Raw genomic sequence first — 56084 nt, forward strand, 5'->3', positions numbered from 1 at the left:
GCCGCCGCCGCGCTCGCCGAGGACCTGCAGCGCGTGCGCGACGCCGCGCACGCCGAAGGCCATGCGGCCGGCCACGTCGAAGGCCAGGCGCTCGGCTACCAGGCCGGTTTCGAGCAGGGCCGCGCACAGGGGTTCGAAGCCGGCCAGGCCGACGCGCGCGAACAGGCCGCGCAGCTCGCGGCGCTCGCCGCGTCGTTCCGCGAGGCCGTATCGAGCGTCGAGCACGATCTGGCCGCCGACATCGCGCAGCTCGCGCTCGACATCGCGCAACAGGTCGTGCGCCAGCACGTGAAGCACGACCCGGCCGCGCTCGTCGCGGCCGTGCGCGACGTGCTCGCGGCCGAACCAGCGCTGTCCGGCGCGCCGCATCTCGCGGTGAATCCGGCCGACCTGCCCGTCGTCGAAGCCTATCTGCAGGACGATCTCGATGCGCTCGGCTGGAACGTGCGCACCGACGCGTCGATCGAGCGCGGCGGCTGCCGCGCGCACGCCGCGACCGGCGAGGTCGACGCGACGCTGCCCACGCGCTGGCAGCGCGTCGCCGCCGCGATCGGCAAGGTGAGCACGTGGTGACGCGGCCGCCCGAAGCGCTCGCGCACGACGGCCTGACGCCGCTCGAACGCGAGCTCGCGCTCGCGTCGTTCGGCCCCGACGCCGCACACGACACTCATGACGCACACCCGCACGGCGCCGCCGCAGCGGCCGACGCTTCCGGCGCCACGCCGCCCGCCGGGCACGCGCCGCGCGCGCCGCACAACCCGCATCTCGCGCACTGGCGCACGCACCTGAACGGCCTCGCCGCGCGCAGCCACCGCGCGCTGCCGCTGCGCCCGTGCGGTCGCCTGACGCGCGCGGCCGGCCTCGTGCTCGAGGCGATCGGGCTGCGCCTGTCGGTCGGCGCCGAATGCACGATCGAACTGCCGCCCGGCAGCACGCTGCCGCACGCGGAAGCGGAAGTCGTCGGCTTCGCCGGCGACCGCCTGTTCCTGATGCCGACCACCGACGTCGCCGGCGTGCTGCCCGGTGCGCGCGTCTGGCCCCGCGAAACCGCGCCGGTGGCCGATCCGCTCGCGGGCGCGAAGCGTTTGCCGGTCGGCTGGGAGATGCTCGGGCGCGTCGTCGACGCGTCGGGCCGCCCGCTCGACGGCCTCGGCCCGCTCGCGTCGAAGGTCGACGCGCCGCTGTCGGCGCCGTCGATCAACCCGCTCGAGCGCGAACCGATCCACCACGTGCTCGACGTCGGCGTGCGTGCGATCAACGCGCTGCTCACCGTCGGCCGCGGCCAGCGGATGGGCCTGTTCGCCGGCTCCGGCGTCGGCAAGTCGGTGCTGCTCGGCACGATGGCGCGCTACACGAGCGCGGAAGTGATCGTGATCGGGCTGATCGGCGAACGCGGCCGCGAAGTGAAGGAGTTCATCGAACAGATCCTCGGCGAGGACGGGCTCGCACGCTCGGTCGTCGTCGCGGCGCCGGCCGACGTATCGCCGCTGCTGCGGATGCAGGGCGCGGCCTATGCGACGTCGCTCGCCGAGTATTTCCGCGACCAGGGCAAGCACGTGCTGCTGCTGATGGATTCGCTGACGCGCTACGCGATGGCGCAGCGCGAGATCGCGCTCGCGATCGGCGAGCCGCCCGCGACCAAGGGTTACCCGCCGTCGGTGTTCGCGAAGCTGCCGGCGCTCGTCGAGCGCACCGGCAACGGGCCGGAGGGCGGCGGCTCGATCACCGCGTTCTACACGGTGCTGACCGAAGGCGACGACCAGCAGGACCCGATCGCCGATTCGGCGCGCGCGATCCTCGACGGCCACGTCGTGCTGTCGCGTGCGCTTGCCGAGGCCGGCCACTATCCGGCGATCGACATCGAGGCGTCGATCAGCCGCGCGATGACCGCGCTGATCGACGAAACGCATCTCGACCACGTCCGGCAGTTCAAGCAGATGCTGTCGCGCTACCAGCGCAATCGCGACCTGATCGCGGTCGGCGCGTACGCGCCCGGCCGCGACGCGCAGCTCGACCGCGCGATCGCGCTCTATCCGCGCATCGAGGCGTTCCTGCAGCAGGGCTTTCGCGAATGCGCGCCGTTCGCGTCGAGCCTCGCCGGGCTCGATGCACTGTTCGACGCTTACGGAGGCTGATCCAGATGGCTCACGGCTTTCCCCTTCAGTTGCTGCTCGACCGCGCGCAGGACGACCTCGACTCGGCCGCGAAGCAGCTCGGCACCGCGCAGCGCGACCGCACCGCGGCCGCCGAGCAGCTCGACGCGCTGCTGCGCTACCGCGACGAATATCACGCGCGCTTCTCGCAATCCGCCCAGCACGGGATGCCGGCCGGCAACTGGCGCAATTTCCAGGCGTTCATCGACACGCTCGACGCCGCGATCGCGCAGCAGCGCAGCGTGCTGGCCGCGGCCGAAGTCCGTATCGACGAAGCACGCCCGAACTGGCAACAGAAGAAACGCACCGTCGGCTCGTATGAAATCCTGCAGGCGCGCGGCGTCGCGCAGGAAGCGAAGCGCGAAGCCCGGCGCGAGCAGCGCGATGCCGACGAACACGCCGCGAAGATCCTGCGCATGCGGGCCGACGCGGCCCGTTCGTCGTAACCGACCACCGCATTCGAACGAGAGAACGTCATGCCTCCCCTGCCCCTGCTCGGCGCGCTGCTCGACACCGCCGGCACCGCAATCCAGGCCGCCCGCGGCTCGGGCTCGTCCGGCACCGCCGCCGGCAACGATGCCACGGCCGCCGTGCCGTTCGCGCAGACGCTGAAGCAAAGCGTCGTCACGCGTCGCGATTCGTCGAATGCCGGCGTGCCGGATGCTTCGACGAAACAGGCTTCGTCGAAGCCGGCCGCCGGCACGAAGCCGTCCGCGACCGATGACGACGACGCAACCGACGATACGACCACGAACGCCGCCGCCAACCCCGACGCCGCCGCGCTCGCGGCCGCCGCGGCCGTGCAGGCGCAACTGCAGGCGCGCATGGACAACGCGGCGCCGGTCGATCCGGCTGCCGCCGCCGCCGCGGCACAAAAGGCGGCCGTGTCCGGCCAGCCCGACGCCACGGCCACGCTGGCGGATCACGCGGCCACGGACGCCGCCGCGGCCGCCCAGCCGGCCGCGACCGCGTCGGGCCGCGATGCGCTGCAGACCGCGCTCGACAGGCTGACGGGCGGCTCCGGCGCGATCGCGATACCCGCGGCCGGCGCAACCGCGTCGGCACAGGCATCGACCGCATCGGCCGGCGCCACCGCACCGCTGACACCGAAGGTCCCGACCTTCGACCGCACCCTCGCCGACGCGAAGGGGGCGCTCGCGACCCAGCAAACGCCGGCGCAGGCCACCGCGCAGGCGCTGCAGGCCAACGCGAACGCGCAGTCGGGCGAGCAACACGCGCTCGCGGCAGCCGGCGACGCGACGGATCCGGCCGCCAGCGCGACGCTCGCGGCCGGTGCAACGGCGGCCGCCGCGACACAGGCGAACCTGCAGTTGTCGCCGGCCGCGGGCGCGATCGCCGCGGCGAACGCGCACGTGCTCGCCCCGCACGTCGGCACCCCGGACTGGACGGACGCGCTGAGCCAGAAGGTCGTGTTCCTGTCGAATGCGCACCAGCAGAGCGCCGAGCTGACGCTCAACCCGCCCGATCTCGGGCCGCTGCAGGTCGTGCTGCGTGTCGCGGACAATCACGCGCACGCGCTGTTCGTGTCGCAGCACGCGCAGGTGCGCGACGCGGTCGAAGCCGCGCTGCCGAAGCTGCGCGAAGCGATGGAGTCGGGCGGGCTCGGCCTGGGCAGCGCGACCGTCAGCGACGGCGGCTTCGCTTCGCAGCAGCAGAACCCGCAATCGTCCTTCGCCGGCGGGCAGTCGTCGCGGCGCGGGAGCGGCGGATCGTCAGCCGTCGATGCACCGGTCGACGCTGCGCAATCCGCACCGGTCGCCGCGAGCGTGAGCCGCGCCGGCCTCGTCGATACGTTTGCCTGAGCATGACTGCCCGCGTGCGCGCGCCGCTCAGCGGCCGTGCACCGCGGCAGCCGCCTCGCCGCGCGACACACCGCCCTTGCGCGCCGCGACGATGAAGTCCGCCGCGCGTTCGCCGATCATCACCGACGGCGCATTCGTGTTCCCGCCGACCAGCGTCGGCATCACCGACGCGTCCACCACGCGCAATCCTTCGACGCCGCGCACGCGCAGTTGCGGATCGACGACCGCGTGCGCGTCCGACCCCATCCGGCAGGTGCCGACCGGGTGGTAGATCGTGTCGGCATGCTCGACGATCGTCTTGCGCAGCTCCGCTTCGCTCTGGTCCGCCCGCGTGTACAGCTCGCGCCCGCCCTGCGACGCGAGCGGCGCCTGCGACAGGATCCTGCGCATCGCCTGCGTGCCCCGCACGAGCAGGTCGAGATCGCGCGAATCGCTGAAGAAGCGCGGATCGATCAGCGGTGCGTCACGCGCATCGCCGGTCGCGAGCGTCACCGTGCCGCGGCTGAACGGCCGCAGCGCACACACGTGCAGCGAATAGCCGAAGCCCCAGTGCATCTTGCGGTTGTGGTCGTCCACGAGCGCCGTGCAGAAATGCAGCTGCAGGTCGGGGCGCTCGAGCGACGGATCGCTCTTGATGAAGCCGCCGGCCTCCGCGACGTTGCTCGTCATCATCCCGGTGCGGCTCGAGAAATAGCGCGCGAGCGCGGGCGTCATCTTCGCGATCCCGCGCAGGCACACGCCGACCAGTTCCGACGAATTCACGCGCGTGTTGATGATGAAGTCGATGTGGTCGATCAGGTTCGTGCCGACGTCCGGCGCATCCTGCACGACCGCGATTCCGTGCCGGCGCAGTTGCTCGGCCGGGCCGATTCCCGAGCACATCAGCAGTTGCGGCGAATTGAACGCGCCGGCCGACAGGATCACTTCCGCGCGCGCGTCGAGCGTCTCGACGCGCCCGTTGCGCGCGACCGCGACGCCGGCCGCGCGCTTGCCGTCGAACGTGACGCGCAGCACCGTCGCATCGGTGATCACGTGCAGGTTCGGCCGGTTGCGGCCGTAGATATACGCACGCGCGACGCTGCAGCGCGAGCCGTCGCGGTGCGTGACCTGATAGAAGCCGACGCCTTCCTGCGTCGCGCCGTTGAAGTCGTCGTTCAGCGGATAACCGGCCGCATGCGCGGCCTGGATGAATCGTTCGGAGAACGGATTGCGAAAGCGCAGATCCGACACCGACAGCGGGCCGTCCGCGCCGTGCCACGCATCGGCGCCACGTTCGTTGCCTTCCGCGCGCCGGAAATACGGCAGCACGTCCTGCCAGCCCCAGCCCGTCGCGCCGAGCTGCGCCCATTCGTCGTAGTCGCCCGGGTGGCCGCGCGTGTAGATCATCGCGTTGATCGCGCTCGAGCCGCCCATCCCGCGCCCGCGCGGCTGGTAGCCGCGCCGCCCGCCGAGGCCCGGCTGCGGCACCGTCTCGTAGCCGTAGTTCGTGCCGAGCTTGAACGGTACCAGCGCCGCGATGCCGACCGGCATGTTGACGAGCAGGTTGCGCTCCGTATGCGAGCCGGCCTCGATCAGCGCGATCGTCGCATCAGGGCAGGCATCGGCGAGACGGCCTGCCAGGCTCGACCCGCCCGACCCGCCGCCTACGATGATGTAGTCGTATTGCATGTCACGTCTCCGTCGTCTCATGGAAGGCGCCCGGCACCGCCGCGCGACCACGTCTTTGTAGTGTTCGGGCATTGTAGGAATCGCCACCGTGCGCGCGGCGCGCGGATTCAAGAGCGATTCCTCTAAACGCTCGCGTGAACTAAATTTAAGATGTATCGAATCGCTTTGCGCGACGCGCCGGCCACGAGAAGCCGATCCGTCGCGAAACGGGAGAGACGACGATGCAGCGCCAGGTTCTGCAGGCCGCGTGCCGACCGGGTTGTCCGGATGCGATGCGCGCAGCCCGCATTTCATTTCAAACGGCTGCCCGCGCGGAGATGCCCCGCGTCATGCGCGCAGTCGATCGAAATCGAACGGCACGCGTCGTCGCCGACCGTTTGGACGGTTTGTCGCCACGGCGGCCCGATGCGCCGCGGCATGGTTGGACGGCCCCGTCGCGCCGCCCCGCTTCGGTGTGCAGGCGGGCGGTCGGGCCGCGGCGTCGCGCGCCCGGCAACGGTTGCATCGCACTGCATGCCCACGCGCCGCAACACGGTTTCCGGATGCACATACCGTCGCGTGGATGCGACGCCCGCTGCACGCATGAACCGGTTTTCGAGCACACGTCGCATCCGGCCCCGCGCCGCGCGACACGCACCACCCCGATCCGCGTCGCCGCGCTCGCCGAGCGTGCGCGTGCGGCGTGACGGCCGGCCGACCAGCCAGGCCCAACTGGAGGAGACGACATGAAGAACGACCTGCCCGAACTGGCCCCGCAAGCGCTGCCGTCGGTCGATGCACTGACGTCGCTGCTGCGCGACCAGCGCGCGGCCTACCTGCGCGCACCGTACCCGGCTTGGGAAACGCGCGTGCAGCACTTGCGCGCGCTGCGCACGATGCTGATCGACCACGCGGACGCACTCGCCGAGGCAATCAGCGCCGATTTCGGTCATCGCGCGAAGCAGGAAGTGCTGCTGTCGGAAATCTGGATGGCGAAGGAAGAGATCGACGACGCGCTCAAGCACGGCAAGCGCTGGATGAAACCGATCCGCAAGCCGATGAACAAGTGGCTGCGCCCGGCGCGCGCGAAGGTGATTCCGCAGCCTCTCGGCGTGGTCGGCATCGTCGTACCGTGGAACTACCCGGTGCTGCTCGCGGCCGGCCCGCTGATCTGCGCGCTTGCGGCCGGCAACCGCGCGATCATCAAGATGTCCGAACTGACGCCGCGCACGTCGGCGCTGTTCGAGCAGCTCATTGCGAAGACCTTCACGCGCGACCACGTCGCGGTCGTGAACGGCGACGCTGAAGTGGGCGCCGCGTTCAGCGGCTTGCCGTTCGATCATCTGCTGTTCACCGGTTCGACGCACGTCGGCCGCCACGTGATGCGCGCGGCCGCCGACAACCTCACGCCCGTCACGCTCGAACTCGGCGGCAAGTCGCCGGCCATCGTCGGGCCGAACGCGCGCTTCGATGCGGCGGTCGACGCGATCGTCGCGGGCAAGACGCTGAACGCGGGCCAAACCTGCATCGCGCCCGACTACGTGCTGCTGCCGCGCGGGATGGAAGCCGCGTTCATCGAGCGCGCGCGGGCACGGTTCGCGAAGATGTACCCCGACCTGTCGGCCAACGGCGACTACACGACGATCGTGTCGCCGCGCCACTACGCCCGGCTGCAGCAGCTCGCCAGCGACGCGCAGGCGGCCGGCGCGCAGCTGCATCCGCTGTCCGACGCGCCATCCGATCCTGCATCGCGCCGCTTCGTGCCGTGCGCGATCACGCAGGTGCCGGCCGCGTCGCAGCTGATGCAGGAGGAAATCTTCGGGCCGCTGCTGCCGCTCGTGCCGTACGAGCGGCTCGACGAAGCGATCGCATACGTGAATGCGCGCCCGCGTCCGCTCGCGCTCTACCTGTTCGACGAGGACGGCGGCACGATCGACCGCGTGATGCGCGAAACGATCTCGGGCGGCGTGTCGATCAACGAAACGCTGATGCACATCGCGTGCGGCAGCCTGCCGTTCGGCGGGGTCGGTGCGAGCGGCATGGGCGCGTATCACGGCTACGACGGCTTCGTGACGTTCTCGAAGATGAAGCCGGTACTCACGCAGGCGCGCCTGAACGCGCGCAACCTGCTCGCGCCGCCTTACGGCAAGCGCTTCGCCGCGCTGATCAAGCTGATGATGAAGTTCTGAACGGAAGGGATCGAACGGGCCGCGCGCATCGCGCCGCGGGCCGCCCCGACAGGCCGCGCGGCGCCGGTGCCGCGCGTGCCGTCATACGGGCCAGAGCGGCCCTTCCTGCATCGCGCCGATCTGCTCGCGCAACTCGAGCACGCGAGCTTCCCAGTAGCGGTGCGTGTTGAACCACGGGAACGCGGCGGGAAAGGCGGGATCGTCCCAGCGCCGCGCGAGCCATGCCGCGTAGTGGATCAGCCGCAACGTGCGCAGCGCTTCGACGAGATGCAACTCGCGCGGCTCGAATTCGCAGAAATCCTCGTAGCCGGCCAGCAGGTCCGCGAGCGCACGCGACGCGCCTTCGCGATCGCCCGGCAACAGCAGCCACAGATCCTGGATCGCGGGCGCCATCCGGCTGTCGTCGAAGTCGACGAAGTGCGGGCCGGCATCGGTCCACAGCACGTTGCTCGGATGACAGTCGCCGTGCGTGCGCAGCAGGCGGATCTCGCCCGCCCGCTCGAACGCGGCCTCGACGCCTTCGAGCGCGAGCGTCACGGCGGTCTCGTACGCGGGCCGCACATCGTCCGGAATGAAATCGTGCGCGAGCAGGTAGTCGCGGGGCTCATAGCCGAACGTACCGATATCGAGCACGGGACGCGCGACATACGGCTGCGTCGCGCCGACCGCATGGATCCGGCCGATGAAGCGGCCGAGCCATTCGAGCGTGTCGCTGCGGTCGAGGTCAGGCGCGCGTCCGCCGCGTCGCTCGAAGATCGAGAAGCGGAAACCGTCGAACGCGTGCAGCGTGCGGCCGTCGAATGCGCGCGCGGGCACCGCCGGAATCTCGCGCGCGGCGAGCTCGGCGACGAACGCGTGCTCTTCGAGGATCGCTTCGTCCGACCAGCGGGCCGGACGGTAGAACTTCGCGACGACCGGCGGACCGTCTTCGATGCCCACCTGATACACGCGGTTTTCGTAGCTGTTGAGCGCGAGCAGGCGCCCGTCGGTGCGCAGGCCGGCCGGCATCAGCACGCTGTCGAGCGCGTCGAGCACGCACTCGGGCGTGAGTCCGGCGAACGGCGGGCCGGCAGGAGAAGCGGGAGCGGAAGTGACGTCTTTCATGCCCCGCATTGTGCCGCCAGCCGGGCCGAAAGACGAGCGCCCGGTGCGGCGTATGCGCTCAGTGAAGCGCCGCGCCGGCCGGCAGCACGGATTCGCCGGTGTCGATCAGGTCCTCGAGAAAGAACGGCTCGGTGTTGAGTTCCTTCGACTCGCCCGGTACGCCCGCGTACCAGGTCACCATGGCCATGTCGCCCAGGATGCGCTGGACGATGCCGCGTGCGCCCTTCGGCACAGCGATATGGGTAGTGCAGACAATCGACCCGACATGCATGATGGTTCCCCACTCTTGACTCTTGAAACCCGGCTCGGTGACGAGCCGGCAAATGCACGATCCGCGCGCTCTCGTCGGAGCGTTGCGCGTAATCCCATTGTTCACGGTTTATCGAAGCGCGAAAAGAAGAAGAAGCAGGCGAAGTGCCGCGAATTCGTCGAATGTCTCCAATCAACCACTGCGCCGGACAGGCGCTTGCCCGCCCGGTTACCCCCATCATACCCTGTCGAATGTGACTGCCCGCCGAATCCGCGTCGGCACCGCGACGCGCCCGTGACGCATGCCGCGCGCGCATCGCGGGCCGGTGCCGCATCACCGGGAAGTTTCGCGCGAACGCCGTGGCCGAACGACGCCGCGCCGTCATCGCCTTCCCCGTACCTCGAACGCAACCGGCACGACGACGGTTGCGCACGCACCGCCCGCATTGCCGCGTGCTTCACCGCGCGCCGTGCTGCGTCATGCGATGCCGCCGACAGTGGTTGCGTCCGATGCCGGCCTTGCGGTACCTTTGATGCTCATTCGCGTTCCAGCGCATTCCAATCCGATGCATCCGCTCACGTCCGCCCTTGCAAAATCCCGGCCGCAGTTCGACTCGCGGCCGCAGGCGTGCGCGCATCCGTCGGTTCTTCCTCCTCCTGTCGCACCGCCGCTCGTCGGCGCCGCGCCGCCCCCTCCGGCGGCACGCGCCGGCTGACCAGCCGGCTTCCGTTTCGTCTTCCATTCGCCCGCAGGCTTGCATTCGTGCGTCGTGACGCACGGCTCGCTGCTGCGCGCGCGAATGGAACGTTCCGATCCGTTCGACAGGTGGATTCACATGGTTTCGTTCAAACGCGCGCTCGCCGCGCATGGTGCGACGTCCCTCTTCGTGCTGCTGTGGAGCAGCGGCGCGATCTTCGCTGAACTCGGTCTGCGTCACGCATCCGCGTTCGTCTTTCTCACCGCACGTTTCGCCCTCGCATCGCTCGTGCTGCTCGGGCTGGCTTTCGTGCGCAAACGCTGGCTGCCGCCGCGCGGCGAACGGCGCATGGCCGCGCTGACCGGCTTGCTGATGATGGGCGGCTATTCGATCTTCTACCTGCTCGCGCTCGAACGCGGGATCGCGCCGGGTGTGCTCGCCACGATCCTCGGCGTGCAGCCGATCCTCACGCTCGCGCTCGTCGAGCGACGCTGGCAGCCCGTGCGCATCGCGGGGCTCGCGCTGTCGCTCGCCGGCCTCGCGCTCGTCGTGTGCCGCGGCGTCGGCGATGGCGGCCTGTCGCTCGCGGGCATCGCGTGCGCGCTCACCGCGCTCGCCGCGCTGACCGCCGGCTCGCTGCTGCAAAAGCGCGTACGGGCGGCGCCCGCCGACGTGCTGCCGTTGCAGAATGCGATCGGCCTCGCGCTGTGCGTGGCGATCGTGCCGTTCCGGCCGGTGTCGTTCGACATGAGCTGGGCATTCGTGATCCCGCTGCTGTGGCTCGGCATCGTGATTTCGGTGATCGCGCAACTGCTGTTCTACCGGTTGATGCAGCGCGGCGATCTCGTCAACGTGACGAGCCTGTTCTATCTCGTGCCCGTCGTCACCACGCTGATGGATGCCGTGTGGCTCGGCAACCGGCCCGAGCCGCTCGCGCTCGGCGGCATGGGCGCGATCATCGCGGGGCTCGCGCTCGTGTTTCGCGCGCCGGCTACCCGCGTGCAACCCGACCGCGCATGAGCGGGCGTGCCGCCGCGCCCGCGGGTGCGGCGGCACGCACCGGACACATGCGACGAATCCGCAGAAATCGAAAGGCACGGGAAAGTTGTGCGCAAGGCGTTCGTCTGACTTGCGGGAAAAATGCGTGATACGCCGGGCATTCCGCTGATTTTTAATGGTTCGGATAGCGAAAAGCGCTGCCGGTTGCCTATACTCGAATTGACCGGCCCGCTCGCAATCGGGTCGCGACCAACACTAGAAACACCCGGCATGGAGCCGGAGTAAAAGCTGACGTGCCGACTCCGGCCGAAATCCCACAGGGATGGGGCCGGAGTAAGCGCTGAGGTGCCGACTCCGGCCGAAATCCCACGGGGATGGGGCCGGAGTAAGCGCTGAAGCGCTAACTCCGGCCGACACTGGAGACACGCATGACAACCTACTTCACGATCGGCGACTTCATCCTGTTGATTCCGATGGCGCTGGCCGGAGCGCTATTTCTCGGCGCGGTGCCGTGCGCAACCGAATTCCGCCACAACCTGCTACGCGTACTGGGCGTCATCCTCGGCGTCGGCGTCGCGGTATTGCTCGTCGAAGGCCTGCCTGCGCTGATCTAGCGGCGCACCACCCGTGCGTGCCGTGCATCGCTGCACCGCAGCGATGCGACAGGCGCACGCGAGCCATTGATACGACATGCGATGTTTCGCATGCCGTATCGACCGCCGGTCAGATCGCTTGATCGGTGGACGGCTTTTCCCACAGGTTGATGCCGCCTTCCGTCGCGTAACGATCGATCTCCGCGAGTTCCTCCGCCGAGAATTCGAGGTGCTTCAGCGCACCGACGTTTTCACGCACCTGCTCCGCACGGCTCGCGCCGATCAGTGCGGACGTCACGCGGCCGTTGCGCAGCACCCATGCGAGCGCCATCTGCGCAAGGCTCTGCCCGCGCCGCTCGGCGATCGCGTTGAGCTTGCGCACGTGCTCGAGGTTGTCCGCGCTCAGGTGATCCTGCTTCAGCGAGCCGCCGCCCGGCTTGTTCACGCGCGCGTCGGCCGGCACGCCGTTCAGGTACTTCGACGTGAGCAGCCCCTGCGCGAGCGGCGTGAACGCGATGCTGCCCGTGCCGATCTCGTCGAGCGTGCCGAGCAGTTCGGTTTCGACCCAGCGATTCAGCAGGTTGTACGACGGCTGATGGATCAGCAGCGGCACCTTGTACTGCGCGAGCAGCTCGGCCATCTCGCGCGTCTTCGCCGCCGAATACGACGAAATGCCGATATAGAGCGCCTTGCCCTGCTGCACGGCCGACGCGAGCGCGCCCGCCGTTTCCTCGAGCGGCGTGTGCGCGTCGAAGCGGTGCGAATAGAAGATGTCGACGTAGTCGAGCCCCATCCGCTGCAGGCTCTGGTCGAGGCTCGCGAGCACGTACTTGCGCGACCCGCCGCCGCTGCCGTACGGCCCCGGCCACATGTCCCAGCCGGCCTTCGTCGAGATCAGCAACTCGTCGCGATACGGCCGGAAATCCTCCTTCAACAGCCGGCCGAAGTTGGTTTCGGCACTGCCGTACGGCGGCCCGTAGTTGTTCGCGAGATCGAAGTGGTTGATGCCGAGGTCGAACGCCGTACGCAGGATTTCGCGCTGCGTCGAGATCGGCGTCGAGTCGCCGAAGTTGTGCCACAGGCCGAGCGACAGCGCGGGCAGTTTGAGCCCGGATTTGCCACAGGTGCGGTATTGCATGTCGGCATAACGTTCGGAAGCTGCTTCGTAGGCCATGAGTCTGTTCCGTCAGGACATCGGGGGAAAGGTCGCGCTTGCCGTGCACACGGCGCGGCGACGGCGAAGGAGTCATACGACGACTATGGTAGCGAAAGCGGCCGGATCGCGCACGGCGGCACGGCGATGGACGCGGCCGCGGTCGTCGCCTACACTGCGGCGTCTCGAATCACCGTTTCAGCGAGGTTGGTATGTCCCGGGTCATCTCGGTTGCACTGCTCGTCGGCGGCGTCGTGCTGCTGTATTTCGGCGGCCAGTCGTTCCATTCGATCAACGACAACGTGTCGCGCTTCTTCACCGGTTCGCCCGCGACGAAGACGATCCTGCTGATCGCGGGCGGCGCCGTCGCATCGTTCATCGGCCTGATCGGCCTCGCGATGCCGGGCAACAAACGCTGATCGCGCAGCCGCGCGATGCACACACGGCCCGCGTCGTGCGACCGGGCCGCGCCAAACGAAACGGGCGGCCAGGCCGCCCGTTGCTTCATCCGCCGGCGATGCACCGCATCGCGTGACCGCGGTGGTGTCACCGCCCGTCCGGTCCGAGCCTAGAACTGCACTTCCGGTTTCGACGCCGAGCGCGTGCCGGGCAGCGGCCGGTTGCTCGCGCCGTGATAGGTGTACACGAGCGAGAACTTCACCTGGTCGGAGCGGTTCTGTCCGGCCGAATGCAGCGTGTTGCAGTGGAAGAACACCACGTCGCCCGTCTGCAGCGACGGGCACGTGGCCGCATCGATCATCTTCCGGTTCGCCGGCAGGTCGCTGCGGAAGAACTTCGCATCGTCGAACGCTTCGGGCCCGAATTCGGCCGTATGCGACCCCGGCACGAGCCACAGTGCGCCGTTCTCGTTCGTTTCCGGCCCGAGCGCGAGCCACACCGACACCATGTCCGGGCGCTCGAACGACCAGTAGCGGAAATCGCGATGCCAGCCGGTCAGGCTGCCGTACGCGGGATGCTTCGTCATCATGCAGTTGTGATGCGCGCGCGACAGCACGGGTTCTTCGCCGAAATACTCGCGCATCCACACCCCGATTTCGGGTGCGATCGCGCGCTCGGCGAACGCCGGATCGCGTGAATACGCATCGAGCAGCCGCCGCACCGTATGCCCGCCCGGCGCATGCTTGGACTCGGGCGCGCCCGGGTAGCGCAGATCCGCCTCGAACTCGATCGGCTCGGCCGCCTCCCGCAACTGGCGCTCCGCGATCTGCCTGAGCGCCGCGCACTGCGCTTCGCCGACGAGGCCACGCGCGACGACAAAGCCGCGCTCGCGCAATTCCGCGACTTGCGCGCGGATCGATTCCGACTGCAATGGAGACGACATGGGATGCCAGACGTTTATTGTGTGAATGTGACGATTGTAAATCGGCGCCGGATGCCGCGAACAGCACCATTGTCGTACGCAGGGGCATGCCAATCGCGGATTTGATCCGGCTCAAGGGAACTGTTCGTCGCGGCACCTGCCTCACCGACAGGCGGTATGCGGCACACGCCTTGTGGCACAAGGGTTTATCGCGACTTTTGCCCGTCATGAATCCCCTGTAGCCTGTCGCGGCCTGTCAATTCTGGCGGGCGCGGCGCGCAGCGAGTTTCAGTAAGATCCGTTGCGTCATCCGAGGCCGTTCATACCAGTGCGCTCTCCAGGGCGCCATCCATACAAGCGAAGCATCGTTCACATGCCATTCCGTCTGACTTCCCGTCTCAGCCGCGCTGCGAAGCGCGTCGTGCCGACCGCTCCTGCCCGCTCGCTGCGCCATCACCGCGCACGCACGCAGGCGCTGGCCGAGCGCACGCCCGCACACAGCCGGCTGGACGGTATCCGTGCGTGGTTCCACGCATTTTTCTCGATGATGAGTGCACAGGCGTTCTCGCGCCGTGCCGGCCTGCGCTCCCTGCTGCAGAAACCGTCGTCGCTGCGCGCGCTCGCGCTGCGCCGCACGCTCGGGCCGCAACGCCGCGTCAACCGTCCGCGCCGCCTCGCGGCCAGCAACGGCTGGTTCGGGTTCGGCGCGCGCTGAGCGCACGCCGGCGGGCACCGCGCGCGACGATCGCCGTCGCGCCATTGTCCGTTTGTTCGTTTGTCCGATTGACCCGACGATCGGAACCCATAAAAAAACCCCGGCTAGCCGGGGTTTTTCATTTCAGGCGAACGAAGCTTACGCGACGCGTGCCGTCGGCTCGACGCCGGCCGCTTCGGCCAGTGCGAGCGCCTTGTCGGTCGCTTCCCACGAGAATTCCGGCTCTTCGCGGCCGAAGTGGCCGTAAGCAGCCGTCTTCTCGTAGATCGGGCGCAGCAGGTCGAGCATCTTGATGATGCCCTTCGGACGCAGGTCGAAATGCTCGCGCACGAGCTTCGTGATCACCGCATCCGACACGCGGCCCGTGCCGAACGTGTTGACCATCACCGAGGTCGGCTCGGCGACGCCGATCGCGTACGACACCTGGATCAGCGCGCGCGACGCGAGGCCGGCGGCGACGATGTTCTTCGCGACGTAGCGGCCTGCGTACGCAGCCGAACGGTCGACCTTCGACGGATCCTTGCCCGAGAACGCGCCGCCGCCGTGCGGTGCGGCACCGCCGTACGTGTCGACGATGATCTTGCGGCCGGTCAGGCCGCAATCGCCCTGCGGGCCGCCGATCACGAACCGGCCGGTCGGGTTCACCAGGAACTTGATGTCGCCCTTGATCAGGTCGGCCGGCAGCGTCGGCTTGATGATTTCCTCAATCACGGCTTCGCGCAGCGCGGGCAGTTCGATGTCCGGTGCGTGCTGCGTCGACAGCACGACGGTGTCGATCGAATGCGGCTTGCCGTCGACGTAGCGGACGGTGACCTGCGACTTCGCGTCCGGGCGCAGCCATTGCAGGCGGCCGTCGCGGCGCAGGCTGGCCTGGCGCTCGACGAGACGGTGCGACAGGTAGATCGGCAGCGGCATCAGTTCCGGCGTTTCATCGCACGCGTAACCGAACATCAGACCCTGGTCGCCCGCGCCCTGATCGAGGTTGTCGTCGTGTGCACGATCGACGCCCTGGGCGATGTCCGGCGACTGCTTGTCGTACGCGACGAGCACCGCGCAACCCTTGTAGTCGATGCCGTAGTCGGTGTTGTCGTAGCCGATGCGCTTGATCGTGTCGCGCGCGATCTGGATGTAGTCGATGTTGGCCGTCGTGGTGATTTCACCGGCCAGGACGACGAGACCCGTGTTGCACAGCGTTTCCGCCGCGACGCGGGAATACTTGTCTTGCTCGAGGATGGCGTCGAGGATCGCGTCCGAGATTTGGTCCGCGACCTTGTCCGGATGGCCTTCGGAGACGGATTCGGACGTGAAGAGATAATCGTTTGCCACTTTTTCAGGCTCCTGTGTGGTTACGGTTGGTTTCACGTAGCCAGCTTCGTTGGGCCTGAAGCGGCGACGCTTTAGCGGATTACCAGGACCGGGCAGCGCGTATGACGCCAACCGGCTTCGCCCCGCAAGTTGTCAGTTAACTCGGCGAAGCCCGTATTATAGCGGCTTTCCTGAATTGTCACAGAGCGCCGCCCGTGCTGCATCTTCCGCTGTCTCACCTACCTGTTCGCAACGCGCCGGCCAGCCGGTCCCACGGAGGTTTCGCATGCTAGGTCGTCTAGGCACGCACCTCGCCATTGGCTTGCTGAAACTGCTCGCCCTGTTGCCGTACGGCCTGACCGCACGGTTCGGCGATGGTCTCGGCTGGCTGCTCTACAAGATCCCCAGCCGGCGAAAACGCATCGTACACACCAATCTGAAACTCTGCTTCCCGGATTGGAGCGACGCACGCCGCGAGGAAGTGGCAGGCCAGCATTTCCGCCATGCGATCCGCAGCTACGTCGAGCGCAGCGTGCAGTGGTTCGGCTCGGAGAAAAAGCTCGCGAAGCTGATCCAGGTCGACAGCGCGGTCGACCTCGACGATCCGGACCTGCCGCCGACGCTGTTCCTCGGCCTGCACTTCGTCGGCATCGAAGCCGGCTCGATCTGGCTGAACCGTTCGCTCCACCGCCGCTGCGGGTCGCTCTACCAGCCGTTCTCGAACGCCGTGCTCGAGGAAGAGGCGAAGAAGGCGCGCGGGCGTTTCGACGCCGAGATGGTCGGCCGCGCGGACAGCGCGCGCGTCGTGCTGCGCTGGCTGCGCGACCGCAAGCCGGTGATGCTCGGCGCCGACATGGATTACGGGCTGCGCAATTCGACGTTCGTCCCGTTCTTCGGCGTGCCCGCGTGCACGCTGACGGCGGTCGGCCGGCTCGCGAAGACGGGCCGCGCGCAGGTCGTGCCGTTCATCGGCGAAGTGCTGCCGAACTACAAGGGTTATCGCCTGAAGGTATTCAAGCCGTGGGATCACTACCCGACGGGCGACGACGATCTCGACGCGCGGCGGATGAACGAATTCCTCGAGGAACAGATCCCGCTGATGCCCGAGCAATACTATTGGGTCCACAAGCGCTTCAAGACGCGCCCGGCCGGCGAGCCGAGCCTGTACTGACCCCGCCCGAAGACGTTCGCAGGCGGGCCGTCACGCGCGCGCCCTCGCCACCTTCGGCGCGCCCGCCACAGATCGTGGGCCGCCTGCTGCGCGAGCCACAGATCGGCCCGCCCCCCGTTTTCCTCGCCGAGCCACGCTTCGAGGCGCAGCGCCATTTCCGGCGAGATGCCGGCATGGCGGTGCAGGATCCGCGACAGTGCGGCACGCGTCACGCCCAGCTGCGACGCGGCCTCGGTGACGGTCAGGCCGAGCGCCGGCAGCACGTCGTCGCGCAGCGTGTCGCCCGGATGGGGCGGATTGAAGATGCGGTTCATGGCTTGAATGAGCTCGCTGGAGGTTGACAGGGCGTATGGCGAAACAATACGAATCGCCGGGTGGCCTCATCAATTGAACGAGTACGAAAATGCCCGGAACGCCCGCGCAGGACGCCCCTGTCGGCTCCATGTATCATTTGCGGTTGAGATCAGCACGACGAACGAGGCTGCCCGGCATGGCGCGGCGTCGCGCGCGCCGCGCTGACCGCCTTGTTCGCCATGGAAATCCGGACCCAGTGAAACTCTCGTTCACCAAGATGCACGGCGCGGGCAACGACTTCGTCGTGCTCGACGGCTATTCGCGCGCATTGCCGCCGCTCACCGAAGCGCAGGTGCGCGCGCTCGCCAACCGCCACTTCGGCATCGGCGCCGATCAGTTGCTGCTCGTCGAAAAACCGACCGTCGACGGCGTCGATTTCAAGTACCGGATCTTCAATTGCGACGGCGGCGAGGTCGAACATTGCGGCAACGGCGCGCGCTGCTTCGTGAAGTTCGTCAGCGACCGCGGCCTGACCGACAAGCGCAGCGTGCGCGTGCAGGTGATGAAGGGCCTGATCACGCTGACGATGCAGGACAACGGCGAAGTCGTCGTCGACATGGGTGCGCCCGTGTTCTCGCCGGCGCAGGTGCCGTTCGATACGGCCGGTCCAGGCGCGGCGGGCCTCGACGGCCGCACCGAGGGGCGCGACACGTTGTGGCCGCTCGACGTCGGCGGCGCGACGCGCTGGATCTCGACGGTGTCGATGGGCAACCCGCACGCGGTGCAGATCGTCGACGACGCCGAAGCGTATCCGGTGCTCGAGGAAGGCCCGCTGATCGAGCACCACGCGCGCTTCCCGGAGCGCGTGAACGCCGGCTTCATGCAGATCGTGTCGCGCAGCGAAGTGCGGCTGCGCGTGTACGAACGCGCGGCGGGCGAGACGCTCGCGTGCGGCACCGGTGCGTGCGCGGCGGTCGCGGCCGGCATCCGGCGCGGCCTGCTCGATTCGCCCGTGACCGTGCACACGCACGGCGGCACGCTGACGATCAGCTGGGACGGCGCACGCGACGAAGCTGCCGCGCTGATGATGGCCGGGCCCGCCACGACCGTGTTCGAAGGCGAGATCGACCTGCCCGCCTGACCCTGCAACGTCCTTGATAACTGAACGCTCCAGCCACATGAACGATCGCGAAGTCGCCGACTACCTGCTCGCCAATCCAGAATTCTTCGCGCAGCACGCCGAACTGCTCGCGACGATCCGCCTCGCGAACCCGCACGGCAAGGCCGCGATCTCGCTGCAAGAGCGGCAGATGGAGATGTTGCGCGACAAGAACAAGCATCTCGAGCGCCGGCTCGCCGAACTCGTGCGCTACGGCCACGAGAACGACAGCCTGTCCGCGAAGTTCAGCCGCTGGACCGCCCGCGTGATCGCGGAACGCGATCCGTATGCGCTGCCGCGCACGATCGCCGACGGCATCGCCGACGTATTCGACGTGCCGCAGACGGCACTGCGCGTGTGGGACGTCGCCGACACCTATTCGCAGGCCGACTTCGCGCGCCAGGTCGGCGAGGAAGTGCGCCTGTTCACGAACGGCCTGTCGACGCCGTACTGCGGCGCGAACACGGGCTTCGAGGCCGCGCAGTGGCTTGCACCCGCGGTCGCCGCCCCGGCCGCGAATGCGGCGGAAGGCGCGGAAGCCGCACCGCCGGCCGGCGACGGCTCGGCCGCATCGGTCGCGCTGCTCGCGCTACGCGCGCCGCTCGCCGGCACCGATGCGCCCGCGTTCGGCCTGCTCGTACTGGGTTCGCCCGACCCGCGCCGCTTCCACGACGGGATGGCCACCGACTTCCTCGCGCAGATCGCAACGCTCGCGAGCGCCGCGCTCACGCGCCTGCTGCCGCACTGAGCCTGCCGCACGCGATGACAGACGATCCGGTCGCCGCCTACCTGTCGAACCTGAAGCACGTCAGGCAGCTGTCGGAGCACACGCTGCGCGCCTATACGCACGAACTCGACGAACTGAAGAAGCTTGCGGCCGGCCGGCCACTCGAAGTGCTGACGGCCGCCGACATGCGCGGCGCGGTCGCGCGCGCACATTCGGGCGGGCTGTCCGCACGGTCGATCTCGCATCGGCTGTCCGCGTGGCGCGCGTTCTACCGCTGGCTCGCGCAGCGCATCGACATGCCCGCGAACCCGGTCGCCGCGGTGCGCGCGCCGAAACGCCCGAAGACCTTGCCGAAGGCGCTGTCGGTCGACGACGCATCGGCCCTGATGGACGCACCGCTCGCCGGCACGACCGAAGGCATCCGCGATCACGCGATCCTCGAGCTGTTCTATTCGTCGGGGCTGCGCCTCGCGGAGCTGATCGGGCTCGACGTCATGTACACGCAGGCCGACGGCTACCGCTCGGCCGGCTGGCTCGATCTCGCCGAAGCCGAAGTCACCGTGCGCGGCAAGGGCAACAAGGAGCGCAAGGTGCCGGTCGGCCGCAAGGCAATCGATGCGCTGAACGCATGGCTCGCGGTGCGCGACGAATTCGTGAAGCACGATCCGCATCCGCTGTTCGTGTCCGTGCGCGGCAACCGGATGTCGCCGGGCGTCGTGCGCGAGCGCGTGAAGCGCGCGGCGCTCGCCGCGGGCATCCCCGCCAACGTCCATCCGCACGTGCTGCGCCACTCGTTCGCGACGCACGTGCTGCAGTCGAGCGGCGACCTGCGCGCGGTGCAGGAACTGCTCGGCCACGCGAGCGTGTCCGCCACGCAGGTCTATACGTCGCTCGACTTCCAGCATCTCGCGAAGATTTACGACAGCGCGCATCCGCGCGCGAAGAAGCGCGACTGACGCGCGTCCCGTGTTACCCGCCGTGCGCGGCGACCGGCCACGGCCGGCTTCGCGCACGGCCCATTTCGATCTCATCATGCAAACCGTCACCCTCAAGCCGTCCAAGGACAAATCGCTGCTGCGCCGCCATCCGTGGATCTACGCCAATGCGATCGACCGCGTCGACGGCAAGCCCGCGCCCGGCGCGACCGTGATCGTGCGCGCGCACGACGGCCGCTTTCTCGCGCGCGGCGCGTACAGCCCGCAGTCGCAGATCCGCGTGCGCGTGTGGAGCTTCGACGAGAACGAGCCGATCGACCACGCGTTCTTCAAGCGCCGCGTGCAGCGCGCCGTTGCGCACCGCACGACGATGGTGTCGGGCACGGGCGCGGTGCGGCTCGTGTTCGGCGAAGCCGACGGGTTGCCGGGGCTGATCGTCGACTACTACGTCGCGGACACCGCCGAAGCCGGCGCGGCGCCGCGCGGCCAGCTCGTCTGCCAGTTCATGGCCGCGGGCGTCGAAGCATGGAAGGACGCGATCGTGAAGGCGCTCGTCGGCGCGACCGGCTGCCCGAACGTGTACGAGCGCTCGGACGTGTCGATCCGCGACAAGGAAGGGCTCGAGCAGACGACCGGCGTGCTGGCAGGAGACGCGCCGCCCGCGACGCTGATCGCGAACGAAAACGGCGTGCGCTATCACGTCGACGTGCCGAACGGCCACAAGACAGGCTTCTACGTCGACCAGCGCGACAACCGCGCGCTGGTTGCGCAGTACGCGGCCGAGCGCGACGTGCTGAACTGCTTCTGCTACACCGGCGGCTTCTCGCTCGCGGCGCTCAAGGGCGGCGCGAAGCGTGTCGTGTCGATCGACTCGTCGGGCGATGCGCTCGCGCTTGCGCAGCAGAACGTCGTCGCCAACGGTTTCGACGCCGAACGCGCGACCTGGCTCGACGCCGACGCGTTCAAGACGCTGCGCCGCCTCGTCGACGAAGGCGAACGTTTCGACCTGATCGTGCTCGATCCGCCGAAGTTCGCGCCGACCCGCGACAGCGTCGATCGCGCGGCGCGCGCGTACAAGGACATCAACCTGAGCGGCTTCAAGCTGCTGCGTCCGGGCGGCCTGCTGTTCACGTACTCGTGCTCGGGTGCGATCGACATGGACCTGTTCCAGAAGATCGTCGCGGGCGCGGCCGCCGACGCGAAGGTCGACGCGCGCATCCTGAAGCGCCTCGGCGCGGGCGTCGATCACCCGCTGCTCGCGGCGTTCCCGGAAGGGGAATATCTGAAGGGCCTGCTGTTGCAAATCGTCTGATCGCCCCGATCTACGCGCGTAACCGTCCGCCGGCCGCGCCCTGGCGCCCGGCGGATCCGCGCTCCCGCCTGTCGTTCGGACGACGGGCGAGGGCTTGACAGGTATGTTTCAATGGATGGTTGTGCGCCCCGGCTGGCAAAGCCCCGGGCGCGACGCACATCCCGGTTTTGACCCCGATTCACGAACCACAGGCGATTGACATGGCCACTCCCGTCACCATCCTCACCGGCTTCCTCGGCAGCGGCAAGACGACGCTGCTCAAGCGCATCCTGAACGAACAGCACGGCATGAAGATCGCCGTGATCGAGAACGAGTTCGGCGAAGAGAACATCGACAACGAAATCCTCATCCAGGATTCGAACGAGCAGATCATCCAGATGAGCAACGGCTGCATCTGCTGCACGATCCGCGGCGACCTCGCCCGCGCGCTCGGCGACCTGGCCGCGAAGAAGCGCGAAGGCAAGCTCGACTTCGACCGCATCGTGATCGAAACCACCGGCCTTGCGAACCCGGGCCCCGTCGCGCAAACCTTCTTCATCGACAGCGAAATCGCCGACGACTTCCTGCTCGACGCGGTCATCACGCTGGTCGACGCGAAGCACGCGAACGCGCAGCTCGACGAGCACGAAGTCGTGCAGCGCCAGGTCGGCTTCGCCGACCGGCTGTTCATCACGAAGTCGGACCTGGTCGACGACCCGACCGTGGCCGGCCTGAAGCACCGCCTGATGCACATGAACCCGAAGGCCGCGATCAAGGTCGTGAACTTCGGCGAAGCCGACATCAAGGAAATCTTCGACCTGCGCGGCTTCAACCTGAACGCGAAGCTCGAGATCGACCCCGACTTCCTCGCCGAGGACGATCACGCGCATCACCACCACGATCACGACCATGATCACGATCACGCCAATTGCGACCACGATCACGGTCAATGCGCGCACGATCACGACCACGGCCACCACCATCACCACCACGCGCACCACGACGACAAGATCAAGTCGTTCGTGTACCGCAACGACCGCCCGTTCGACCCGAACAAGCTGGAAGACTTCCTCGGCGGCATCCTGCAGATCTACGGCGAGCGGATGCTGCGCTACAAGGGCGTGCTGTACATGAAGGGCGTCGATCGCAAGGTCGTGTTCCAGGGCGTGCACCAGATGATGGGCAGCGACCTCGCGTCGAAGTGGCTGCCGGTCGAGAAGAAGACGAACAAGATGGTGTTCATCGGCGTCGATCTGCCGCAGGACCTGATCACCGACGGCCTCGACGCCTGCCTCGCCTGACGCGCACGGGGCAACCGCCGCACACGCCGCCGGGCGGCCGCCTCGCGGGCGGTTGCGGCGGCCGCGGAGCGCCCGTTTCGGGCAGGGTTTCGCCGTCATCGCTTTTTCGCGATTTGCGCGTTATATTTTCTAGATATTGGCGCAGCCGACGGGGATCGACCCGATACGGCGCCCGCTTGCGATTCAGTTACAATACGTGCCCGCTGGAGTACGGCAACAAACAGGCCCGGTTCTTGCTGAACCAGTTTTCCGGGCATCGCAACCGCGCCGGATCGCCAATCCGCCTCCCGGCCGCGGCCGATGCGATGTGCCGCGCAGCACACCGGTTCGCAGCGCGCGCAACTCCGCGCCAGGCCTATCCTGGTATTTGAGAACCGGTTTTCCAGAGGCTTTCGGCCCCGCGGCGGCAAATCGCAAATGATTGCAAGCGCGGTTGCGGGTAATCCCAAAGTGCAGGCAATATCTCTCGATTTGCCGCACATTGAAGAAGCAAGCAGATGACGAAGAAACTCTTGACCGAAGCCGAAATCCTGAAGATGAGCGACAAGGATTACATGAATGAGGATCAGCTCGCCTTCTTCAAAAATCGGCTCGAACAGTTGCAGGCGGACATCCTCAAGAATGCAGGCCAGACGACCGAGAACCTGCGCGAGACGGTGATCGTCCCCGATCCCGCCGATCGCGCGACGATCGAGGAAGAGCACGCGCTCGAGCTGCGCACGCGCGATCGCGAACGCAAGCTCCTCAAGAAGGTTCAGCAGTCGCTCGCCCGCATCGATTCCGGCGATTACGGCTGGTGCGAGGAAACCGGCGAGCCGATCGGCATTCCGCGGCTGCTCGCCCGTCCGACCGCCACGCTGTCGCTCGAGGCGCAGGAGCGCCGCGAGTTGCGCCAGAAGCTGTTCGGCGACTGATCGAGCGGCGTTCCGCTCAAACACGCTGCTTCCCGAAAGCGCGCGGCCTGCCGCGCGCTTTTTGTTTTTCCGGCACCGGCTCGCGGTTGGCCGGTTTTCCGATTTGCCGCCCGCCTCTTGATATCCCCGCGCCCGCCCTAAAATGAAACGGACGCGCGCCGGGCCGCTTCCCGGCGCACTGCGAGTTACGCGGCGGCGCCTCGCGCCGCCCGACTCTTCCCCGTTTTTCTCAAGGAACGCAGATGGAGCAATTTCACGGCACGACCATCGTTTCGGTCCGGCGCGGCGACAAGGTCGCGCTCGGCGGCGACGGCCAGGTAACCCTCGGCAACATCGTCATGAAGGGTGGCGCGCGGAAAGTGCGGCGGATCTACAACAACCAGGTGCTGGTCGGATTCGCGGGCGGCACCGCCGATGCGTTCTCGCTGCTCGACCGCTTCGAGGCGAAGCTCGAGAAGCACCAGGGCAACCTGACCCGCGCGGCCGTCGAGCTCGCGAAGGACTGGCGCACCGACCGGATGCTGCGCCGCCTCGAGGCGATGCTGATTACGGCCGATGCCACCACCACGCTCGTGATCACCGGCAACGGCGACGTGCTCGACCCCGAGGAAGGCATCTGCGCGATCGGTTCGGGCGGCGCGTATGCGCAGGCCGCGGCCCGCGCGCTCGCGGAGAACACCGAGCTGTCGCCGCGCGAGATCGTCGAGAAGTCGCTGAAGATTGCCGGCGACATGTGCATCTACACGAACCACAACCGCATCATCGAAACGATCGAGTAAGGACCGCACCATGAGCACCATGACCCCTGCCGAGATCGTCTCGGAACTCGACAAGCACATCATCGGCCAGGCCAAGGCGAAGAAGGCCGTCGCGGTCGCGCTGCGCAACCGCTGGCGCCGCCAGCAGGTCGCCGACCCGCTGCGCCAGGAAATCACGCCGAAGAACATCCTGATGATCGGGCCGACGGGCGTCGGCAAGACCGAAATCGCACGCCGCCTCGCGAAGCTCGCCGATGCGCCGTTCATCAAGATCGAGGCGACCAAGTTCACCGAGGTCGGCTACGTCGGCCGCGACGTCGACAGCATCGTGCGCGACCTGATCGAGATCTCGGTCAAGCAGACGCGCGAATCCGAGATGCGCAAGGTGCGCAGCAAGGCCACCGACCAGGCGGAAGACCGCATCCTCGACATCCTGCTGCCTCAGCCGCGCGCAGTGGGCTTCGGCGGCAATGCCGACCACGCGAACGACGACAACAACGCGACGCGCCAGACCTTCCGCAAGCGCCTGCGCGAAGGCCAGCTCGACGACAAGGAAGTCGAACTCGACCTCGAGCAGCCGTCGGCCGGCATGGACATCATGGCACCGCCGGGGATGGAAGAGATGACCGAGCAGATCCGCTCGATGTTCTCGAACCTCGGCAGCGGCAAGAAGCAGCGTCGCAAGGTGAAGATCAAGGAAGCGCTGAAGCTGCTGACCGACGAGGAAGCGGCGAAGATGCTGAACGACGAGGAAGTGAAGACGAAGGCCGTGCAGAACGTCGAGCAGAACGGCATCGTGTTCCTCGACGAGATCGACAAGATCACGTCGCGCAACAACGAAGGCAGCGGCGGCGAAGTGTCGCGCCAGGGCGTGCAGCGCGACCTGCTGCCGCTCGTCGAAGGCACGACGGTCAACACGAAGTACGGGATGGTGAAGACCGATCACATCCTGTTCATCGCGAGCGGCGCGTTCCACCTCGCGAAGCCGAGCGACCTGATTCCCGAACTGCAGGGCCGCTTCCCGATCCGCGTCGAGCTCGACTCGCTGTCGGTGAACGATTTCGAGGCGATCCTCGTCGCCACCGATGCCAGCCTCGTCAAGCAGTACCAGGCGCTGCTCGCGACCGAAGACGTGCAGCTCGAATTCGCCGACGACGGCATCCGCCGTCTCGCGGAGATCGCGTATGCGGTCAACGAGAAGACCGAGAACATCGGTGCGCGCCGGCTGTACACGGTGATCGAGAAACTGCTCGAGGAAGTGTCGTTCTCGGCCGGCAACCATGCCGGCGAGCGCGTGACGATCGACGCGAAGTATGTCGACCGTGCGCTCGGCGAAGTGTCGCAGGACGAAGACCTGTCGCGCTACGTGCTGTAACGCGCGCGGCGTCCGACGAAAAACGGGCGGCCCCTTGCGGGGTCGCCCGTTTTTTCATGGTCAGGCGATGCGGCGCCCGTGCCTGCCCCTCGAATGCGGCTGATGGCAAGCACGCTGGTGCGTCCCTATAATCCGGACTCCTCCGGCCAAGTACCGACGCATTCGTCACTACCTTCGAATGACCATCTACCCTTCCGTCGCCGGCCGAATCGTGCCGGCCTTGCTCGCGCTCACGCGCGCCGACATCCTGTCGCTCATGCGCCGGATCAGGCGGGATTCGCTGCGGCGCTACAACGTCGCGTTCGTACTCGCGTGGCTGGGCACGCTGGCGGGCATCGCACTCGCCAGCGTGGCGTTCAGCCTCGGCATCCAGTTCGTCGTGCGTGGCGTATCGGCAACGCCGTGGCCGCTGGCCAACGCCATCGTCATCGGCGGATGCGCGCCGCTGCTCGCCAACGTCTTCTACTCGGCGCTGCTCACGCTCCTGCTGAAACGCGAGATCGTCGCCAGCCTGTCGCGCGCCCCGGCCGCACCCGGCTGACGCGCCGGGCGCCAGTGCCCGCTTACTGCCGCACCGGCTTCTTCGCGAGCTTGCGCTGCAGCGTGCGGCGGTGCATGTTCAGCGCGCGCGCCGTCGCCGAGATGTTGTTGTTGTTCTCGGCCAGCACGCGCTGGATGTGCTCCCATTCGAGCCGGTCGACCGACAGCACGACCGGATTCTCGAGCGCTTCGTCGGCCTGCACTTCGGTCGCGTTGGTCTGCAGCGCGGCCAGGATCGACTCGACGTTCGCGGGTTTCGCGAGATAGTTGTCGGCGCCTTCCTTCACCGCCTGCACGGCGGTCGCGATGCTCGCGTAGCCGGTCAGCACCAGGATCCGCGCATCGGGCTGCAGGTCGCACAGCGGCGCGATCAGGCTCAGGCCCGAATCCTCGCCGAGATGCAGGTCGACGGTGATGAACTGGAACTTGCCGCCCGCGGCGAGCCGCAGCGCCGCCTCCTTGTCGTGCGCCTGCTGGACCGCATAACCGCGGCGCTCGAGGCCGCGCGCGAGCGTGCCCGCGAACACCTCGTTGTCGTCGATCACCAGGAAATTGTTCTCGCTCATGTGGTTTCTCCGTCTACGTGTTGGTTGAGGCGGCCGGCGCCGCGACGCGCACCGCCGGCAGGCGCAGCACGGCCCGCGTGCCGCGCGCGGCGGACGTGCCGGCCGCGCGGCTGTCCGGCGTGCCGGTTGTCCGTTCGGACGCGCGCTGGCCCGCGCGCTGTCCCGAGCCGGCCGTGGCGTGACCATTCGCCGCCCCGCCGGCCCGCCCGTTGCCGCCCGCCGCGCGCGGCACGACATCGGACAGTTCGATCTCGCCGCCGAGCCGCGCGGCCGCGCTGAACGCGAGATACAGGCCGACCCCGTGCCCGCCCTGCGTGCTGTCGACCGGCATCGCGCCGAGCGACTCGCGCAGCGCGGCCGGAATGCCGGGCCCGTCGTCGCACACCTCGAATTCGATCTCGTCGGCCGTGCCGGCGTGCGCGACCTTCGCGGCCAGCGTCACGCGCTGCGGGCTCGCGCGCGCGGCGTTGTCGAGCAGGATCGTCAGGATCTGGCCGGCCGCGACCGTATCGTCGAGCGCGACGCCCGCCGGGCGCGCACCGAGCAGTTCGAACTGCACGTGCGGATGCCGCAGGCGCCAGTGCTCGACGAACGTGTCGAGCCAGTCGTCCACCGGCTGGCGGCTCGCGGGTGCGCTCGCGCGGCTGCGCAGGCGCGCGAGCGCCGACGTGCAGAGCGTCATCTGCTCCTCGAGCACCTTCAGGTCGGCTTCGTAGCGGGCCAGCCCCGGATCGGCGCGCGCCGCGTCGCGCAGCTCTTCGGCGAGCATCGCGATCGTCGACAGCGGCGTACCCATCTCGTGCGCGACGGTGGCTGCCTGCACGCCGAGCGCGACCGCCCGCTCGTCGCGCAGCAGGTGCGCCTGCGCTTCGCCGAGCGCCGCGTCGCGCTGGCGCAGCGCATTCGACATGCGCGCGACGAACCACGCGATCAGCCCGACGCTGACCATGAAGTTCGCCCACATCCCGGTACGGTAGTAGTCGAACAGGTTGGCCGGGTTATCCATGTTGAGCGGCACCGAGTCGAAGCCGAGCGCCGCGTAGCACGCGACCGCGAACGCCGCGAGCCAGATCATCAGGTGCCACGGCAGCACGGCCGCCGCGATCGCGAGCGAAGGCAGGTACAGCGACACGAACGGGTTGGTCGTGCCGCCCGACAGGAACAGCAGCGCGGACAGCGCGCCGAGGTCGACCCACAGCTGGCCGAGCAGCTCGAAATTGGTCTCGGGCCGCGCGCGCAGCACGCGCACCCAGGTCAGCGCGTTGAAAACGATTTCGAGCGCGATGACCATCAGCATCGCCGGCAACGGCAGATGCACGCCGAAATAGGTCTGCACGACGCCGATCGTCACGAGCTGGCCGATGATCGCGAGATTGCGGAGCCAGAACAGGTGACTGAGGTTGACGCGCCCGGTGGTGGTGATTCGTTGCATCCGGGCAGTTTACCCGTTTAGCGGGCAGCGCCTCTAGCGGGGCCGGATCGGAACGTGGTGAACGGGATGCGCTGCGTGCACGGCCGGTGCCGTCAGCCGGCCGCGCCGGCCATCCGCTGCGCGATCTCGTCGGCCAGGCATTCGGGGCACCGGCAGCGCGCGCCGGTTGCCGGCGGCGTACCGCCGGGCAAGACCGGCATCGACGCGCACCAGCATTCGAACGGCTGCGAGCGGGCGCCGCAGTCGAAGCTGCGCCCGCAGTGCGGGCAGCGCGCGCGGCGCGGGGCGGAACGGGCGTCGGCGGCGGGATCGGTCATGGCGGAAGCGCGGAAGCGGGCGTGAAACCGCCCTACGCGACAAGCATAGCGCGGCGAACGGATTTTGCACGCCGTCCATCCGGCCGATGACCGTCGTCAACGCTCGCGAGCCACCTCGGCGCCGCTACCTGCGCACCGTTGCGCACACCCCCGCCCGAATGGCCGCCCGCATCGTGCCGCGCCATAGCCGGCGGGCCGCCGCGCGTGGTACCCGAGCCGCGCCGCGCGGGTTCCGGCCCGTCCAAAAACCCGATGCTGCGCTGCGCCACTCCTGTACAATTCGCCGTGTTTCAACCGTTCCCAGCCAGAGCCGCCGCCATGTCCGAGCCCATCGACCTCTCGCAGATCGCCCCCACGCTGAAAGCAGAAATCCTCGCCGAGGCGCTCCCGTATATCCGCCGTTACCACGGGAAAACCGTGGTCATCAAATACGGCGGCAACGCGATGACGGAAGAGCGGCTCAAGCAAGGTTTCGCGCGCGACGTGATCCTGCTGAAACTGGTCGGCATCAACCCGGTGATCGTCCACGGCGGCGGTCCGCAGATCGATCACGCGCTGAAGAAGATCGGCAAGGCCGGCACCTTCATCCAGGGCATGCGCGTCACCGACGAAGAGACGATGGAAGTCGTCGAATGGGTGCTGGGCGGCGAAGTGCAGCAGGACATCGTGATGCTGATCAACCACTTCGGCGGCCACGCGGTGGGCCTGACGGGCAAGGACGGCGGCCTGATCCACGCACGCAAGCTGCTGATGCCGGATCGCGACAACCCGGGCCAGTACATCGACATCGGCCAGGTCGGCGAAGTCGAGGCGATCAACCCGGCGGTCGTGAAGGCGCTGCAGGACGACGCGTTCATCCCGGTGATCTCGCCGATCGGCTTCGGCGAGGACGGCCTGTCGTACAACATCAACGCCGACCTCGTCGCGGGCAAGCTCGCCACGGTGCTGAACGCCGAGAAGCTGCTGATGATGACCAACATCCCGGGCGTGATGGACAAGGACGGCAACCTGCTGACCGACCTGTCGGCGCGCGAGATCGACGCGCTGTTCGAGGACGGCACGATCTCGGGCGGCATGCTGCCGAAGATCTCGTCGGCGCTCGACGCGGCAAAGAGCGGCGTGAAGTCGGTGCACATCGTCGACGGCCGGATCGAACATTCGGTGCTGCTGGAAATCCTGACCGAGCAGCCGTTCGGTACGATGATCCGCTCGCATTGAGCGCGCGCCGCAAACCATCCAGCCCCGACCTGCCGGCGTCGCTGCGACGCCGGCGCATCTCCCGCAGCCGGCCGCACGCCGGCTCGCCCGTCTGGCTGTTCGATCTCGACAACACGCTGCACCACGCATCGCACGCGATCTTTCCGGAGATCAACCGCGCGATGACGCAGTACATCATCGACGCGCTGCAGGTCGAGCGCGCCGAAGCCGACCGCCTGCGCACCGGCTACACCGAGCGCTACGGCGCCGCGTTGCTCGGCCTCACGCGCCACCATCCGATCGATCCGCACGACTTCCTGCGCGTGGTCCACACGTTTTCCGACCTGCCCGCCATGATCCGCGCCGAGCGCGGCCTCGCGCGCATCATCGCCGCGCTGCCGGGCCGCAAGCTGATCCTGACCAACGCGCCGGAGAACTATGCGCGCGCGGTGCTGCGCGAGTTGCGCATCGAACGGCTGTTCGAGCGCGTGATCGCGATCGAGCACATGCGCGACCGCCGCACGTGGCGCGCGAAGCCCGATCACACGATGCTGCGCCGGACCCTGCGCGCCGCGCATGCACGCCTGGCCGACGCGATCCTCGTCGAAGATACGCGCGGCCACCTGAAGCGCTACAAGCGTCTCGGCATCGGCACGGTATGGATCACCGGCCACCTGCCGGGCCATCTGCCGGTTACCGGGCGTCCCCACTATGTCGACCAGCGCATTCGTTCGTTAAAATCGCTGCGACTGGGCACACGATCGGGGCGACAAAAATGCAGCCGACTTACCCGCAGGACCAAGCCGTAACGGAAAGCCAGGCCACCCCCTCCCGCCCGCGCCCGAAGCCGGGCGAGCGCCGCGTCATGATCCTGCAGACGCTCGCGGCGATGCTCGAGGCACCGAAACCCGAGAAGATCACGACCGCCGCGCTCGCGGCCCGGCTCGAGGTGTCGGAAGCCGCGCTGTACCGGCATTTCAGCAGCAAGGCGAAAATGTACGAAGGCCTGATCGAGTTCATCGAGCAGGCGCTGTTCGGACTCGTCAACCAGATCGTCGCGAAAGAGCCGAACGGCGTGCTGCAGGCACGCACGATCGCGCTGACGATGCTCAATTTCGCCGCGAAGAACCCCGGCATGACGCGCGTGCTGACCGGCGAGGCGCTGGTCGGCGAGGACGAGCGGCTCACCGAGCGCGTGAACCAGTTGCTCGACCGCATCGAGGCGACCGTCAAGCAGTGCCTGCGGGTTGCGCGTACCGAGGCGCAGGCGCCGCAGGACGGCGCGACGCCGCTGGCGCTGCCGGCCGACTACGATCCCGCGGCGCGCGCGAGCCTGCTCGTCAGCTATGTGATCGGCAGGTGGCACCGCTTCGCGAAGGGCGGGTTCCAGAAGCCGCCGGGCGAGCAGGCCGATGCGCATTTGCGGTTGATCCTGCAGTGATGCAACGCTGACGGCATGCCGCGCCACGCGCGCCGGAATCCGCCTCCTGCAATTTCCGCTATACTTTGCCGACTTGCCGCCCCCTCGGCGGCAGGTCGGAAGCGCGCCGATTTGCTGACTCGATTGCGGGCGCGCGAACCGGCCGGAACGTTGATGCGTCTTCGTCCCGGCGGTTCACTACAAATGCGGCTAAAGAGGTCGTCAGCCGCGCACCTTCGACTCCGCGCCCCGCCGACACCATTTAGCCGCCCAGTCATAAGGCATAAGGCGGAACGAATGGAATCGATCGGCATCGTCGCTCCACAGACCATGCACTTCGCCGAACCGCTGCGCTTGCAAAGCGGCAGCGCGCTCGGCAACTATCAGCTCGTCGTCGAGACGTACGGCGAGCTCAACGCCGCGCGCTCGAACGCGGTGCTCGTCTGCCACGCGCTCAACGCGTCGCATCACGTCGCCGGCGTCTACGCGGACGATCCGCGCAGCACCGGCTGGTGGGACAACATGGTCGGCCCCGGCAAGCCGCTCGACACCAACCGCTTCTTCGTGATCGGCGTGAACAACCTCGGCTCCTGCTTCGGCTCGACCGGCCCGATGAGCATCGATCCGTCGACCGGCAAGCCGTACGGCGCGCGCTTTCCGGTGGTCACCGTCGAGGACTGGGTGCACGCACAGGCGCGCGTCGCCGACGCGTTCGGCATCGAGCGCTTCGCCGCGGTGATGGGCGGCAGCCTCGGCGGGATGCAGGCGCTCGCGTGGAGCCTGATGTATCCGGAGCGCGTCGCGCACTGCATCGACATCGCGTCGACGCCGAAGCTGTCCGCGCAGAACATCGCGTTCAACGAGGTCGCGCGCTCGGCGATCCTGTCCGATCCCGACTTCCACGGCGGCGACTACTACGCGCACGGCGTGAAGCCGAAGCGCGGCCTGCGCGTCGCGCGGATGATCGGCCACATCACGTACCTGTCCGACGACGACATGGCCGAGAAATTCGGCCGGGCGCTGCGCCGCGCGGACGGCGCGCTCGACGCGTACAACTTCAGCTTCGACGTCGAGTTCGAGGTCGAGTCGTACCTGCGCTACCAGGGCGACAAGTTCGCCGACTACTTCGACGCGAACACCTACCTGCTGATCACGCGCGCGCTCGACTACTTCGACCCGGCGAAGGCGTTCGACGGCAACCTGACGGCCGCGCTCGCGCACACGCAGGCGAAATACCTGATCGCGAGCTTCTCGACCGACTGGCGCTTCGCGCCGGCGCGTTCGCGCGAGATCGTGAAGGCGCTGCTCGACAACAAGCGCACGGTCAGCTACGCGGAAATCGACGCGCCGCACGGCCACGACGCGTTCCTGCTCGACGACGCGCGCTATCACAACCTGCTCCGCGCGTACTACGAACGAATCGCCATCGAGGTGGGTGTATGAACCAGCAAGCGCTGAATTCCCTGTCCGCGCGCGCGGATTTCCGCACGATCGCCCGCTGGGTCGAGCCGCGCTCGACCGTGCTCGACCTCGGCTGCGGCGACGGCTCGCTGCTCGCGCTGCTGATGGAGGAACTGGACGTCACCGGTTACGGCATCGAACTGAACGACGCCGGCGTGCTCGCGAGCGCGAAGAACGGCATCAACGTGATCCAGCAGAATCTCGAGGACGGCCTGCGCCTGTTCGAGGACCACAGCTTCGACATCGCGATCCTGTCGCAAACCCTGCAGACGATCCACCAGACCGCCGCGATCCTGCGCGAAACGGCGCGCGTCGGCCGCGAGTGCATCGTGTCGTTCCCGAACTTCGGCTACTGGTCGCACCGGCTGTCGGTGCTGCACGGCCGGATGCCCGTGTCGAAATCGCTGCCCTACCAGTGGCACAACACGCCGAACGTCCGGGTGCTGACGATCAAGGATTTCGAGGCGCTCGCGCCGGAAGTCGGCGTCACGATCCTCGACCGCGTCGTGCTGCACGAAGGCCAGCCGATTCGATGGGGAGCGAACTGGCGTGGTAGTCTTGCTGTCTACCGCGTCAAGCGCAGCTGAGCCGGGGGCCGTTGACGGAAGATCCGGCCCGCACGAGCGTGCGGCCGCCCCTCTCGCGTCGCTCGCACCGCCGCCTGCGCTGCCGCCGCCATCAGTCAACGCTACCCAGTTTCTGTCCATGTCGAAAACGCCACACGAGGCGCCCGCACTCACCGCTCACGAGGATCACCCCGGCTGGCGAGCCTATCTGAACACGCACATGCTGATCTGCGTGTTCCTGGGCTTCACGTCGGGCCTGCCCCTGTTCACGCTCGTCTATCTCGTGCAGGCATGGCTGCGCTCGGAAGGCGTGAACCTGAAGGAAATCGGCCTGTTCGCGCTGATCCAGTTCCCGTATACGTGGAAGTTCCTGTGGGCGCCGCTGATGGACCGCTACATCCCGCGCCTGCCCGGCTGGCGGCCGGGCCGCCGGCGCGGCTGGATGCTGCTCACGCAGGTGCTGGTCGCGGGCGCGATCGCCGCGCTCGGCTTCGTGTCGCCGCGCGATTCGATCTGGACGGTCGCCGCGCTCACCACGCTCGTCGCGTTCTTCGGCGCGAGTTCCGACATCGTGATCGACGCATACCGCCGCGAGCTGCTGCGCGATACCGAGCAGGGCCTCGGCAACGCGGTGCACGTGAACGCGTACAAGCTCGCCGCGCTGATCCCCGGTTCGCTCGCGCTGATCCTGTCCGATCACATGCCGTGGGACGCCGTGTTCGCGCTCACCGGCGCGTTCATGCTGCCGGGCATCCTGATGACGCTGCTGGTGCGCGAGCCCGAAGTGGTCGGCGCGCCGCCGCGCAACCTGCGCGACGCGATCGTGCTGCCGTTCCGCGAATTCATCCAGCGCGACGGCTGGGCCGGCGCGCTGCTCGTCATCGCGTTCATCTTCCTGTTCAAGATCGGCGACACGATGGCCACCACGCTGTCGACGTCGTTCTTCCTCGACATCGGCTTCTCGCGCACCGAGATCGGCATCGTCGCGAAAACCACCGCGCTCGTCGCGAGCGTCGCCGGCGGCATCATCGGCGGCGTCTGGCTCGTGAAAATCGGCATCGGCCGCGGGCTGTGGGTCTTCGGCGCGCTGCAGATGGTGTCGACGCTCGGCTTCGCGTGGCTTGCGCAGGTCGGCCCCGGCTCGCCAGTGCTCGCAACGCTCTACGACTTCACGGTCGCGGCCAGCCATGCGCTCGCGTCGTTCCTGTCGATCTTCGGCTTCGAGGTCACGCCGCATCTGAGCCCGATGACCGTCGCGCTCGCGCTCGTCTACGGCTTCGAAACCTTCACGACCGGCCTGACGATGGCCGCGTTCGTCGCGTACATCGCGAGCACGACCGACCCGCGCTACACGGCCACGCAGTTCGCGCTGTTCACGAGCCTCGCGTCGGTACCGCGCACGCTCGCGTCGGCCGCGAGCGGCTTCATCGTCGCGAAGATCGGCTGGTTCGACTACTTCATCGTGTGCACCGCGCTCGCGATTCCCGGCATGCTGCTGCTGTTCAGGATCGCGCCGTGGAACGGCGCCGCACGCAACGGCGAGGCCAGCCGTGCGCAGTAACCGCCTGCACCGCCTCGCGCGCGTTGCGGCTTCGTGGAGCGTCGGTGCCGCGGCGCTCGCCGCCGGGTTCGCCGCCCATGCGTCCGACACCGGCGCGCCCGCTGCAACCGCCGCGGGCTCCGCGCCGGCCGCCGCACCGGCTTCACCGCCGGCAACGTCGACTTCCGCCGCCCCCGCCCAGCCGGCCACCGCCGAACCCGCGCAGCCGACCGGCGGCGCCGCGTCGACGAAGGCTTATACGCCGACACCGCAGCAGGTCCGCTACGGCAATGCGATCGCATTCCGCACGTTGATCCCGTCGCCGCTGCTCGAGCAGCTCACCGCGAGCGAATACGCGCAGATCGTGCAGGCGGCCGCCGACAGCAACCGCCTGCTGCCGGCAAACCAGCCGCGCGTGAAACGCCTGCGCGCGATCGTCACGAAACTCGCGCCGTATTCGGTGAAGTGGAACGATCGCGTGAAGAACTGGGCGTGGGACGTGAACGTGATCCGCTCGCGCGACATCCGCCTGACCTGCCTGCCGGGCGGCAAGGTGCTCGTGTACGGCGGCCTGCTCGAGCGCATCCGGCTGAACGACGATGAACTCGGCGTGCTGGCCGCGCACGGCATCGCGCACGCGCTGCGCGAGCATGCGCGCAGCAACTTCAGCGCGGCATCGCAAACTTCGCTGCGCGCCGCCGCGCTGCCGCCGCTGTTCGGCGTCGGCGATCCGCTGCCGCAGGCGCTGAACCTCGGCGAGCGCCTGCAGTCGCTCCACTACGACCCGACCGACGAGACCGAAGCCGACGTGATCGGCGGCGACATCGCCGCCCGCGCGGGCTTCGATCCGCGCGCGGCGATCACGCTGTGGGACAAGCTCGCGGCCGCGACGCGCGCGAACAAGGCCACGGGGTTCATCTACACACACCCGTACAGCACCGCGCGGCGCCAGGATCTGCTGAACCGGCTGCCGGACCTGATGCCGCTGTACGCGAAGGCGATCGGCAAGCGGGTCGACTCACTGCCCGACTACGCGGGCATCAGCGCGCAGCGGCGCAAGGTCGTGCGGCGCGGCGCCACCGGATGACGCCGGCCGTTACGCGTCCGTATCGGCCACGGCCGGGCGAATCCCGATTTCACGCATCCAGCGCACTTCGTCACCGGGGCTGCGGCCGAACAGCCGCTTGAACTCGCGGCTGAACTGCGACGCGCTCGCATAACCGACACGCGCGGCCGCCGTACCGGCGCCGACGCCGTCCTGCACCATCATCAGCCGCGCCTGATGCAGGCGCGCGGCCTTCACGTACTGCATCGGCGACGTCGCCGTCACGTGCTTGAAGTGCGCGTGGAACACCGCGAGGCTCATCCCGGCCTCGCGCGCCAGGGTTTCGACATCGAGGTCGGCCTTCAGCTCCGCATGGATGCGCCGCAACGCCTTCGCGATGCGGCCGAAGTGATGCTGCTGCACGAGCGCCGCGCGGATCGCGTCGCCCTGCGCGCCCGTCAGCACGCGATACGCGATCTCGCGCATGATCGCGGGGCCCAGCACGCGCGTGTCGTGCGGCGAAGCCAGCACTTCGAGCAGCCGCACGACCGCATCGGCCAGCGGCGCGTCGAGCGGCGTCGAATAGACGCCGAGCGGCTCGCTCGCGGCCGCGCCGAGCGTCTCGTCGAGCAGGAGCGCGAGCTCGGCGATCACCGCGAGATCGACGCGGATCGAGATCGCGAGAAACGGCTCGTCCATGCTCGCGAAAGTCTCGCATTCGAACGGCAGCGGCACCGACAGCACGAGATACTGCTGCGCGTCGTAGACGAACGAGCGATCGCCGAGATAACCGAGCTTGCGCCCCTGGCACACGACAATGATGTTCGGTTCGTACAGCACGGGCATGCGCGGCGCGGGACGGCTCACGCGAATCAAACGCACGCCGTCGAGCGCCGCCAGCGTGTCGCCCTCGTTCGGCGCGAGGCGCGTGTGCAGCTCGATCATGCGGCGCTGCACGCGGTCGCCCGTGTCGGCGAAAAGGGGCTCGAAGCTCATCTGCGTCATCCTGTCCGGCAAGAGAATCCGGCTCGCAATGTAGCATCTTGAATGCGTTTTGGCGGCCGTTTGCACGCAGTTCGAGAGGAATAGGCAAATCTTCCAGACCTTCGTGTATTTCATCGCGGCGCCGTGCTCCTTACGATGACGTCCTGCCTCGCCGCATCGCCACAGGGTGCGACGGCAGTTCGTTTCGCCGGATGTTTTCCCGGCCAAGGAGCCCCTTGCATGAGCACCACCTACGCTTACGCGGCAACCGATTCGCAGTCGCCGCTCGCCCCGTTCGAATTCCAGCGTCGCGCGCTGCGCGACCTCGACGTCCAGATCGACGTCCTCTACTGCGGCGTCTGCCACTCGGACCTGCACCAGGCGCGCAACGAATGGCGCAACACGATCTACCCGGTCGTGCCGGGCCATGAAATCGTCGGCCGCGTGACCGCGACCGGCCCGCAGGTGTCCCGCTTCAAGGTTGGCGAGCTGGTCGGCGTCGGCTGTCTCGTCGATTCGTGCCGCACCTGCCCGAGCTGCGCCGACGGGCTCGAGCAGTATTGCGAGAACGGCTTCGTCGGTACCTACAACGGCCAGGATCGCGTGACGGGCGACGTCACGTACGGCGGCTACTCGACGCAGCTCGTCGTCGACGAGGCGTTCGTGCTGCGCGTGCCCGAGACGCTCGACCCGGCCGGCGCCGCGCCGCTGCTGTGCGCGGGGATCACGACGTACTCGCCGCTGCGGCAGTGGAACGTCGGCCCCGGCAAGAAGGTCGGCATCGTCGGGCTCGGCGGCCTCGACCACATGGGCGTGAAGCTGGCGCGCGCGATGGGTGCGCACGTCGTGCTGTTCACGACGTCGCCGTCGAAGATCGAGGACGGCAAGCGCGTCGGCGCGCATGAAGTCGTGATCTCGAAGGACGAAGCGCAGATGAACGCGCACCTGAACAGCTTCGACTTCATCCTGAACACGGTCGCCGCGCAGCACGACCTGAACCCGTTCCTGCACCTGCTGAAGCGCGACGGCACGATGACGCTCGTCGGCGCGCCGGAGCATGACCATCCGTCGCCGCAGGTATTCAACCTGATCTTCAAGCGCCGCCGCCTCGCGGGCTCGCTGATCGGCGGGATCGCGGAAACGCAGGAAATGCTCGACTTCTGCGCGGAGCACGGGATCACGTCGGATATCGAGACGATTCCGATGCAGCAGATCAACGCCGCTTACGAGCGGATGCTGAAGAGCGACGTGAAGTACCGGTTCGTGATCGACATGGCGTCGCTCAAGCAGTAAGCGCCGAAGGCAATACGCACGATCGCCGCCCCAAACGAAACGGGCCGCATGTTCGACATGCGGCCCGTTTTCGCCTCCGGCTGCTGCGCGCGCGGCCCAGCGCAGCGCGGAACGTCACTTCTTGTAGTCGTAGTCCACCGTCAGCGGCGCGTGGTCGCTGAACTTGATGTCCTTGAAGATCGACGTGCTTTTCGCGGTGCCGGCGACGCCCGGCGTCGCGATCTGGTAGTCGATCCGCCACCCGACGTTCTTCGCATACGCCTGGCCGCGGTTGCTCCACCACGTGTACTGCTCGGCGCGCGGGTCGAGCGTGCGGAACACGTCGACGTAGCCGACATCGTCGAACAGCTTCGTGAGCCACTCGCGCTCTTCCGGCAGGCAGCCCGAGTTCTTCTGGTTGCTCTTCCAGTTCTTGATGTCGATTTCCTTGTGGACGATGTTCACGTCGCCGCACAGGATCACCTCGCGCTTCTTCTTGAGCTGGGCAAGGTGCGGCATGAACTCGTCCATGAAGCGGTACTTCGCCTGCTGGCGCTCCTCGCCGCTCGAGCCGGACGGCACGTACACCGACACGACCGACAGCTTGCCGTAGCGCGCCTCGACATAACGACCCTCGGCGTCGAATTCGCTGCTGCCGAAGCCGATGATCACGTCGTCGGGCTCGCGGCGGCTGTACACGCCCGCGCCGCTGTAGCCCTTCTTCTCGGCGTGGTGAAAATAGCTCTTGAAGCCGTGCGGCTCGACGAATTCGGCCGGCAGGTCGTCGGCCGAGACCTTGATTTCCTGCACGCACACGCAATCGGCGTTCTGTTCGCCGAGCCACTCGAAGAAGCCCTTCTTCGCGGCGGAGCGGATGCCGTTCAGGTTGGCGGTAATCACTCGCATCATGTCGGATTCCGTTCAGTTCGATGTTTTACAGGGGGGCAGCTTAACGGATCTTCACGCCTTCGAGCTCGGGCTTCGGCGGCGGGAATTCCAGCTTCATGTCGGTCATCGTGCGCAGCAGCAGCTCGGCGATCATCACGTTGCGGTGCGTCTTCGAGTTGGCCGGGATCACGTACCACGGCGCATGCTCGGCGGACGTCGCGGCAAGCGCGTCGCGGTACGCGGACTGGTACGCGTCCCAGTGCTTGCGCGCGTCGAGATCCGAGATGTCGAACTTCCAGTGCTTGGTCGGATCGTCGATGCGCGCCTGCAGCCGCGCGCGCTGCTCGTCCTTCGAGATGTGCAGGAAGCACTTGATGATCGTCGTGCCGTTCTCGACCAGCATCGTCTCGAAATCGCGGATCTGCCGGTAGCGGCGCTCGCATTCCTTCGCGTCGATCAGGTCGAGCACGCGCGGCACGAGCACGTCTTCGTAGTGGCTGCGGTTGAAGATCGCGAGCTCGCCCGCGGCCGGCACCTGCGCATGCACGCGCCACAGGAAGTCGTGCGCGGCCTCGATCGGCGTCGGCGCCTTGAACGGCACGACGCGCAGGCCGAGCGGATCGACCTCGCGGAACACCGCGCGCACGGTGCCGTCCTTGCCGCTGGTGTCCATCCCCTGCAGCACGAGCAGCACGCGCTTCTTCTGCTGCGTGTGCAGGCGCTCCTGCTGCACGTCGAGTTCGGTCGACACGGCCGACAGCCGTTCGCGGTCGTCGTCCTTCGAGCCGGACGAAAACGGCTTCGCGGCCGGGTCGAACGCATCGAGCTTGAATGCGGCGGCTTCCTTCTCGCGCGTGAAATAAGGCACGCGGAAATCGTCGAGCGCGGGTTGTTTCGCCATTCGTTCCTCCGTTGGACGGTGTGACGCATACGATAACGCATCCGCCAAACGCAACGGGCCGCCCCGAACTGGTTCGAGGCGGCCCGTCGTCAAGCGCGGTTCAGGCGCGCGGTCATGCTCAGCCGAGCTTCTTCTTCAGCAGTTCGTTGACCTGCTGCGGGTTGGCCTTGCCCTTGGTCGCCTTCATCGCCTGGCCGATCAGCGCGTTGAACGCCTTTTCCTTGCCCGCGCGGAATTCCTCGACCGACTTCGCGTTCGCCGCGAGCACTTCATCGATGATCGCTTCCAGCGCGCCGGTGTCAGAGATCTGCTTCAGGCCCTTCGCGTCGATGATGCGGTCGGCCGCGCCTTCGTCGTCCGGCTTCTCGTCCCAGATCGTCACGAAGATCTCCTTCGCGATCTTGTTCGAGATCGTGCCGTCGGCGATGCGCTGCAGCAGCAGCGCGAGCTGCGCGGCCGACACGGGGATCGCGTCGATCTCGATGCCGTCGCGGTTCAGTTGCGACGATACGTCGCCCATCAGCCAGTTCGCGGCGATCTTCGCGTTCGCGGCGCCGGCCTTCGCGACCACCGACTCGAAATACGCGGCCATCGCCTTGCTCGACGTCAGCACGCCCGCGTCGTACGCGGACACGCCGTACTCGTCGACGAAGCGCTGCTGCATCGCGGCCGGCAGCTCGGGCATCCCGGACTGCACGCGCTCGATCCAGTCCTGGCCGATCACGAGCGGCATCAGGTCGGGGTCGGGGAAGTAACGGTAGTCGTGCGCGTCTTCCTTGCTGCGCATCGAGCGCGTCTCGCGCTTGTCCGGATCGTAGAGGCGCGTTTCCTGCACGACTTCGCCGCCGTCCTCGATCAGCTCGATCTGGCGACGCACTTCGTAGTTGATCGCTTCCTCGAGGAACCGGAACGAGTTCAGGTTCTTGATTTCCGCGCGCGTGCCGAACTTCTCCTGGCCGACCGGGCGCACCGACACGTTCGCGTCGCAGCGGAACGAGCCTTCCTGCATGTTGCCGTCGCAGATGCCGAGCCACACGACGAGCCCGTGCAGCGCCTTCGCATAGGCCACGGCCTCGGCCGCGCTGCGCATTTCCGGCTCGGTGACGATCTCGAGCAGCGGCGTGCCTGCGCGGTTCAGGTCGATCCCGGTCATCCCGGCGAAGTCTTCATGCAGCGACTTGCCCGCGTCTTCCTCGAGGTGCGCGCGGGTCAGGTTGACCGTCTTCTCGTACGCTTCCTTGCCGGCCTTTTCGTTGGCGGGCACCTGGATCGTGATCTGGCCGCCCTGCACGACCGGAATCTCGTACTGGCTGATCTGATAACCCTTCGGCAGATCGGGGTAGAAATAATTCTTGCGCGCGAAGATGCTGCGCGGCGCGATGGTCGAGCCGATCGCGAGGCCGAAGCGGATTGCCCGCTCGACCGCACCGCGGTTCAACACCGGCAGCACGCCCGGCAGCGCCAGGTCGACCGGGCACGCCTGCGTGTTCGGCTCGGCGCCGAACTGCGTCGACGCGCCCGAGAAAATCTTCGAGACGGTCGACAGTTGCGCGTGCGTCTCGAGACCGATAACGACTTCCCACTGAGTAGCCATGTGCTTACACCCCTGCCGGAACTTGCTTGTGCCAGTCGGTCGCGCGCTGGAACGCGTCGGCGACCTGCAGCATCCGGGCTTCGTTGAAATAGTTGCCGATGATCTGCAGGCCGACCGGGCGCTTCGCGTTCGCGCCGGCGCCGAAGCCGCACGGCACGCTCATGCCGGGCAGGCCCGCGAGGCTCACCGACAGCGTGTAGATATCCGCGAGATACATCTGCACCGGATCGTCGCCCTTCGAACCGAGATCCCATGCGACCGTCGGCGAGGCCGGGCCCATGATCACGTCGCAGGTCCTGAACGCTTCCTGGAAATCGTTCGCGATGATGCGGCGGATCTTCTGCGCCTGCAGGTAGTACGCGTCGTAGTAGCCGTGCGACAGCACGTACGTGCCGACCAGGATCCGGCGCTTCACCTCGGGGCCGAAGCCTTCCGCGCGCGACTTCTTGTACATGTCGAGCAGGTCGCCGTATTGCGCGGCGCGGTGGCCGAAACGCACGCCGTCGAACCGCGACAGGTTCGACGACGCCTCGGCCGGCGCAATCACGTAATACACGGGGATCGACAGCTCCGTCTTCGGCAGCGACACGGGCACGAGCGTCGCGCCGAGCGCTTCATACTGCTTCAGTGCCGCGTCGATCGTCGCGCGTACGTCGTCGGCCAGGCCGTCGCCGAAATACTCGTTCGGCAGGCCGATGCGCAGGCCCGCGAGCGGCTTGCCCGCATCGTTGCCGGCCGCCCACGGCTGGCCGAGGTGGCGCGTGAAGTCTTCGTCGTCGCGGTCGAGGCTCGTCGAGTCGCGCTCGTCGAAGCCGGCCATCGCATTCAGCAGCAGCGCGCAGTCGGACGCGCTCTGCGCCATCGGGCCGCCCTGGTCGAGCGACGACGCGAACGCGATCATCCCGTAGCGCGACACGCGGCCGTAGGTCGGCTTGATGCCCGTCACGCCCGCGAACGACGCGGGCTGGCGGATCGAGCCGCCGGTGTCGGTGCCGGTTGCCGCCGGCGCGAGGCGCGCGGCGACGGCGGCCGAGCTGCCGCCCGAGCTGCCGCCCGGCACGGCGTTCGTGTCCCACGGGTTCTTCACCGCGCCGAACGCCGAGTTCTCGTTGGACGAGCCCATCGCGAACTCGTCCATGTTGGTCTTGCCGAGCGTGACCATGCCGGCCGCCTGCAGGCGGGCGACGACGGTCGCGTCGAACGGGCTCGCGTAGTTCGCGAGCATCTTCGAGCCGGCGGTCGAGTGCCAGCCGCGCGTGACGAACACATCCTTGTGCGCGATCGGCAGGCCGGTGAGCGCGCCGCCCGCGCCGCGCGCGAGTTCCGCGTCGGCAGCTTTCGCCTGCGCGAGAGTCAGGTCGGCATCGACGTGGACGAACGCGTTCAGGTCGCGCGCGGCGTCGATCCGTTTCAGGTAGAGCTGCGCGAGCTCGACGGCCGAGCATTCCTTGGCGGCGAGCGCGGCGCGCAGTTCGGTCAGGCTTTTTGCGTGCATTGAGTGGTTTTCCTGGGAATTCTGGGTGGCGCGCGGCGCTGGCCGGCGCGCTTGTCGTCGAATGCTTACTCGATCACCTTCGGCACGAGATAGAGGCCGTCCTGGACGGCCGGCGCCGGACGCTGGTTGTCGTCGCGATTGACGACTTCCGTCACGGCGTCGTCGCGCAGGCGCTGCGCGACTTCCTGGATCTGTTCGATCGGGTGGGCGAGCGGCGCGATGCCGGCGGTGTCGACCGCCTGCATCTGCTCGACGAGGCCGAAGAGATCATTGAGCTGGCCGAGCATGTGCTCGGCGTCGGCGTCGGCCATTTCGAGTCGCGCCAGGTGCGCGATGCGTTTCACATCGGTCAGGGTCAGGGCCATGCGATCACCGGAAAAACAAGACTGCGCAATGCATCGAAAGCAGCACTGCGGCGGGGGGTTGGAGGGTGCGATCCCACCCTCAAAAATCGGGGCCGAAGCGGCAAAAATACCGCCCGTTTCGATTCAAATACCGTGAAATTATAAGGTATCATTACGCGTTCGACCCAAACCCGGCAGCCTTTTCCCGCACCGTTTCGCCCCGCTTCGGCAAGCCGTGCGTGCTTCGTGCGATCCCCGGTAGACATCACTCGCAGCTTCGTGCGCCGCGGCGGCCGCTTCCGCCACGCTTCCCGAGGCTGTTATTTTTTCCGCTGCCGCCCTCAGCGCTCGCTATGCAGGGCCGGCCCAGAGCGAAACAGGATTCTGAATGTTCGGTTTTTTGCGCAGCTACTTCTCCAACGATCTCGCGATCGACCTCGGCACCGCAAACACCCTGATCTACATGCGCGGCAAGGGCATCGTGCTCGATGAGCCGTCCGTCGTGTCGATCCGCCAGGAAGGCGGCCCCAACGGCAAGAAGACGATCCAGGCAGTCGGCAAGGAAGCCAAGCAGATGCTCGGCAAGGTACCGGGCAACATCGAGGCGATCCGCCCGATGAAGGACGGCGTGATCGCCGACTTCACCGTCACCGAGCAGATGATCAAGCAGTTCATCAAGACGGCCCACGAGTCGCGCATGTTCTCGCCGTCGCCGCGCATCATCATCTGCGTGCCGTGCGGCTCGACCCAGGTCGAGCGCCGCGCGATCAAGGAAGCGGCGCACGGCGCCGGCGCGTCGCAGGTCTACCTGATCGAGGAGCCGATGGCGGCCGCGATCGGCGCGGGCCTGCCGGTGTCGGAAGCCACCGGCTCGATGGTCGTCGACATCGGCGGCGGCACGACGGAAGTCGGCGTGATCTCGCTCGGCGGCATCGTCTACAAAGGCTCGGTGCGCGTCGGCGGCGACAAGTTCGACGAGGCGATCGTCAACTACATCCGCCGCAACTACGGGATGCTGATCGGCGAGCAGACCGCCGAGGCGATCAAGAAGGAAATCGGCTCCGCGTTCCCGGGCTCCGAAGTCAAGGAAATGGAAGTGAAGGGCCGCAACCTGTCGGAAGGCATTCCGCGCAGCTTCACGATCTCCAGCAACGAAATCCTCGAAGCGCTGACCGATCCGCTGAACCAGATCGTGTCGTCGGTGAAGATCGCGCTCGAACAGACGCCGCCGGAACTCGGCGCCGACATCGCCGAACGCGGGATGATGCTGACGGGCGGCGGCGCGCTGCTGCGCGACCTCGATCGCCTGCTCGCGGAAGAAACCGGCCTGCCGGTGCTCGTCGCGGAAGATCCGCTCACCTGCGTCGTGCGCGGTTCGGGCATGGCGCTCGAACGCATGGACAAGCTGGGCAGCATCTTCTCGTACGAGTGATCGTCTAGGCAGTCTTCCTGACATGACGCACCCGCGGCGTGGCCGGCTCGCTCATTCAGAACGAACCGCCGCGCCGTTTGCGCGTCTGAGCTTCATTTAACCGATCGTTCGCGCCCGGCGCCGACCATGGAATACAGTCCGCCGCCCCTCTTCAAGCAAGGCCCGCCCGCGCTCGCGCGGCTCATCTTCTTCGTCGCCGTCGCGATCGCACTGCTGGTGTCGGACGCGCGCTTCAACACGCTCGAAATCGTCCGCGGCGTGCTCGGCACCGTGCTCTATCCGCTGCAGCGCGCCGCGCTCGTGCCGCGCGACCTGTTCATGGGCGCGGCCGACATCGCCGTCACCGGCGCGTCGCTGCGCCACGACAACGACGATCTCCGCAAGCGCAACCTGCAGCTGTCCACGCAGGCCAACCAGGCCGCCGTGCTCGCGCAGGAGAACGCACACCTGCGCGCCGTGCTCGAGCTGCGCCAGCACATCGCGACGCAATCGACGCCGGCCGAGATCCAGTACGACACGAGCGATCCGTTCACGCAGAAGATCGTGATCGGCCAGGGTTCGCAGCAGGGCATCCAGAACGGCGCGCCCGTCGTCAGCGAGAACGGCGTGGTCGGCCAGGTCACGCGCGTGTTCCCGCTGCAGTCCGAAGTCACGCTGGTCACCGACCGCGATCTCGCGATTCCCGTGCAGGTGCTGCGCACCGGCCTGCGCAGCGTGATCTACGGCACGCCGAAGGGCGATTCGCTCGACCTGCGCTTCGTGCCGACGAGCGCGGATCTCGTCGTCGGCGACGAGCTCGTCACGAGCGGCCTCGACGGCGTCTATCCGCCCGGCCTGCCGGTCGCGAAGGTCGTACGCGTCGACAAGCTCGCCGATACCGCATTCGCGCGCGTGACCTGCGCGCCGATCGCCGCCGTGCGCGGCGCGCGCCAGATGCTCGTGCTGCATTACCAGAACGACATTCCGCCGCGCCCGGCCGAGCCCGATCCGGCCGCCGACAAGAACGCGAAGGGCAAGAAAGGCGCGAAAGCCGCCGCGAAAGGCGAGAAGGGCGACAAGGGCGACGCCGGCGCGAAGCCGGCCGCCGCGGCCCAGCCCGGCGCCAGGCCGGCACCTGCCGCGCCGGCGCCTGCGGCCAAGCCCGCCGCCGCGCCCGCGAAGCCCGCGGCCGGGCAACCAGGAGCCCAGCGATGAATCGCCCGCAATACATCCTGCAGCCGGTCAATCCGTACTTCATCGTCTTCAGCCTCGCCGCCGCGTTCCTGCTGAACCTGATGCCGTGGGGCCGCCTGCCCGGCGTGCCCGACTTCGTCGCGCTCGTGCTGCTGTTCTGGAACATCCACCAGCCGCGCAAGGTCGGGATGGGCGTCGCGTTCGCGCTCGGCATCCTGATGGACGTGCATGACGCGGGGCTGCTCGGCGAGCATGCGCTCGCCTATACGCTGCTGTCGTACGGCGCGATCACGATCCACCGTCGCGTGCTGTGGATGCCGATCGGCGTGCAGGTGCTGTACGTCACGCCGCTGCTGGTCGTCGCGCAGCTCGTCCCGTTCGTGATCCGCCTCGTGATGGGCGCCGCGTTCCCGGGCTGGCGCTACCTGGTCGACGGCTTCGTCGAGGCGGCGCTGTGGCCGATCGCGAGCCACCTGCTGCTGATGCCGCAACGCCGCCCGGTCGATCCGGACGATACGCGCCCCATCTGAACCCGGGGCCTGCCTTGACTACCCGCCGCCTCCACGCCCGCCGCGCTCCGGGGCGGCCCCTCGCCCGCAGCCGCACACCGTGCTGCGGGCCAGATCGATCGTAACCGCATGACCGAATTCAACGACACCCAACAGCAGCTCTCGAAGTTCCGCCTGCGCGTCGCGGCGGCGGGCGTGTTCGTGTTCGTCTGCTTCGGGCTGCTCGCGAGCCGCTTTTTCTACCTGCAGTTGATGCAGCACGGCAAATACGCACTGCAGGCCGAGGAAAACCGCATCTCGGTCGCGCCGATCGTGCCGAACCGCGGGATCATCACCGACCGCAACGGCGTGATCCTCGCGAAGAACTATTCGGCCTATACGCTCGAAATCACGCCGTCGAAGCTCGACGACACGCTCGAGAACACGATCGACAAGCTGTCCGAGATCATCCCGATCGACGCGCGCGACCGCCGCCGCTTCAAGAAGCTGCAGGAAGACTCGAAGAACTTCGAGAGCCTGCCGATCCGCACCCGGCTCACCGACGAGGAAGTCGCGCGCTTCACCGCGCAGCGCTTCCGCTTCCCCGGCGTCGACGTGCGCGCGCGGCTGTTCCGCCAATATCCGCTCGGCACGACGGCCGCGCACGTGATCGGCTACATCGGCCGGATCTCGAAGCGCGACCAGGATCGCATCGACGCGATGAGCGACGACAACGACAGCGACCAGGAAAACTACGATCCGCGCCGCGACGCGAACAACTACAAGGGCACCGACTACATCGGCAAGATCGGCGTCGAGCAGAGCTACGAAACCGAGCTGCACGGGCTGACGGGCTTCGAGGAAGTCGAGGTGACGGCCGGCGGCCGGCCGGTGCGCACGCTGTCGCGCACGCAGGCGACGCCCGGCAACAACCTCGTGCTGTCGCTCGACATCGGGCTGCAGCAGGTCGCCGAGCAGGCGTTCGCCGGCAAGCGCGGCGCGCTGGTCGCGATCGAGCCGAAGACGGGCGACGTGCTCGCGTTCGTGTCGTCGCCGAGTTTCGACCCGAACTCGTTCGTCGACGGCATCGACCAGCAGACCTGGGACGAGCTGAACAACTCGACCGACAAGCCGCTGCTGAACCGCCCGCTGCACGGCACCTACCCGCCCGGCTCGACGTACAAGCCGTTCATGGCGCTCGCCGGCCTGACGCTCGGCAAGCGCACGCCGGGCTGGGGCTTCCAGGATCCCGGCTACTTCACGTTCGGCGGCCACACGTTCCGCAACGACGTGCGCTCGGGCCAGGGCTGGGTCGACATGAACAAGGCGATCATGGTGTCGAACGACACCTACTTCTACATGCTCGCACGCGACCTCGGCGTGAACGCGATCGCGAACTTCATGAAGCCGTTCGGCTTCGGCCAGATCACCGGGATCGACATCCAGGGCGAGGCGCGCGGGATCCTGCCGTCGACCGACTGGAAGAAGAAGGCGTTCAAGAAGGCCGCGCAGCAGAAGTGGTTCGACGGCGAGACGATCAGCCTCGGGATCGGCCAGGGCTACAACTCGTTCACGATCCTGCAGCTCGCGCACGCGACCGCGACGCTCGCGAACAACGGCGTCGTGATGAAGCCTCACCTGGTGAAGGAAATCGAGGATCCGATCACGCGCGGGCGCCGCCTGACCGTGCCGAAGGAAAGCGAAGTGATCCCGCTCAAGCAGGCCGACATCGACGTCGTGAAGCGCGGGATGGAGAACGTGATCGAGAACCCTTCCGGCACTGCGTACAAGGTGTTCCGCGGCGCGCCGTACCTCGCCGCCGGCAAGACCGGCACCGCGCAGGTGTTCTCGCTGCAAGGCTCCAACTACAAGGGCCACCTGCTCGCCGAGCACCTGCGCGACCACGCGCTGTTCATCGCGTACGCACCGGTCGACCATCCGCAGATCGCCGTCGCGCTGGTCGTCGAGAACGGCGGCTGGGGGGCGCAGGCCGCGGGCCCGATCGCGCGCCGCGTGCTCGACTTCTATCTCGTCGACCGCCAGAACCCGCAGAACGAGGCCGCGGCCGTGGCTGCCGCGGCGTCGGCGACCGAACCCGTCAACGCGCCGGTGATCGGCGACGCGAACCGGCCCGCCGCCGTCGCGGCCGGCTTCACGGCGCTGCCGCAGCCGGTCGTGCCGAGCGCGGCCAGTGCGGCGGAAGCGGCATCGGCCGCCGCGGCCTCCGAAGCGTCGGCCGCCGGTGCAAGCGCCGCCTCGCCGGCCAGCGCCGGTGCCGATGCGCCGCGGGCCGCGAGCCTGCCGCCGATCCGGCGCCCGCACCGGCCGCGCCGGCCCGCCAGTGACGCGCAGCCGCTCGTCGCCACGCCGCGTGACGACAACCACCGTGCGACGGCCCCCGCGAAGGCGGCGGACGCCGGCACCGCTCATTAACGGAGAAAGGCATGCAATTCGACAAGCGCGCCTGGCTCGACAAGATCAAGCAGATGTTCGCGGGCTTCGACCGCCCGCTCGCCCTCATCGTGTTCCTGCTGCTATGCGTCGGCATCGTCACGCTGTACAGCGCGGCGATCGACATGCCGGGCCGCGTCGAGGACCAGTTGCGCAACATCCTGCTGACGTTCGTGCTGATGTGGGTGATCGCCAACATCCCGCCCACGACGCTGATGCGCTTCGCGGTCCCGCTCTACACGTTCGGGGTCGCGCTACTGGTCGCGGTCGCGCTGTTCGGGATGACCAAGAAAGGCGCGAAGCGCTGGCTGAACGTCGGCGTCGTGATCCAGCCGTCGGAGATCCTCAAGATCGCGACACCCCTGATGCTCGCGTGGTACTACCAGCGCCGCGAAGGCGGGCTGCGCTGGTACGACTTCATCGCCGCGTTCGGGATCCTGATGGTGCCGGTCGGGCTGATCGCCAAGCAGCCCGACCTCGGCACGGGCCTGCTCGTGTTCGCGGCCGGCTTCTTCGTGATCTACCTCGCCGGCCTGTCGTTCAAGCTGATCGTGCCGGTGCTCGTCGCGGGCGTGATCGCGGTCGGCTCGATCGCCGTGTTCGAGGAGCGCATCTGCCAGCCCGAAGTGCAGTGGCCGCTGATGCACGACTACCAGAAGCACCGCGTGTGCACGCTGCTCGACCCGACTTCCGACCCGCTGGGCAAGGGCTTCCACACGATCCAGGCCGTGATCGCGATCGGCTCGGGCGGCGTGCTCGGCAAGGGCTACCTGAAAGGCACGCAGGCGCACCTCGAGTTCATTCCGGAGAAGCACACCGACTTCATCTTCGCGGTGTTCTCCGAGGAATGGGGGCTCGTCGGCGGGCTCGTGCTGCTGACGCTTTACATGGCGCTGATCGCACGCGGGCTCTATATCGCCGCGCAGGGCGCGACGCTGTTCGGCCGCCTGCTCGCGGGTTCGCTCACGCTCGCGTTCTTCGTCTATGCGTTCGTCAACATCGGGATGGTGAGTGGCGTGCTGCCGGTCGTCGGCGTGCCGCTTCCGTTCATGAGTTATGGCGGCACGGCGCTCACGACGCTCGGCATCGCGATCGGGATGATCATGAGCGTCGGGCGGCAGCGGCGGTTGATGAAGAGCTGACCGCGGCATGCACGCATCGCAGAACGAAAAACGGCGCCCCGGCGCCGTTTTTTTTCGACCGTCGTTGCCGAACGCGGCGGCGCGGTGCGGCGCGACCTCCGTTCACGGCGCCGGCGCGCGCGGGCCGCCCGGCTCCGCGCCGGCACCCGACGCCGACCCTTGCACCTTCAGCCGCGCACTCAGCTCCTTGAATTTCAGCCCGGCCGTCTCGTCGCCCTGCGCGGCCGCCGCCGCGTAATAGGCCCGCGCGATGTTCAGGTTCTGCGCGACGCCGTCGCCCCCACGCTCGTAGAACGACGCGGTCACGTACTGCGCGGTCGGCTCGCCCGCGTCAGCGGCCTGCTTGTACCACGTGAACGCCTGCCGGTTGTCGCGCGGCGTGCCGCGCCCGTCGAGGAACTGGTTCGCGAGCGACAGCGCGGCCTGCACGTGCCCCTGCTTCGCCGCCCGCAGGAACCAGCGATGCGCTTCGGCCGGATTGCGCGCGACGAACTCGCCGTCGTCGAGCATCCGCCCGTACACGTACTGCGCATGCGACATGTTCGCGTCGGCCGCGCGCTTCAGCCAGCGCAGCCCTTCGTCGACGTTCGCCGTCACGCCTTCGCCCGTCAGCAGCATCATCGCGTAGTTGAATTGCGCGAGACGGTCGCCGCGCTCGGCCGCGTCGTGGAACTGCACCAGCGCCGCGCGATAGTCGCCGGCGTTGTAGTCGGCGACCGCCGATTGCGTCTCGCGCGATGGATCGGACTTCGCTTGCGGCGCGCCCGGTGTGCCGGCTGCCATACATACGCCATACACGCCATAGACGCCACACACGCACCACCGGCCGAGCATCGCGCCGATCCGCCTGCGCGCCCCGGCCCCACCCTGCACGCGCCCACGGCGCGCGCCGTCGCCATCGTTCATGACCGTACCTCCTGCAGCGCCTGCCGCGTGGCGCGCAACAGCCAGCTGACGTCGGCCGACAGCGTGATCATCCGGTAGCCGGCCTCGCGATACTGGCGCGCGGCCGCCGTATCGCCCGCGAAGATGCCGACCGCGACGCCGGCCTGCCGGCCGGCCGCGAGCACGCGCGCCATCGCGGTTTCGACGTCCGGGTGGCGGATGTCGCCGAGATGCCCGAGGCTCGCCGCGAGATCGGCCGGGCCGACGAACAGGCAGTCGACGCCGGGCAGCGCCGCAATCCGCTCCACTTCGTCGACGCCGCGCGCCGATTCGATCTGCACGATCACCGCGACCTGCGCGTTCGCCGTCTGCACGTAATCGCGGCGCATCCCGAACGCCGCCGCGCGCACCATGCCCGCGACACCGCGCAGCCCGTCCGGCGACTCGGGCGACGGATAGCGCGTCAACCGCACCGCGTGCGCGGCGTCGTCGACCGTCTCGATGCATGGAAACATCAGCGTGCGCGCGCCGGCATCGAGCGCCCGCTTCACGAGCCACGGCTCGCGCGCCGGCACGCGCACGACGGGTTCGCTCGGCAGATGGGCGGCCGCGATCGCGCGCAACTGCGATGCAACATCGCGGCTGTCGTTCGGCGCGTGCTCCATGTCGATGCAGAGCCAGTCGTAGCCGGCATGCGCGAGCGCTTCCGCGGCCGAGTCGCTGCCGAGCGACAGCCACAGGCCGTACAACGGGTCGTCGCCGTCGTGCAGGCGTTGTTTGAGGGAATTGGTGAGCGTGCTCATCGATACGGCCTCCTGGACGGAACGGCAATCGAACGGGACAAGCAACGGGCAAAGCGGAGCGCGACACGCCGGGCAGCGAAGCACGGCGGCGCCAGGACCGGGCCCTGGATCGTTGGTCGGCCGTGGACGGCCGATCTGACAGCGCCGGCCGCGCGATCGCGCACGGCCGCGTTTTCCGGCGCCACGCAACGATCATAGCGCGGCGTTACGCGGAATGTGGGAACGGACGGGAAGCGGGACGAAGCCGCGGGGTGCGGCGTCAGGCAGCCCGCGCCGGCTGGCGGGGCTGCCGGGAAGGCGGGATCAGCGGCCGGGCTGGCGTTCGACGTCGGCCCAGCAGTTCGGCGTTTCGTACAGGCGCACGCGCTCGAGCCGCAGGTTCACGCCGTAGTGCGCGTCGTACACGTTCGCGAGGATGTCGAACGCGATCGCCGCGAGGTTCTCGACGGTCGGGATCCGGTCGATCACGACCGTCTTGTGGTCGGCCATCTGCTCGAGGAACGAGCGCACGACCTCGTCGCGGGCGTAGACCAGGAACGCGTGGTCCCACTTGCCGACCAGGTGCTCCATCGCGAGCGCCTTCACGTCGGCGAAATCCATCACCATGCCGCGGTCGGGGGCCCCCTCGGTATCGACGAGATCGCCGCGCAGCGTGACTTCGAGCACGTAACGATGACCATGCAGGTTCCGGCACTGGCTGCGGTGATCGGGAATGCGGTGGCCCGCGTCGAATTCGAGTTTTCGGGTAATCAGCACGATGTCAAAAGCCGTGGCTCAGGGAATGTTCAGATATTTGTGGGTCTGCATCGACAGCCGCCACTGCGGATGACGCTTGCACCAGTCGATCGCGAGCTTCGTATTGAGGTCGCGCGACGGGCCGTCCATCGGCTGGACGAGGAAATACTCGAAGTCGAGCTTCGCGTAGTCGGCCAGCCGCTGGTTGTCCTGCGGGATCACGACCTTCAGTTCGTTGCCCTTCGTGACGACGAGCGGCGCGTCGGCCTTCGGGCTCACGCAGATCCAGTCGATCGATTCGAGCACCGGCAGCGAACCGTTGGTCTCGATCGCGATCTCGAAGCCGGCCGCGTGCAACGCGTCGACGAGCGGCTGGTCGAGTTGCAGCATCGGCTCGCCGCCCGTGCAGACGACGAAGCGGTGCGCCTCGCCCTCCGGCCACAGGCCGGCGATCGTCGCGACGAGTGCTTCGGCGTCCTTGAACTTGCCGCCGTTCTCGCCGTCGGTGCCGACGAAGTCGGTATCGCAGAAGCGGCACACAGCCTCCGCACGATCCTCTTCGCGGCCCGACCACAGGTTGCAGCCGGCGAACCGGCAGAACACGGCCGGCCGGCCCGCGTTCGCGCCCTCGCCCTGCAACGTGTAGAAAATTTCCTTGACCGCGTAAGTCATCGTGCTTCGTCCGGCTCGCGCCGCTCGTTGTCGATCAGAATCCGTTATTCATCCAGCGCTGCCGGCGCACCCGCGTCACAGCGGCGCTTCGGTCACCCGCTCGCCCTTCAGGTAAGCCTCGTAGCCGCGCTTGCGCAGCTTGCAGGCAGGGCATTCGCCGCAGCCGAAGCCCCATTCGTGCAATTCCGCGCGCTCGCCCACGTAGCACGTGTGCGTCTCGACGCGGATCAGTTCGACGAGCGCTTCGCCGCCGAGCTGCTCGGCGAGCTGCCACGTCTGCGCCTTGTCGAGCCACATCAGCGGCGTCTCGAGCACGATGCGCGTGTCCATCCCGAGGTTCAGCGCGACCTGCAGCGCCTTCATCGTGTCGTCGCGGCAATCGGGGTAGCCCGAGAAATCGGTCTCGCACATTCCGCCGACCAGCACACGCAACCCGCGGCGATAGGCGATCGCCGCGGCGATCGTCATGAACATCAGGTTGCGGCCCGGCACGAACGTGTTCGGCAAGCCGTTCGCCGCCGTCTCGATCTCGATCGTGCGCGTCATCGCGGTATCGCTGATCGCGCCGAGCACCGACAGGTCGATCATGTGATCGTCGCCGAGCCGGTCCGACCATGCGGGAAAATCGCGCTTCAGTGCTTCGCGCACGCCTTCGCGACATTCGAGCTCGACGCGGTGGCGCTGGCCGTAATCGAAGCCGAGCGTCTCGACCGTCTGGTAGCGTTCGAGGGCCCATGCCACGCACGTGGCCGAGTCCTGCCCGCCGGAAAACAACACGAGCGCGCCGTCTTTAGCGTCTGTCCGAATCACCGTGATACTCCGTGAATGTGTAGGCTCGCGTCGCGCTGCGCCCCGGGGCCGGCTGCCGCCGGGCGGCCCGACGCGTGCCGGCCTGGGCCGGCTCGACCAGTATAGGCAGCGCAATCGGCCGCGAACGCGGCGGAGCGCTTATACCGCCCATCGCGCGGCATCGTTGCCGCGCGCCACGGCGGCGCCACGCTGGCAGCCTGCCGTGCGCATGAAGCGATGCGCTAAGTTATTGAGCGGACACGGATTTTATCATGCCCTCACGAATACTGCCGGGCACGCGGGCCCTATCACGCCAACCCCACCACAAACGAAAAACCCCAAGAACCTTCCGATTCTTGGGGTTTTAATTCTGGTGGCCTGGGACGGAATCGAACCATCGACACGCGGATTTTCAATCCGCTGCTCTACCAACTGAGCTACCGGGCCAACGAAGAATGAAAGTATATCGAGCTATTCGTACCTGAGCAAGTGTTTTCGCAAAATATTTTATACGGCGCCTTCGGACGGTTTCTTGCCGAGCTCGACACCGAGCTGCTTGAGCTTGCGATACAGGTGCGTGCGCTCGAGGCCCGTCTTCTCCGCGACGCGCGTCATGCTGCCGTTTTCGCGCGCGAGGTGATATTCGAAGTACGCGCGCTCGAACGCATCGCGCGCTTCACGCAACGGGATGTCGAACGGGATCGCGGCCGTCTGGCCCGCGAGGCCGAGTGCCGAAGCCATGTCGTCGCCGAGCGTCGGCAGCGCGGCCGCGGATGCGACCGCCGCGGGGCCCGCCGCCTGCCCCGCACCGGCCTTCGCCGCCGCGTTCGCGGACACCGGCGCCGCACCGCGTGCGAGGCCGTGCTCGACGGACTTCAGCAGCTTCTGCAGCGCGATGGGCTTCTCGAGGAAATCGAGCGCGCCGATCTTCGTTGCCTCGACGGCCGTATCGATCGTCGCGTGCCCGGACATCATGATCACGGGCATCGTCAGCAGCCCTTGCGCCGCCCACTCCTTGAGCAACGTCACGCCGTCGGTATCGGGCATCCAGATATCGAGCAGCACGAGATCGGGCGCCTGATTCAACCGGTATTCCCGCGCGGCCTGCGCGTTCTCCGCTGCCTCGACGACATGTCCTTCATCGCTGAGGATCTCCGAGAGCAATTCCCGGATGCCCATTTCATCATCTACCACCAGGATGGTTGCCATTTACGCTGCCTTTGTCTGCTCACTTGCTTTTGTCTTGGCGGGAGCCGTCCCGTCCTGCACGCCCGATTCGGCGCCTGGCGCATCGCTCGCCATCTGCAGGAACAGAATCGACACCTGCGCACCCTCGACGGTCTCGCCGTGCATGCGATTGCGCAGATCGATCCGCGCACCGTGCTCATCGACGATTTTCTTGACCGTGGCCAACCCCAGCCCCGTGCCCTTCGCCTTCGTCGTCACATAAGGCTCGAACGCACGGGTCAGGATGCGCGCCGGAAAACCGGGCCCGTTGTCGGACACGGTAAGACGTACCGCGACGCGCGTTTTGCCCTCGGCGTCGGGATCGCCATATTCTACTGTCTTGGTTTCGATCAACACACGCGGATGCGCCGACTCCGCGACCGAATCCTGCGCATTCTGCAGCAGGTTGTGAATCACCTGGCGCAATTGCGTCGCGTCACCGCGAATCACCGGCAGCGACGGCGCGAGCTCGGCGACGATCGCGCTCTTGCCTTCGCCCACCCCGTACAGCCCGAGCACCTCGCTCGCCAGTTCGTTCAACTGCAGGTTCGCGAGCACCGCCGGCGGCGTGCGCGCGTATTCGCGGAAATCGTCGACCATCCGCTTCATCGCGGCCACCTGGTTGACGATCATCGTCGCGCCGCGCTTGAGCACATCCGCGTCGGACGGCGAGAGCTTGTCGGACAGCTTCATCTGCAACCGCTCGGCCGACAGCTGGATCGGCGTCAGCGGATTCTTGATCTCGTGCGCGAGCCGCCGCGCGACCTCGCCCCACGCGACCGAACGCTGCGCGGAAATCACGTCGGAGATGTCGTCGAACACGACGACGTAACCGGACGTCTGCGGATCGT

The 56084-nt window shown here is 67.7% G+C and carries 55 protein-coding genes and 1 tRNA gene (1 of these 56 running past the window's edge); 32 read left to right on the plus strand and 24 right to left on the minus strand.

From position 1 onward, the window contains the following. The 4 genes from fliH to VK92_RS16785 all read left to right on the plus strand — a co-directional run. A partial coding sequence (fliH, locus tag VK92_RS16770; RefSeq protein ID WP_048468186.1) for a flagellar assembly protein FliH occupies positions 1–573 on the plus strand: 573 nt, incomplete at its 5' end. After that, complete coding sequence (gene fliI / locus VK92_RS16775; RefSeq protein ID WP_027788886.1) at positions 567–2135, plus strand: flagellar protein export ATPase FliI; 1569 nt, start codon at positions 567–569, stop codon at positions 2133–2135. The genes fliH and fliI, both read left to right, overlap by 7 nt. 5 nt (positions 2136–2140) lie before the next feature. After that, positions 2141–2599 (plus strand): flagellar export protein FliJ, encoded by a 459-nt coding sequence (gene fliJ, locus VK92_RS16780; protein WP_021163734.1) that lies wholly within the window; start codon positions 2141–2143, stop codon positions 2597–2599. Positions 2600–2629: 30 nt separating this feature from the next. Continuing rightward, a complete protein-coding gene (locus VK92_RS16785) occupies positions 2630–3976 on the plus strand; it encodes a flagellar hook-length control protein FliK (RefSeq protein ID WP_048025609.1) in 1347 nt (448 codons plus the stop codon). A 27-nt stretch (positions 3977–4003) separates the two neighbouring features. Here the strand turns inward: VK92_RS16785 and VK92_RS16790 are convergent, their stop codons facing one another. Then, positions 4004–5644: a GMC family oxidoreductase gene (locus VK92_RS16790; protein WP_027788884.1), complete on the minus strand. Its 1641-nt coding sequence runs from the start codon at positions 5642–5644 to the stop codon at positions 4004–4006. Positions 5645–6369: 725 nt separating this feature from the next. Between VK92_RS16790 and VK92_RS16795 the strand changes: the two genes are divergently transcribed. Then, entirely contained in the window at positions 6370–7812 is a 1443-nt protein-coding gene (locus VK92_RS16795) for a coniferyl aldehyde dehydrogenase (RefSeq protein WP_048025610.1), read from the plus strand. Positions 7813–7893: 81 nt separating this feature from the next. Here VK92_RS16795 and VK92_RS16800 read toward each other — a convergent pair whose 3' ends face one another. Continuing rightward, entirely contained in the window at positions 7894–8916 is a 1023-nt protein-coding gene (locus tag VK92_RS16800; protein WP_371748560.1) for a serine/threonine protein kinase, read from the minus strand. Positions 8917–8974: 58 nt separating this feature from the next. Beyond that, positions 8975–9187: a hypothetical protein gene (locus VK92_RS16805; protein WP_004198969.1), complete on the minus strand. Its 213-nt coding sequence runs from the start codon at positions 9185–9187 to the stop codon at positions 8975–8977. A gap of 814 nt (positions 9188–10001) precedes the next feature. On the opposite strand from VK92_RS16805, the gene VK92_RS16810 reads away from it, so the two are divergent. Both VK92_RS16810 and VK92_RS16815 read left to right on the plus strand, forming a co-directional pair. Next, complete coding sequence (locus tag VK92_RS16810; protein ID WP_048025639.1) at positions 10002–10883, plus strand: DMT family transporter; 882 nt, start codon at positions 10002–10004, stop codon at positions 10881–10883. Between the two features lie 407 nt (positions 10884–11290). After that, a complete protein-coding gene (locus VK92_RS16815; protein ID WP_011353526.1) occupies positions 11291–11476 on the plus strand; it encodes a hypothetical protein in 186 nt (61 codons plus the stop codon). 109 nt (positions 11477–11585) lie between these two features. Here the strand turns inward: VK92_RS16815 and mgrA are convergent, their stop codons facing one another. Then, a complete protein-coding gene (gene mgrA / locus VK92_RS16820; protein ID WP_021163510.1) occupies positions 11586–12629 on the minus strand; it encodes an L-glyceraldehyde 3-phosphate reductase in 1044 nt (347 codons plus the stop codon). A 191-nt stretch (positions 12630–12820) separates the two neighbouring features. Here mgrA and VK92_RS16825 point away from each other — a divergent pair, with 191 nt between their 5' ends. After that, positions 12821–13027, plus strand: coding sequence for a DUF3185 family protein (locus VK92_RS16825; RefSeq protein WP_021163509.1), 207 nt, complete (start codon positions 12821–12823; stop codon positions 13025–13027). Between the two features lie 149 nt (positions 13028–13176). Here VK92_RS16825 and VK92_RS16830 read toward each other — a convergent pair whose 3' ends face one another. Further along, positions 13177–13950 (minus strand): phytanoyl-CoA dioxygenase family protein, encoded by a 774-nt coding sequence (locus VK92_RS16830; protein WP_048025612.1) that lies wholly within the window; start codon positions 13948–13950, stop codon positions 13177–13179. 352 nt (positions 13951–14302) lie between these two features. Between VK92_RS16830 and VK92_RS16835 the strand changes: the two genes are divergently transcribed. Continuing rightward, the gene (locus tag VK92_RS16835; protein ID WP_021163507.1) at positions 14303–14644 is read left to right on the plus strand and encodes a hypothetical protein; all 342 of its coding nucleotides are present in this window, start codon (positions 14303–14305) and stop codon (positions 14642–14644) included. 138 nt (positions 14645–14782) lie between these two features. Here VK92_RS16835 and metK read toward each other — a convergent pair whose 3' ends face one another. Beyond that, positions 14783–15970: a methionine adenosyltransferase gene (metK, locus tag VK92_RS16840; protein WP_011353531.1), complete on the minus strand. Its 1188-nt coding sequence runs from the start codon at positions 15968–15970 to the stop codon at positions 14783–14785. 265 nt (positions 15971–16235) lie between these two features. Here metK and lpxL point away from each other — a divergent pair, with 265 nt between their 5' ends. Then, on the plus strand, positions 16236–17120 hold the full coding sequence (gene lpxL / locus VK92_RS16845) for a lauroyl acyltransferase LpxL (protein ID WP_021163506.1): 885 nt from the start codon (positions 16236–16238) through the stop codon (positions 17118–17120). On the opposite strand, the gene VK92_RS16850 is transcribed toward lpxL, so the two are convergent. After that, positions 17063–17434: a HigA family addiction module antitoxin gene (locus tag VK92_RS16850; protein WP_231600710.1), complete on the minus strand. Its 372-nt coding sequence runs from the start codon at positions 17432–17434 to the stop codon at positions 17063–17065. The genes lpxL and VK92_RS16850 overlap by 58 nt on opposite strands. 176 nt (positions 17435–17610) lie before the next feature. On the opposite strand from VK92_RS16850, the gene dapF reads away from it, so the two are divergent. The 9 genes from dapF to VK92_RS16895 all read left to right on the plus strand — a co-directional run bounded on the left by dapF (position 17611) and on the right by VK92_RS16895 (position 26415). Next, positions 17611–18555 (plus strand): diaminopimelate epimerase, encoded by a 945-nt coding sequence (dapF, locus tag VK92_RS16855; RefSeq protein ID WP_082160909.1) that lies wholly within the window; start codon positions 17611–17613, stop codon positions 18553–18555. A gap of 37 nt (positions 18556–18592) precedes the next feature. Continuing rightward, complete coding sequence (locus VK92_RS16860) at positions 18593–19321, plus strand: DUF484 family protein (RefSeq protein WP_048025614.1); 729 nt, start codon at positions 18593–18595, stop codon at positions 19319–19321. A gap of 14 nt (positions 19322–19335) precedes the next feature. Continuing rightward, the gene (gene xerC / locus VK92_RS16865) at positions 19336–20256 is read left to right on the plus strand and encodes a tyrosine recombinase XerC (RefSeq protein ID WP_048025615.1); all 921 of its coding nucleotides are present in this window, start codon (positions 19336–19338) and stop codon (positions 20254–20256) included. 76 nt (positions 20257–20332) lie between these two features. Continuing rightward, positions 20333–21547 (plus strand): class I SAM-dependent rRNA methyltransferase, encoded by a 1215-nt coding sequence (locus VK92_RS16870; RefSeq protein WP_048025616.1) that lies wholly within the window; start codon positions 20333–20335, stop codon positions 21545–21547. A 200-nt stretch (positions 21548–21747) separates the two neighbouring features. Further along, positions 21748–22827: a CobW family GTP-binding protein gene (locus VK92_RS16875; protein WP_048025617.1), complete on the plus strand. Its 1080-nt coding sequence runs from the start codon at positions 21748–21750 to the stop codon at positions 22825–22827. Positions 22828–23324: 497 nt separating this feature from the next. After that, on the plus strand, positions 23325–23741 hold the full coding sequence (gene dksA, locus VK92_RS16880; protein ID WP_006477498.1) for an RNA polymerase-binding protein DksA: 417 nt from the start codon (positions 23325–23327) through the stop codon (positions 23739–23741). 242 nt (positions 23742–23983) lie between these two features. Continuing rightward, positions 23984–24520, plus strand: a complete 537-nt coding sequence (gene hslV, locus VK92_RS16885) for an ATP-dependent protease subunit HslV (protein WP_021156275.1) — start codon at positions 23984–23986, stop codon at positions 24518–24520. 10 nt (positions 24521–24530) lie between these two features. Then, positions 24531–25874 carry an ATP-dependent protease ATPase subunit HslU gene (hslU, locus tag VK92_RS16890; protein WP_042972634.1) on the plus strand — a complete coding sequence of 448 codons (1344 nt, stop codon included), beginning with the start codon at positions 24531–24533 and terminating at the stop codon, positions 25872–25874. Positions 25875–26085: 211 nt separating this feature from the next. Continuing rightward, positions 26086–26415 (plus strand): hypothetical protein, encoded by a 330-nt coding sequence (locus VK92_RS16895; protein WP_231600712.1) that lies wholly within the window; start codon positions 26086–26088, stop codon positions 26413–26415. Between the two features lie 22 nt (positions 26416–26437). On the opposite strand, the gene VK92_RS16900 is transcribed toward VK92_RS16895, so the two are convergent. The 3 genes from VK92_RS16900 to VK92_RS16910 all read right to left on the minus strand — a co-directional run bounded on the left by VK92_RS16900 (position 26438) and on the right by VK92_RS16910 (position 28729). Beyond that, complete coding sequence (locus VK92_RS16900; RefSeq protein WP_021156278.1) at positions 26438–26980, minus strand: response regulator transcription factor; 543 nt, start codon at positions 26978–26980, stop codon at positions 26438–26440. 13 nt (positions 26981–26993) lie between these two features. Then, positions 26994–28412: an ATP-binding protein gene (locus VK92_RS16905; protein ID WP_048025619.1), complete on the minus strand. Its 1419-nt coding sequence runs from the start codon at positions 28410–28412 to the stop codon at positions 26994–26996. A 92-nt stretch (positions 28413–28504) separates the two neighbouring features. Continuing rightward, the gene (locus tag VK92_RS16910; RefSeq protein ID WP_021156280.1) at positions 28505–28729 is read right to left on the minus strand and encodes a cysteine-rich CWC family protein; all 225 of its coding nucleotides are present in this window, start codon (positions 28727–28729) and stop codon (positions 28505–28507) included. A 318-nt stretch (positions 28730–29047) separates the two neighbouring features. Between VK92_RS16910 and argB the strand changes: the two genes are divergently transcribed. The 7 genes from argB to VK92_RS16945 all read left to right on the plus strand — a co-directional run bounded on the left by argB (position 29048) and on the right by VK92_RS16945 (position 36000). Continuing rightward, on the plus strand, positions 29048–29947 hold the full coding sequence (argB, locus tag VK92_RS16915) for an acetylglutamate kinase (protein WP_006490510.1): 900 nt from the start codon (positions 29048–29050) through the stop codon (positions 29945–29947). Further along, positions 29944–30735 carry a pyrimidine 5'-nucleotidase gene (locus VK92_RS16920; protein ID WP_048025620.1) on the plus strand — a complete coding sequence of 264 codons (792 nt, stop codon included), beginning with the start codon at positions 29944–29946 and terminating at the stop codon, positions 30733–30735. The genes argB and VK92_RS16920 overlap by 4 nt, the downstream gene beginning before the upstream one ends. Then, positions 30702–31367: a nucleoid occlusion factor SlmA gene (gene slmA / locus VK92_RS16925; protein ID WP_048025621.1), complete on the plus strand. Its 666-nt coding sequence runs from the start codon at positions 30702–30704 to the stop codon at positions 31365–31367. Before VK92_RS16920 ends, slmA begins: the two co-directional genes overlap by 34 nt. 276 nt (positions 31368–31643) lie before the next feature. Then, complete coding sequence (gene metX, locus VK92_RS16930; RefSeq protein ID WP_048025622.1) at positions 31644–32789, plus strand: homoserine O-succinyltransferase MetX; 1146 nt, start codon at positions 31644–31646, stop codon at positions 32787–32789. After that, positions 32786–33394 carry a methionine biosynthesis protein MetW gene (metW, locus tag VK92_RS16935; RefSeq protein ID WP_021156285.1) on the plus strand — a complete coding sequence of 203 codons (609 nt, stop codon included), beginning with the start codon at positions 32786–32788 and terminating at the stop codon, positions 33392–33394. The genes metX and metW overlap by 4 nt, the downstream gene beginning before the upstream one ends. A gap of 118 nt (positions 33395–33512) precedes the next feature. Then, complete coding sequence (locus VK92_RS16940; RefSeq protein ID WP_048025623.1) at positions 33513–34934, plus strand: AmpG family muropeptide MFS transporter; 1422 nt, start codon at positions 33513–33515, stop codon at positions 34932–34934. Beyond that, complete coding sequence (locus VK92_RS16945; protein ID WP_048025624.1) at positions 34924–36000, plus strand: M48 family metallopeptidase; 1077 nt, start codon at positions 34924–34926, stop codon at positions 35998–36000. Before VK92_RS16940 ends, VK92_RS16945 begins: the two co-directional genes overlap by 11 nt. A gap of 9 nt (positions 36001–36009) precedes the next feature. On the opposite strand, the gene VK92_RS16950 is transcribed toward VK92_RS16945, so the two are convergent. Further along, entirely contained in the window at positions 36010–36954 is a 945-nt protein-coding gene (locus VK92_RS16950) for an AraC family transcriptional regulator (RefSeq protein WP_042974133.1), read from the minus strand. 228 nt (positions 36955–37182) lie between these two features. Between VK92_RS16950 and VK92_RS16955 the strand changes: the two genes are divergently transcribed. Next, positions 37183–38235 (plus strand): NAD(P)-dependent alcohol dehydrogenase, encoded by a 1053-nt coding sequence (locus VK92_RS16955; protein WP_048025625.1) that lies wholly within the window; start codon positions 37183–37185, stop codon positions 38233–38235. 114 nt (positions 38236–38349) lie between these two features. On the opposite strand, the gene VK92_RS16960 is transcribed toward VK92_RS16955, so the two are convergent. The 5 genes from VK92_RS16960 to gatC form a co-directional block, all read right to left on the minus strand. Beyond that, a complete protein-coding gene (locus VK92_RS16960; RefSeq protein ID WP_021158564.1) occupies positions 38350–39123 on the minus strand; it encodes an exodeoxyribonuclease III in 774 nt (257 codons plus the stop codon). A gap of 40 nt (positions 39124–39163) precedes the next feature. Beyond that, positions 39164–40003, minus strand: a complete 840-nt coding sequence (locus VK92_RS16965) for a polyphosphate kinase 2 family protein (protein ID WP_021158565.1) — start codon at positions 40001–40003, stop codon at positions 39164–39166. Positions 40004–40121: 118 nt separating this feature from the next. After that, a complete protein-coding gene (gene gatB, locus VK92_RS16970; protein ID WP_048025626.1) occupies positions 40122–41597 on the minus strand; it encodes an Asp-tRNA(Asn)/Glu-tRNA(Gln) amidotransferase subunit GatB in 1476 nt (491 codons plus the stop codon). A 4-nt stretch (positions 41598–41601) separates the two neighbouring features. Further along, positions 41602–43092 carry an Asp-tRNA(Asn)/Glu-tRNA(Gln) amidotransferase subunit GatA gene (gene gatA, locus VK92_RS16975; RefSeq protein ID WP_048025627.1) on the minus strand — a complete coding sequence of 497 codons (1491 nt, stop codon included), beginning with the start codon at positions 43090–43092 and terminating at the stop codon, positions 41602–41604. A gap of 65 nt (positions 43093–43157) precedes the next feature. Continuing rightward, positions 43158–43457 carry an Asp-tRNA(Asn)/Glu-tRNA(Gln) amidotransferase subunit GatC gene (gene gatC / locus VK92_RS16980; protein WP_027788858.1) on the minus strand — a complete coding sequence of 100 codons (300 nt, stop codon included), beginning with the start codon at positions 43455–43457 and terminating at the stop codon, positions 43158–43160. A gap of 367 nt (positions 43458–43824) precedes the next feature. Between gatC and VK92_RS16985 the strand changes: the two genes are divergently transcribed. The 5 genes from VK92_RS16985 to rodA all read left to right on the plus strand — a co-directional run bounded on the left by VK92_RS16985 (position 43825) and on the right by rodA (position 50122). Further along, complete coding sequence (locus VK92_RS16985; protein ID WP_004189550.1) at positions 43825–44868, plus strand: rod shape-determining protein; 1044 nt, start codon at positions 43825–43827, stop codon at positions 44866–44868. 126 nt (positions 44869–44994) lie between these two features. Then, on the plus strand, positions 44995–46062 hold the full coding sequence (gene mreC / locus VK92_RS16990; protein ID WP_048025628.1) for a rod shape-determining protein MreC: 1068 nt from the start codon (positions 44995–44997) through the stop codon (positions 46060–46062). Continuing rightward, positions 46059–46571, plus strand: a complete 513-nt coding sequence (gene mreD / locus VK92_RS16995) for a rod shape-determining protein MreD (protein ID WP_009687274.1) — start codon at positions 46059–46061, stop codon at positions 46569–46571. The genes mreC and mreD overlap by 4 nt, the downstream gene beginning before the upstream one ends. A 108-nt stretch (positions 46572–46679) precedes the next feature. Beyond that, positions 46680–48962, plus strand: a complete 2283-nt coding sequence (gene mrdA, locus VK92_RS17000) for a penicillin-binding protein 2 (RefSeq protein WP_048025629.1) — start codon at positions 46680–46682, stop codon at positions 48960–48962. Positions 48963–48973: 11 nt separating this feature from the next. Next, positions 48974–50122, plus strand: coding sequence for a rod shape-determining protein RodA (gene rodA / locus VK92_RS17005; protein WP_021163972.1), 1149 nt, complete (start codon positions 48974–48976; stop codon positions 50120–50122). 102 nt (positions 50123–50224) lie between these two features. On the opposite strand, the gene VK92_RS17010 is transcribed toward rodA, so the two are convergent. From VK92_RS17010 to esaS, 8 genes are all read right to left on the minus strand, one after another. Beyond that, positions 50225–51028: a tetratricopeptide repeat protein gene (locus VK92_RS17010; RefSeq protein ID WP_021163973.1), complete on the minus strand. Its 804-nt coding sequence runs from the start codon at positions 51026–51028 to the stop codon at positions 50225–50227. Beyond that, positions 51025–51810, minus strand: a complete 786-nt coding sequence (locus tag VK92_RS17015) for an HpcH/HpaI aldolase family protein (RefSeq protein ID WP_021163974.1) — start codon at positions 51808–51810, stop codon at positions 51025–51027. The genes VK92_RS17010 and VK92_RS17015 overlap by 4 nt, the downstream gene beginning before the upstream one ends. A 303-nt stretch (positions 51811–52113) precedes the next feature. Next, on the minus strand, positions 52114–52566 hold the full coding sequence (gene queD, locus VK92_RS17020) for a 6-carboxytetrahydropterin synthase QueD (protein WP_021163975.1): 453 nt from the start codon (positions 52564–52566) through the stop codon (positions 52114–52116). Positions 52567–52584: 18 nt separating this feature from the next. Then, positions 52585–53217, minus strand: coding sequence for a 7-carboxy-7-deazaguanine synthase (gene queE, locus VK92_RS17025; protein WP_021163976.1), 633 nt, complete (start codon positions 53215–53217; stop codon positions 52585–52587). A gap of 75 nt (positions 53218–53292) precedes the next feature. Beyond that, complete coding sequence (gene queC, locus VK92_RS17030) at positions 53293–54027, minus strand: 7-cyano-7-deazaguanine synthase QueC (protein ID WP_021163977.1); 735 nt, start codon at positions 54025–54027, stop codon at positions 53293–53295. Positions 54028–54377: 350 nt separating this feature from the next. Next, a tRNA-Phe gene (locus VK92_RS17035) sits at positions 54378–54453 on the minus strand. A gap of 60 nt (positions 54454–54513) precedes the next feature. Beyond that, positions 54514–55215: a response regulator transcription factor EsaR gene (gene esaR, locus VK92_RS17040; protein WP_021163978.1), complete on the minus strand. Its 702-nt coding sequence runs from the start codon at positions 55213–55215 to the stop codon at positions 54514–54516. Next, positions 55216–56084: the end of a sensor histidine kinase EsaS gene (gene esaS / locus VK92_RS17045; RefSeq protein WP_042978240.1), read on the minus strand. It continues 1546 nt past the right edge of the window; the window shows 869 of its 2415 coding nt (coding positions 1547–2415); the start codon falls outside the window, past its right edge; the stop codon is at positions 55216–55218.

The organism is Burkholderia sp. LK4 (genome assembly GCF_001043615.1).
GTDB classification, from domain to species: Bacteria; Pseudomonadota; Gammaproteobacteria; order Burkholderiales; family Burkholderiaceae; genus Burkholderia; species Burkholderia cepacia.

What these genes read in the sequence shown, in the direction of transcription:
- VK92_RS16800 (WP_371748560.1), bottom strand. Translation starts at nt 8,916, where the DNA reads ATGAAAGACGTCACTTCCGCTCCCGCTTCTCCTGCCGGCCCGCCGTTC.
- VK92_RS16955 (WP_048025625.1), top strand. Translation starts at nt 37,183, where the DNA reads ATGAGCACCACCTACGCTTACGCGGCAACCGATTCGCAGTCGCCGCTC.
- hslV (WP_021156275.1), top strand. Translation starts at nt 23,984, where the DNA reads ATGGAGCAATTTCACGGCACGACCATCGTTTCGGTCCGGCGCGGCGAC.
- VK92_RS16850 (WP_231600710.1), bottom strand. Translation starts at nt 17,434, where the DNA reads ATGAACCGCATCTTCAATCCGCCCCATCCGGGCGACACGCTGCGCGAC.
- mgrA (WP_021163510.1), bottom strand. Translation starts at nt 12,629, where the DNA reads ATGGCCTACGAAGCAGCTTCCGAACGTTATGCCGACATGCAATACCGC.
- dksA (WP_006477498.1), top strand. Translation starts at nt 23,325, where the DNA reads ATGACGAAGAAACTCTTGACCGAAGCCGAAATCCTGAAGATGAGCGAC.
- mreD (WP_009687274.1), top strand. Translation starts at nt 46,059, where the DNA reads ATGAATCGCCCGCAATACATCCTGCAGCCGGTCAATCCGTACTTCATC.
- fliJ (WP_021163734.1), top strand. Translation starts at nt 2,141, where the DNA reads ATGGCTCACGGCTTTCCCCTTCAGTTGCTGCTCGACCGCGCGCAGGAC.
- VK92_RS16815 (WP_011353526.1), top strand. Translation starts at nt 11,291, where the DNA reads ATGACAACCTACTTCACGATCGGCGACTTCATCCTGTTGATTCCGATG.
- rodA (WP_021163972.1), top strand. Translation starts at nt 48,974, where the DNA reads ATGCAATTCGACAAGCGCGCCTGGCTCGACAAGATCAAGCAGATGTTC.
- xerC (WP_048025615.1), top strand. Translation starts at nt 19,336, where the DNA reads ATGACAGACGATCCGGTCGCCGCCTACCTGTCGAACCTGAAGCACGTC.
- VK92_RS16960 (WP_021158564.1), bottom strand. Translation starts at nt 39,123, where the DNA reads ATGATGCGAGTGATTACCGCCAACCTGAACGGCATCCGCTCCGCCGCG.
- VK92_RS16900 (WP_021156278.1), bottom strand. Translation starts at nt 26,980, where the DNA reads ATGAGCGAGAACAATTTCCTGGTGATCGACGACAACGAGGTGTTCGCG.
- VK92_RS16795 (WP_048025610.1), top strand. Translation starts at nt 6,370, where the DNA reads ATGAAGAACGACCTGCCCGAACTGGCCCCGCAAGCGCTGCCGTCGGTC.
- hslU (WP_042972634.1), top strand. Translation starts at nt 24,531, where the DNA reads ATGAGCACCATGACCCCTGCCGAGATCGTCTCGGAACTCGACAAGCAC.
- VK92_RS16790 (WP_027788884.1), bottom strand. Translation starts at nt 5,644, where the DNA reads ATGCAATACGACTACATCATCGTAGGCGGCGGGTCGGGCGGGTCGAGC.
- VK92_RS16940 (WP_048025623.1), top strand. Translation starts at nt 33,513, where the DNA reads ATGTCGAAAACGCCACACGAGGCGCCCGCACTCACCGCTCACGAGGAT.
- VK92_RS16870 (WP_048025616.1), top strand. Translation starts at nt 20,333, where the DNA reads ATGCAAACCGTCACCCTCAAGCCGTCCAAGGACAAATCGCTGCTGCGC.
- VK92_RS16785 (WP_048025609.1), top strand. Translation starts at nt 2,630, where the DNA reads ATGCCTCCCCTGCCCCTGCTCGGCGCGCTGCTCGACACCGCCGGCACC.
- gatB (WP_048025626.1), bottom strand. Translation starts at nt 41,597, where the DNA reads ATGGCTACTCAGTGGGAAGTCGTTATCGGTCTCGAGACGCACGCGCAA.
- VK92_RS16965 (WP_021158565.1), bottom strand. Translation starts at nt 40,003, where the DNA reads ATGGCGAAACAACCCGCGCTCGACGATTTCCGCGTGCCTTATTTCACG.
- mreC (WP_048025628.1), top strand. Translation starts at nt 44,995, where the DNA reads ATGGAATACAGTCCGCCGCCCCTCTTCAAGCAAGGCCCGCCCGCGCTC.
- esaR (WP_021163978.1), bottom strand. Translation starts at nt 55,215, where the DNA reads ATGGCAACCATCCTGGTGGTAGATGATGAAATGGGCATCCGGGAATTG.
- VK92_RS16985 (WP_004189550.1), top strand. Translation starts at nt 43,825, where the DNA reads ATGTTCGGTTTTTTGCGCAGCTACTTCTCCAACGATCTCGCGATCGAC.
- VK92_RS17015 (WP_021163974.1), bottom strand. Translation starts at nt 51,810, where the DNA reads ATGAGCACGCTCACCAATTCCCTCAAACAACGCCTGCACGACGGCGAC.
- VK92_RS16805 (WP_004198969.1), bottom strand. Translation starts at nt 9,187, where the DNA reads ATGCATGTCGGGTCGATTGTCTGCACTACCCATATCGCTGTGCCGAAG.
- VK92_RS17010 (WP_021163973.1), bottom strand. Translation starts at nt 51,028, where the DNA reads ATGAACGATGGCGACGGCGCGCGCCGTGGGCGCGTGCAGGGTGGGGCC.
- VK92_RS16950 (WP_042974133.1), bottom strand. Translation starts at nt 36,954, where the DNA reads ATGAGCTTCGAGCCCCTTTTCGCCGACACGGGCGACCGCGTGCAGCGC.
- VK92_RS16830 (WP_048025612.1), bottom strand. Translation starts at nt 13,950, where the DNA reads ATGTCGTCTCCATTGCAGTCGGAATCGATCCGCGCGCAAGTCGCGGAA.
- VK92_RS16810 (WP_048025639.1), top strand. Translation starts at nt 10,002, where the DNA reads ATGGTTTCGTTCAAACGCGCGCTCGCCGCGCATGGTGCGACGTCCCTC.
- gatC (WP_027788858.1), bottom strand. Translation starts at nt 43,457, where the DNA reads ATGGCCCTGACCCTGACCGATGTGAAACGCATCGCGCACCTGGCGCGA.
- VK92_RS16835 (WP_021163507.1), top strand. Translation starts at nt 14,303, where the DNA reads ATGCCATTCCGTCTGACTTCCCGTCTCAGCCGCGCTGCGAAGCGCGTC.
- dapF (WP_082160909.1), top strand. Translation starts at nt 17,611, where the DNA reads ATGGCGCGGCGTCGCGCGCGCCGCGCTGACCGCCTTGTTCGCCATGGA.
- slmA (WP_048025621.1), top strand. Translation starts at nt 30,702, where the DNA reads ATGCAGCCGACTTACCCGCAGGACCAAGCCGTAACGGAAAGCCAGGCC.
- metX (WP_048025622.1), top strand. Translation starts at nt 31,644, where the DNA reads ATGGAATCGATCGGCATCGTCGCTCCACAGACCATGCACTTCGCCGAA.
- mrdA (WP_048025629.1), top strand. Translation starts at nt 46,680, where the DNA reads ATGACCGAATTCAACGACACCCAACAGCAGCTCTCGAAGTTCCGCCTG.
- VK92_RS16875 (WP_048025617.1), top strand. Translation starts at nt 21,748, where the DNA reads ATGGCCACTCCCGTCACCATCCTCACCGGCTTCCTCGGCAGCGGCAAG.
- gatA (WP_048025627.1), bottom strand. Translation starts at nt 43,092, where the DNA reads ATGCACGCAAAAAGCCTGACCGAACTGCGCGCCGCGCTCGCCGCCAAG.
- VK92_RS16825 (WP_021163509.1), top strand. Translation starts at nt 12,821, where the DNA reads ATGTCCCGGGTCATCTCGGTTGCACTGCTCGTCGGCGGCGTCGTGCTG.
- metW (WP_021156285.1), top strand. Translation starts at nt 32,786, where the DNA reads ATGAACCAGCAAGCGCTGAATTCCCTGTCCGCGCGCGCGGATTTCCGC.
- lpxL (WP_021163506.1), top strand. Translation starts at nt 16,236, where the DNA reads ATGCTAGGTCGTCTAGGCACGCACCTCGCCATTGGCTTGCTGAAACTG.
- VK92_RS16905 (WP_048025619.1), bottom strand. Translation starts at nt 28,412, where the DNA reads ATGCAACGAATCACCACCACCGGGCGCGTCAACCTCAGTCACCTGTTC.
- argB (WP_006490510.1), top strand. Translation starts at nt 29,048, where the DNA reads ATGTCCGAGCCCATCGACCTCTCGCAGATCGCCCCCACGCTGAAAGCA.
- VK92_RS16910 (WP_021156280.1), bottom strand. Translation starts at nt 28,729, where the DNA reads ATGACCGATCCCGCCGCCGACGCCCGTTCCGCCCCGCGCCGCGCGCGC.
- VK92_RS16860 (WP_048025614.1), top strand. Translation starts at nt 18,593, where the DNA reads ATGAACGATCGCGAAGTCGCCGACTACCTGCTCGCCAATCCAGAATTC.
- queE (WP_021163976.1), bottom strand. Translation starts at nt 53,217, where the DNA reads ATGACTTACGCGGTCAAGGAAATTTTCTACACGTTGCAGGGCGAGGGC.